The organism is Tenacibaculum singaporense (assembly GCF_003867015.1).
Taxonomy (GTDB): domain Bacteria; phylum Bacteroidota; class Bacteroidia; order Flavobacteriales; family Flavobacteriaceae; genus Polaribacter; species Polaribacter singaporensis.
Genome location: NZ_CP032548.1, coordinates 3,414,032 through 3,471,702, shown reverse-complemented (window position 1 = coordinate 3,471,702; position 57,671 = coordinate 3,414,032). Strand labels below are relative to the sequence as shown.

Sequence of the window (57,671 nt, the reverse complement as noted above, 5' to 3'; positions counted from 1 at the left end):
AAATTCTACATTCTTTCCCAGAAATTAACCCAACATGGTTGCTTACGGGAAAAGGAGAAATGTTTCTTAATAATATAGATAAAACTAATGAGCCTGCGTCTAAATACAATCTACTAGATATAAAAAGCAAGGTAAAAGATAATTTAATACATCTGTTATTAGAGGATAAAGAAGTAAAAGAAGCGATAGCGACTCAAGTATTAGAGGCTCTGAAAAAATAACAGCTAAAATTCCTTAAAGCTTAACCTTCATTTTCAGTTAAGCTTTCTAAAGCATAATATAACCTGTTCTGTGCATTATCTTGTGAACCAAAAATAGATCGATATACTTCACCTTTAGGAGTTAGTAGTACCCACTGTGGTGTTCCTTCCGAATTAAAAAAATCATACATTTCGTGATTGTTATCCATATAAATAGGGAATGGAAGCTCGTTTATAGTAAAAATACTTAGAATGTCTTCTTTAGTAACAGTGTTGCTGCTAAAATTACTATGAATACCAATAACCTCAATGTCTTGATAGGTTTGCTTAAACTTGTAGGCTAGTGGAATAGCTCTACCAGTACAACCCAAGCAAGCATTATTATAAAATAAAAGCAATAGAATTTTGTTAGCATATTTTTTAAGTAAATCAACTTCGTTTTGATTAAAATCGGTGACTTTTATTGATGTTACGGTTTTGCTAGTATCCATTTTAGGGTTTTAATTGAAGTTTTAGCAAAGTTATTTAAAAACAAATAGGTTTTAAATCTCTACAAGCTAAAAACATTTTTAACTTGTAGAGTAGTGTTTGTTACTGTAGGTTTTTACCTAAAGTATATACCTTATTTAGCCACAAATTTCTTCGTTTAGGAGTTGAATTTTTCATTACTGAAAAGAAAGTAGTTTTAACAGGTTTAATACCACAAAATTCTAATGTTGCTATTTTAAACTGTCTAATAGCAGGTCTTTTCAAAAAAAAGTAGTCATACCAACTAGGTGTATCAGAAGTTATAATAAGTCGAGATGTTTTACCTTTTAAAAGCTTTTCAGGAAAAGGTTTTCCTTCAATAGGTTGAAAAGTAATTCCAGGTAAAAATGCTCTGTCAATAAAACCTTTCATCATTGCAGGGTAACCAGCCCACCAAATAGGAAAGACCCAAACAATATGATCAGCTTTTTTAATTTTAGCTAATGAATCTTGTAAATCAGGTTCAAGTTCAGTTCTTTTTCGATAACCATATTTAAGTACAGGGCTAAAGTTTAAATCTGTAATGGTAATTTCTTCGATTGTAGCGTCAGTTTTCAAAGCGCCTCTTTTGTAAGAAGCTGCTAGTGCATGGTTAAAACTTTCTTTATCAGGATGTCCGTTTATTAATAAAATATTCTTCATAATATAGTTAAGATTATGAAGCAAAGTACGGATGGTTTTATAAGCTTAAAAAGGACAATTGTCTAATAAAAAACTGATTTTCTAATTCGGCTTAAATGTCGTTGTGTTATGCCTAAATATGAAGCTAGGTACTGTAGTGGGATGGTTTTTAAGTAGTTTGGATGCGTTTCTAACAGTTTTTTGTAACGATTTTCAGCGCTTTCATTTTGTAACACAAAAACCCTGTTTTCAAGGTTTATATATTCTTGCTCAGCAAATATTTTAAAAAGGCGTAGCCAGTTGGTGCTTGAATTTTCTAGCGCTAGAAATTGTTCTTTTGTAATACTGTATAGTTCTACATCTGTTAAAGCTTGAATGTTTTCGTTGGTTTTTGTTTGAGAAATGAAGGATGAATATGCGGTAACAAACGAATTTTCAGATAAAAAACAATAAGTAGACTCTTTTTCATCTGAAGAATGATAAAACGATCTAAAAATACCTGAAGCTATAAAAGCAACTTCTTTACAAGTATTGCCTTCTTGTATGAAAAAATCACCTTTGTTAAGTTTTTTATAGCTGACTATACTTACAAAATTGTCTATTTCTTCTTTGGTAAGAATGTTATATGAGGCTAAGTGTTTTTTGAGCACTTTAGGAATGGTTTTATAAATAGTAGTTTAGTTATTTTTTATAGCGGAAATTATAATGAAAATAGGCCTTCTCATTTCATCTTTCATTTCAGGATATTTCTTCAAAACTAGCTCAGAAGGTTTTGGTTCAGAAATCTCTTGAATATCAAAACCTGATTTAATTACAGTGTTAATTATGGTTTCTAAGGTTCTGTGGTACTTAATTACTTCATGTCCTAAAAAATGAGTTTTTCTTTCTCCTTCGTCTTGATAGTTGTCTATAGGCCAATGTATACGATTTCCGTCTTTATCTAAAAACCAATCTTGTTCTGGTTTAGATGTAAACGATGGGTGCTCCATAGAGAATATAAAACTGCCTCCTTTTTTTAGAGTTTTATTTATTTTGTTAAAAACAGGTTTTAAATCTTTTAAATAGTGGAATGCAAGTGAACTAATTACAATATCGAATTCTTCTGATTTAAAGTTTATATCTTCTATAGCTGTTTGTATATAATTAATAGCCAGTTTTTTTGAGTTTTCTATAGCTTTATCTATCATTTTTTTCGATAAATCAACTCCAGTCACATTTTTGGCACCTTGTTGTTTGGCATAAATACAATGCCACCCATACCCACAACCAAGATCAAGTACATTTTTATTCAGAAAATCAGGCAGCATTTTTTGTAAAACACTCCATTCGCCAGCAGAATTTAAGCCATCAATTGAGCGAGGCATTTTGCCATAACTCTCAAAAAAATCATTATCATCATATTTGTTCTGTTTCATCTTTGTTGGTGTTTTTTACTTGTATAAGCTTTTGTTTTTAACAAAAGTAGTTACTTAATTAAAAGCATCAAACAAAATCTTATAAACCCGACAAAACTGCAGTCTTCTGTTTTTGGTATGGTTGTGGTAAAGTGTATGTAGTGTTACGAATTAATAATTTCAGTAAAAAAAGAGTAAATTTATAATTCATTACTAATTAAATTAAAAAGAAATATGAAAACATTTTTAAAGGTATTGTTAACGGCATTGGCAGTAATTGTATTGGCAAATATTTTACCAGGAGTAACGGTAGCTAGTTATACAACCGCAGTAATTGTGGCAGTAGTAATTGCTTTGTTAAATCTATTTGTGCGTCCGTTGTTAGTGTTTTTTACACTACCAGCAACCATTGTTACGCTAGGGTTGTTCCTATTTGTAATTAATGCGGTAATTATATTATTGGCAGATAAATTAGTGTCAGGATTTGCTGTTAGCGGATTTTTTACAGCGCTCTTGTTCAGTGTATTGCTGTCAATTTTCAGATCGTTAATGTTTTCGCTATTAAAAGAAGGAGATGAATAAGTAACCTAAAACATTAAAAACTAGAAAATAAGGGAGGTAAAAAAGATAATATTCTTATAGCTAAAAGTCTTGGTTATCAATAAATAAAGTAGTAATTTTGCACCCGATTTTTTAAGAAACAGATTTTTAAGATGAATATAACAAAAGAAAACGTAGATGCATTAAATGCAGTTGTAAAAGTTGATATTGTTGCAGAAGATTATCAAGATAAAGTAACAAAAGTATTAAACGATTACCGTAAAACAGCTAACATTCCAGGTTTTAGAAAAGGTCATGTACCAATGGGAATGGTAAAGAAGCAATACGGAAAATCAGTAATGATTGATGAGGTAAACAAGCTTTTACAAGAGTCGTTAAACAAATTCTTAGTTGAAGAAAAGTTAGATATCTTAGGTAACCCATTACCAAGAGTTCAAGAAGATTTCAATTGGGATGCTGATAAATTCTCTTTTGAGTTTGAATTAGGATTAGCTCCTGAGTTCGACGTAAACTTACAACCAAAAAACAAAGTAACTCAATATAACATAGTTGCTACAGACGAGTTAATCGAAAAAGAAGTTGAAAACATTCAATCTCGTTACGGTAAAATGTCTGCTAAAGACGAAGCTACAGAAGAAACTAACGTTACTGGTACTTTCGTAAACGAAGAGAAAGAAATCAACAAAAAATCTACAATTTCTGTAAAAGATATTAAAGGAAAAACAAACTTAAAAAAGTTTGTAGGTGCTAAAGTAGGAGACGTTTTAGAATTAAAAACTAAAAACTTATTTGAAGATGAGCACAAGTTACAAGGAGCTTTAGGAGTATCTCACGACGAGGTTCACGATTTAGACATTCCTGTAACTTTTACTATTGAAGAAATTACTGAGATAGAACCAGCAGAATTAGATCAAGAGTTATTTGATAAGTTATTTGCTGACGGAAGTGTAAAAACTGTAACTGAATTAAAAGACAAAATTAAAGAAGACGCAGAAAAGCAATTCCAACAACAAGCAGATCAACAATTGTTAAACGCAATTACTGAGAACTTAGTGGATAACACAAAGTTTGACTTACCAGTTGAATTCTTACAAAAGTGGTTACAAACTGCTGGAGAAAAAGAATTAACTGCAGATGAAGCTGTTGAAGAATATAACAAGTCTGAAAAAGGATTACGTTACCAATTAATCGAAGGAAAGATTATGAAAGATAACGATATCAAATTAGACTATGCAGAGTTAGTAGACTATGCAAAAGGATTTATTAGAGCTCAAATGGCTCAGTTTGGAAACATGAATCCAGAAGAAAAAGAATTAGATGATATCGCAGGAAGAATCTTACAAAACCAAGATGAAGCACGTCGTTTACAAGAGCAATTAATTTCTCAAAAATTATTAGCTTTCTATAAAGAAAACATGAGCTTTGAGACTAAAGAAGTTTCTTACGAAGATTTCATTAAAGAAGTATATAAGTAACAGTTAATTACTGATGTTATAAATAAAAACCTGAATGTACATTCAGGTTTTTTTAGCCATTAACTGTAACAAAATACTAACGAAATAGTTCTTATATTTACATCTTTATAACCCAAAAACATTTTAAAAATGGATTACGGAAAAGAGTTCGAAAAATACGCAACTAAGCACCACGGAATAAATAGTAACTACTATGGGAAAATTACAAGTAGTTTAACGCCATATATTATGGAAGAACGTCAGATGAATATTACTCAAATGGATGTTTTTTCTCGTTTAATGATGGATAGAATTATCTTTTTAGGTACTGGAATTAACGACCAAGTAGCTAATATAATTCAAGCACAATTATTATTCTTAGAAAGTGTAGATGCGAATAAAGATATTTCAATTTACATCAACTCACCAGGAGGTGGAGTATATGCTGGTTTAGGTATTTATGATACTATGCAGTTTATTAAACCAGATGTAGCAACAATTTGTACAGGTATGGCTGCTTCTATGGGAGCTGTGTTAATGTGTGCAGGAGAAAAAGGAAAACGTTCTGCGTTACCACATTCTCGTATTATGATTCACCAACCATTAGGTGGAGCACAAGGGCAAGCATCTGATATTGAAATTACAGCTCGTGAAATTTTAAAATTAAAAGATGAGTTGTATCAAATAATATCAAAACACTCAGGTCAAACAGTAGAAAAAGTAAACCAAGATTCTGATAGAGATTATTGGATGAAAGCCGAAGAAGCGAAAGCTTATGGTATGGTAGACGAAATTTTAACTAGAAAATAATAAACAGCTAATAGCAGTGAGCTGTTGGCAATAAGCTGATAAGATGTCGAAAGAAGAAAATTTACAATGTTCCTTTTGTGGGCGTAAAAAACCAGAAACCGATTTATTAATCGCAGGTTTAGATGCACATATATGTGATAAATGTATTGAGCAAGCTCATGGAATTGTAGAAGAGGAAATAGCTGAAGCTAAAACAAGTGATTTATCAAAAGATCTTACCTTAAAAAAGCCAAGAGAAATTAAAGCTTTTTTAGATGAATATATCATAGGGCAAGATCAAACCAAAAGAGCCATGTCTGTAGCAGTGTACAATCACTATAAAAGATTGTTACAAACTAGAGATGACGAAGATGAGGTAGAGATTGAAAAATCAAATATCGTTTTAGTAGGAGAAACAGGAACAGGAAAAACCTTAGTAGCTCGTACAATTGCAAGAATGCTGAACGTACCATTTTCTATTGTAGATGCTACCGTGTTAACACAAGCAGGTTATGTAGGAGAAGATGTGGAAAGTATTTTGAGTCGTTTGTTACAAGCAGCTGATTACGATGTTGAAAAAGCAGAAAGAGGTATTGTATTTATTGATGAAATAGATAAAATAGCTCGTAAAGGAGACAATCCATCAATTACACGTGATGTTTCTGGTGAAGGTGTGCAACAAGCTTTATTAAAGTTATTAGAAGGAGCAGTTGTAAATGTAGCTCCTAAAGGAGGAAGAAAGCACCCAGAACAAAAGTTTATTGAAGTAAATACCAAAGATATTTTATTTATTGCTGGAGGAGCTTTCTCTGGAATAGATAGAATTATTAGTAAACGTTTAAATATGCAAGCGGTTGGTTATAGTGCCTCGGTAGAAGAAGATAAAATCGATCACGACAACTTATTACAATACATTACACCATTAGATTTAAAATCTTTCGGATTAATTCCAGAAATAATTGGTCGTTTACCAGTATTGAGTTATATGAATCCGTTAGATGAAAAAACACTTAGAGCTATTTTAACAGAGCCTAAGAACTCAATTATAAAGCAATATACCAAGTTGTTTTCAATGGACGATGTTGAGTTTACGATGACTGAAGAAGCATTACAGTTTATTGTTAACAAGGCAGTAGAGTATAAGTTAGGTGCTCGTGGATTACGTTCGTTATGTGAAGCTATTTTAACCGATGCGATGTTTGACATGCCAAGTTCTGAAGAAAAAGAATTTAAGGTAACAAAAGAATATGCAGAGTCGAAATTAACAAAGTCGGCATTAAAGAAATTAAGAGCTGCATCTTAAAAATATTTACTGAAAGAAATAAAAAAAGCCATCTAATTAGATGGCTTTTTTTATTTTATAAATATGTTATTCTGTTTTATGAAGCTTACTATATTGTTCTATCCATTTAGTAATTTCTTCATCTTTAATATCATATTTGTGCATAAGATCTTCTCTTATTTGCTTTAAGTATTTTTCATTTAAAACACTTTTCTCATATTCAGAAATAACTAATTGTTTAAAGCTTTCAGCATACTTTTGTACAGGCTTTTTAACCTCTTCAGGTTTGCTTTCAGTGGTTTTTACTGTCTTTTTTTCTGCCTCTTCTACAACAATCTCTTCAACAATTTCTTCTGTAACTTTGTTGTCCGCTACAACACCATTACTTGTTGCATACGTAGTTTTTTCGTCTTTATACCAACCTTGAGGAATGTTAGCTAGTTGTTCTTTACTAACGATAATAGTTTTAATCTTATTTCCTGTAACATCCATACTTTCTAAATTAGGACAGTTTGAAACGTCTAATGTAGTAAGTTGATTGTAACTAGCGTATAAACTTTGAATATTAGGATTTTCACCTAGTATTAAAGATGTTAATTTGTTATAATCGCAACTTATATAAGTTAAGTTAGGGTTTTTACTAACGTCTAAACGCTCAATTTTGTTTTCACTACAGTTTAAGAAACTAATAGAAGAGCTTTGCGATAAATCAATTTTTGTAATCTCGTTACCAAAACAATCTAAACGTTTTAAATTAGGAAAACTTTCTAAACCAGTTAAATCTTTAATTTTAGAATAAACATTAGGTAAGTCTTTGTTTGTAACAGGATCGTTAATATTTAAGTTGGTAACATATTCTGCATCACTAATTGTAATACTACCATTTAAACCATTAGAGTCAATTTTTAAATTGATTAAACATTCTTCTAAGCCAATATCTGGAATTCGAATAGTTTCTTGTGAGTAGATGTTAAATGCAAATAATGTTGCAAAACAAAAGGGGGTAATTGTTTTCATCATAAGGGGAATTTTTGCCAAAATTATGTAATTATATGTTTTTAGCAAATTAAATTTGCCTAGAGTTTTATAACAATAAGATAACTTTTAAAACTAGTAGTATATTTGTTAGTTGTATTTTTATAATATATGATAACCCAACAAACCATAGATAGAGTTTTTGAAAGCGCTCGAGTAGAGGAAGTGATAGGAGAATTCGTTCAGTTAAAAAAATCAGGAAGTAACTTTAAAGGGTTGAGTCCGTTTACAGACGAACGTACTCCTTCGTTTATGGTATCGCCTGTAAAACAAATTTGGAAAGATTTTAGTACGGGAAAAGGAGGAAATGCAATTTCATTTTTAATGGAACACGAGCATTATACCTATCCAGAAGCAATACGTTGGTTAGCGAAAAAATACAATATTGAAATTGAAGAAACCGAGCAGTCTGATGAGCAAAAACAACAGATGAATGAGCGAGAAAGTATGTTTCTGGTTTCAAAATTTGCCAAAGACTACTTTCATGATGTATTAATGAATACACAAAACGGAAGAGCAATTGGGCTGTCTTATTTCAAAGAGAGAGGGTTTAGAGAAGATACTATTGAAAAGTTTGATTTAGGGTATTGTAAAGACGAATGGGATAATTTTACCAAAGCAGCGTTGGATAAAGGTTACGATTTAAAGTATCTAAAATCTACAGGTTTAACGATTGTAAAAGAAGGAGGAGCAGAAGATAGGAAGTTCGACCGATTTAAAGGACGTGTGATGTTTCCTATTCACAGTATGTCTGGACGTATTTTAGGTTTTGGAGGTAGAATACTTACCAACGATAAAAAAGCCGCAAAATACCTGAATTCTCCTGAGAGTGATATCTATCATAAAAGTAAAATTCTTTACGGTCTATATCAAGCTAAAAAAGAAATAGCGAAAGAAGATAACTGTTTTTTAGTAGAAGGATATACTGATGTAATTTCATTTCATCAATCAGGAATTGAAAATGTCGTAGCCTCTTCTGGTACTGCATTAACGCCCGATCAAATTCGTTTGGTAAATCGATTAACACAGAATATAACTGTGCTTTTTGATGGTGATGCAGCAGGAATTAGAGCCTCAATTCGTGGAATCGATTTAATTCTTGAGCAAGGAATGAATGTAAGGGTAGTGGCTTTCCCTGAAGGTGAAGACCCTGATAGTTTTGCTAAAGCACACTCTAATGCTGAATTAAAACAGTATTTAGAAGAAAAATCACAAGACTTTATAGAGTTCAAGGTTTCTTTATTAATGAAAGAAGCGGCGAACGACCCTGTAAAAAAAGCAGGTTTAATTCGAGATATAGTTACAAGTATTTCTAAAATTCCTGATGGTATTCAACGAGAAGTGTATGTGCAAGAATGTGCACGTATTATGGACATTTCTGAGAGAGTATTATTTAGTGAGTTAGCCCAGTTGTTAAAAAAAGGAGCAACAGCAACGAGAAAGAGTAGTGCAGGGCAAGACCCTAACCAACCACCTCCAGAATATTTTCAAGAGCAAGGGCAAGCTTCAATGGAAGCAATAAAAGGAGGGAAAGGAAAGTTGCAACACAATATCAATCAGTTAAATATTCTTGAAAAAGAAGTTATAAGAATATTGTTATTGTATGGTAACGAAATTGTTGATTTTGTAAACTGGGTAGACGCAGTTGATGAAAGAGGACGTCCATTTTTAGAAAAAGAAGAATATCAAAACACGGTTTCAAACGAGTTGTACTTGAACTTACAGGAAGATGAAATAGAGTTTACCAACGAAATATTTCGATTAACCTATTATGAGTTAATTCATCAATTAAATCAAGATGAAAAAATTAAAGTAGATCATTTGGTAATGCACGAAAATCCACAAATATCTAGTCTTGTAACAAATATTTTGATGGATGAAGAAAAATACAATCTAAGCGATTGGGAGCGTAAAGAAGTTTTTGTAACGGAAACAGTAAAAATTCTTCCAAAGTTAGTAACGGATGCTATTTTAAACTTACGTAGAGTTTTGATTGAAGAAAAAATTAAAGAAATCTTACAAGAAAGCCAAGAGCAAAAAGCAGTTCCAAATCTAGAAGAAATAAGTAATTATACAGGGTTAAAAAAACGTCTTTTTGAAAAACTAAACCGTGTAATCTAAGGTCTTGGTAAGTTGCTAATTTTTCAAGAATTTATGTTTCTTAACATTTTTTTTGTAACTTCGACAGCGAAAAGAACAAGAAAATAAAGAAAAATGAGAAAGTTGCTACAAATTCTAGAGTTGCTTAGGTTGCTAGTTATATTACCTTTTAATATTTCTAACGGGCATAAAAAGAGCGCTTACCAAAGGATTAAGCGACAAATGATGTCGGTTAATTTACTTTAATTCTTTAGGAATTTCACAAATAGGAATAGGAATCATTTTATGCTGATTAATTCGGTTAAGACGCGTGTATATTTTATATACCTCTAGTTCTCTACCAGAAAAGTCATCCACATTTTTACCAGCATTTTGCATTTCCATTGCCCATTCTAACTCGTCGTATGAAGCTCCTATTTGGTCTTCGTCTGTTCTACTATCACCAAATAAACCATCAGTAGGTTGCGCTTTTTGAATAGAAGAAGGAACATCTAAATATGCGGCCAATTCATATACCTCTGATTTTACTAAGTCAGCGATAGGACTCAAATCAACACCACCATCTCCGTATTTGGTATAAAAACCTACACCAAAATCTTCCACTTTATTTCCAGTTCCTGCTACTAGTAAACCTTGTATGCCAGCAAAATAATACAAAGTTGTCATACGTAAACGAGCACGGGTGTTTGCCAAAGCTAAATCTACTTTAGGAGAAGACTCTACTGGAGGAACGACCGTTTTAAAATCTTCAAAAGTAGAGGTTAAATTTACTTCTGCTTCACTTACATTGCTAAAGCGTTCTTTTAATTGTTTTATGTGTTCATTAGCTCTGCTTACTTGACTTTTAGCTTGATGAATAGGTAACTCAACACACAACGTAGGTAAACCAGTTTTAGCACACAAAGTTGAAGTAACTGCACTATCAATACCGCCAGAAATTCCTACAACAAAACCATTTACTTTGGCATTTGTAGCGTAATCTTTTAACCAATTTATAATGTGTTCAGCAACCTTAGGAGTATTCATTTTTGTGATATTTTAAGAGTTTACAGTTAAGTGGTAAAAACTAATTTAGTAATTTCGACGTTGTAATTTAGAATGTAAATATACTAAAGTTCATGAGAAAAATTTTAGCACTAGTTGCGTTAGTTTTCATAAGCCTTTCATGTAAAAATGATGAAAGTAACAAGTTAGATGTAGATGTATCTACGATTAACGTAAATGTTGATGTAGACCGTTTTGATGTTGATTTTTATACAACTAAACTAAACGAATTAAATAAGACAAAAGAAAAGTATCCGATGCTTTTTCCTCCTCAACCTGATAGTGTTTGGGTAAACAAAATTAATAATAAAGATGAGCAAGAGTTATTTACTGAAACCCAAAAAGTTTTTCCTGATATAGAAGAAGAAAAGGAGCAGTTAATATCATTATTTAAGCATGTAAAATATTATAATCCAAGGTTTGTTAGTCCGAAAGTGATTACCATGCTAACAAATATTGATTATAATAACAGGATTGTGTATACTGATAGTTTATTGTTGATTTCTTTAGATTCTTACCTAGGAAAAGAACATGAGTTTTATAATGACTATCCGGCTTATGTAAAGCAAAATAATACTAAAAAACACATCGTAGTTGACGTTGCCAAGGCTATAGTAAGTAAACAAATGTTGCCAAGTATGGCGAGAAGTTTCATAGACAAAATGATTTATCGAGGAAAAAAAATGTATTTGCTAGATGCTTATTTACCTAACATACCTGATGCTGTAAAAATAGGGTATTCACAAAAGAAACTAGAGTGGGCAGAGAGAAATGAAGAACAAATTTGGATGTATTTTATAGAAAAAGATTTATTGTACAGTACTAGTAAAGATGTAGATAAACGTTTTTTAGATCTAGCTCCTTTTTCTAAGTTCTATATGGAAGAAGATGGTCAATCACCTGGTAGAATAGGAGAGTGGATTGGTTGGCAAATCGTACGTTCGTACATGCAAAAGAATGATGTATCTTTGCATCAATTATTACAAACAAGTGAAGAGGAAATCTTCAAAAACTCAAGATATAAACCAAAAAGATAATGGCGATAGAGCATACATCAAAAATAACATTTAAAGTAGGGTTAGACGAAAATAGAATTCCAGAAGAAATTACTTGGAATGCAGAAGACGGAGGTATAAAAGATGAAGCTTCAAAAGCAATTATGCTATCTGTTTGGGATCATAAACAAAAAGATACGTTACGTATGGATTTATGGACTAAAGATATGCCTGTAGATGAAATGAAGCAATTTTTCCATCAAACTTTAGTGTCTATGGCAAACTCTTTTGAAAGAGCTACAAACGACGAAAAAATGAGTGCTACCATGCGTGATTTTTGCGATTACTTTGCTGAAAAGCTAGAGTTAATTAAGAAATAAAAAAAGCAGCTTTAAAAGCTGCTTTTTTATGCGTTGTAATTTTTTATCTTATTAATAATGGTTTCATAATCATTAGAGTTGTTTACAAAATCTAAATCAGAAACATCAACAATTAGAATATTTAAATCAGGTTGTGTTTTAATAAAATTGCTGTAACCATCATGGATTTTTTGTAAGTAACTCGCTTCTATATTTTGTTCGTAATCGCGCCCGCGTTTTTTAATGTTTTCTAACAAACGCTCTGTATTTTGATATAAGTACACATACAAATCAGGCTTTGTGATTTCTTTGTACATTAAATCAAACATTTTTCTATACAACTTATACTCATCACTATGCAAAGTCACTTGTGCAAAAATGAGTGATTTAAAAATATAGTAATCAGAAACAATAAAGTTTTTAAATAAATCGAATTGCGCTAAATCGTCAGAAAGTTGTTGGTAACGATCTGCTAAAAAACTCATTTCTAAAGGAAAAGCATAGCGCTCATTGTCGTTATAAAACTTTGGTAAAAACGGATTGTCCGCAAAACGTTCTAAGACAATTTTTGCGTTAAATTCATCAGACATCATATTGGCTAATGATGTTTTTCCGGCACCAATATTACCTTCAATAGCTATGTAATTATACTTTTCGGTAATGGGAACAGGTCTTTTTAATTTTATACTAAGCTTTGTAATTTCAGAAGTGTCTGGGCAATTTTCTAAACAAATATATAAATGTTTTTTTTCTATTGGATGAATAACATTACGGGCAATATCAACCAAAGGAACTAAAGCGAATTTACGTTCTAACATTCTTGGATGTGGCACGATTAAGGTTTTAGAGAAGATAATCTCATCATCAAATAATAAAATATCTAAATCTATTAACCTATCAGAATATCCTTCGGTATTTTTTCGAGTTCTTCCAAGCTCTTTTTCTATAGAAAGTAATCTAAGTATTAACTGTTCTGGAGGTAAATACGTTGAAACTTTAATACAAGTGTTGTAAAAATTATTACTGTCAAATCCCCATGAAGCAGTTTCGTATACAGATGCTACTTTTAATACAGCACCTACTTTATCCGCAATTAAGTTAATTGCTTTCTGAATGTTAGTTAGCTTATCTCCTTGGTTGGTTCCTATAGAAATGTATGTGATTCGTTGTATTTTCATGAATGGGATGCAAAGAAAACTAAAACTAAAAAAAGAAAGGCTAAAAAAAGATTTTTTATTTAAATAAATTTTTCAAAAAAAAAGGTAGGGTATTTTATTAGTCACTTGTTATAGTAGTGGATTTCTTTATAGAGTAAGATTTTTATATGATTATTGGGGAATGATCTGAAACAACTCTAAAGTTAAAGGCTGCTAATTTTAGCAGCCTTTCTTCATTTAAAAGAAGTATATAAAAATAAAAAAGCAACCTTATAAGGTTGCTTTTTTATATCTAAAGAATTTTTATGATTCTTTTTTATCTTGTCTAGGTTTTCTATCGTCACGACGATTATCGCGATTACGATTATCTCTTCCTTTGTTGTTATCTCTAGGAGGTCTTGCTACATAACCTTCTGGTTTAGGTAATAAGGCTTTACGAGATACTTTTTCTTTACGTGTTTTTGGGTCAATTCCGAAGTATTTTACATCTAAAATATCTCCTAAATTAACAACGTCAGTTACATTGTTTGTACGTTCCCAAGCTAATTCGCTAACGTGTAGTAAAACTTCATTTCCTGGAGCTTCAGTATATTCTACAACAGCACCAAAATCTAATAACTTCACTACTTTTACTTCATATACAGAACCTTTTTCAGGTTTAAACATCATTGAATCGATGCGAGCAATAACCTTATCAATTCCTTCTTGGTTTGTTCCTAAAATCTCAACGATACCTTCTTCAGTAACAGGGTCTTCGTTAATAACAATCGTAGTTTCTGTTTCTTTTTGTAACTCTTGGATGTGTTTTCCACCCGGACCAATAAATGCTCCAATTAAGTCGTTAGGAATTACTCTATTTACCATTTTAGGAGCATGAGATTTAACATCGTCATTTGGAGTAGCGATAGTATCTGTTAATTTTTCTAAGATATGTAAACGACCATCACGAGCTTGTTTTAAAGCTTTTACTAAGATTTCATATGACAACCCTTTAATCTTAATATCCATTTGACAAGCTGTAATACCATCAGCAGTACCAGTTACTTTAAAGTCCATGTCTCCTAAGTGATCTTCATCTCCTAAAATATCAGATAAAACAGCATAACGATCACCATCAGAAATTAACCCCATTGCAATACCAGAAACTGGTTTTTTCATTTGAACCCCTGCGTCCATCAGTGCCATTGTACCCGAACAAACAGTAGCCATTGAAGAAGAACCATTAGATTCTAATACTTCAGATACTATACGAACTGTATAAGGGCAATCTTCAGGAATCATTCCTTTTAAAGCTCTTTGAGCTAGGTTACCATGACCAATTTCACGGCGAGAAGTTCCTCTTAAAGGGCGTGCTTCTCCAGTTGAAAAAGGAGGGAAGTTATAGTGTAAGTAGAATTTTTCTTCTCCTTGCATTGTTGGAGAATCTACCATGTTTGCATCTCTAGAAGTACCTAAAGTTACGGTAGCTAATGCTTGAGTTTCTCCACGTGTAAAGATTGATGAACCATGAGTTCTTGGTAAGTAATCTACCTCACACCAAATAGGTCTAATATCAGTAGTGGTACGTCCGTCTAAACGTAAACCTTCATTTAAAGTTAAATCTCTAACAGCTGCTTTGTGTGCTTTACTAAAATATTTTCCTACTAAATCACCGTATTCTTCTAATTCTTCTTCGGTGAACATTGCAATAACCTCTTCTTTAACTTCAGAAAAAGCTAACCCTCTTTCTTGTTTAGAAGTTCCTTTTTTAGCAATGTCATAACATTTTTGGTAAGCTGCATCATGAATTTTTTGTGCTAACTCTTCGTCTTCAGCTTCTCCTTCATACTCACGAGTTTCTTTTTTACCAAAAGCTTCCGCCAGTGCTACTTGAGCATCACATTGTACTTTAATAGCCTCGTGTGCCACACGGATTGCTTCTGCCATTTCTTCTTCAGAAACTTCATCCATTTCTCCTTCAACCATTGCAACAAAGTCATTAGAAGCTCCAACCATTAAGTCGATATCCGCTTCAGCTAATTGAGTAGCACTAGGGTTGATAATGAATTCACCATTAATACGTGCAACACGTACTTCCGAAATCGGTGCTTCAAAAGGGATGTCTGATAATTGAATTGCAGCAGAGGCAGCTAAACCAGCTAAGGCATCTGGCATTACTTCTTCATCATGAGACATTAATTGAATCATTACCTGAGTTTCTGCGTGATAATCTTTTGGGAATAGTGGACGCAATACACGGTCTACTAAACGCATTGTTAAAATTTCTTCGTTTGAAGGGCGTGCTTCACGCTTCATAAATCCACCAGGGTAACGACCTGCAGCTGCAAATTTTTCACGGTAATCTACCGTTAATGGTAAAAAGTCAATACCTGGATTTGCAGTTCTTGCTGATACAACTGTTGCTAATAACATTGTATCTCCCATTCTTACAACAACAGAACCATCTGCTTGTTTTGCTAATTTTCCTGTTTCTAATGTGATGGTTCTCCCATCTCCAAGTTCTATTACTTGGTTAAATACTTTTGGAATCATAAATTAATTCTTCTAAATTTTAATTCGTTTTTGTTTGTTGTTGTGTTGTTGTTGCTCCAATGGAAAATCAAAATTGTTGTTAGTAATTTTGAGCTTTTTATATATAAATTTCTGTTTGTTAGTCAGAAATAAACTTCATGTAAAAATAAAAAAGAGGCACGTTTATAGAGCCTCTTTTCTTGTAGAATTATTTTCTAATTCCTAATTCTTTAATAATCGCACGATATCTATTAATCTCTTTTTTCTTTAGATAATCTAATAAGCTTCTACGCTTACCTACCATACGTACTAACGAGCGTTCTGTGTTAAAATCTTTACGATTTTTCTTTAAGTGCTCAGTTAAGTGGTTAATTCTGTGCGTAAATAACGCGATTTGACCTTCTGCAGTACCAGTATCATTTGCTCCTTTACCGTGTTTTGCGAAGATTTGTTCTTTAACTTCTTTTGTTAAATACATGCCAATATTATTTAAATGATTATTATGTACTCAATGCATTTACATTGAAGATGCAAATGTACGATTATTTTTTTGAATGGTAACGAAAAAGTTAGAAAGCAAAAAAGCTAGCAATCGCTAGCTTTTTTGTTATGCTCTTACAGGTTGATTTTGTATTAAATCTAAATATAAGTTTACCTGTTTTTTTAAGTCTTTTCGTTCGTAAATACCATCTAAGAAACCGTGTTCTAATAAAAATTCAGAACGTTGGAAACCTTCTGGTAAATCTTTACCAGTAGTATCTTTTACTACACGAGGTCCTGCAAATCCAATTAAAGCATTTGGTTCAGCAATGTTTATGTCTCCTAACATGGCAAATGAAGCTGTGGTCCCTCCAGTAGTTGGATCGGTACATAAAGATATGTATGGAATTTTAGCCTCAGCTAATTGCGCTAGCTTTGCAGAAGTTTTAGCTAATTGCATTAAAGAAAGCAAAGCCTCTTGCATACGAGCTCCTCCTGATTTAGAAATCATTAAGAAAGGAATATTGTTTTTGATAGAATAATCAATAGCTCTTGCTATTTTTTCACCAACAACGCTTCCCATAGATCCACCAATAAAAGCAAAATCCATTGAAGCAATTACTAAATCTTTTCCCATTGATTTACCAACAGCAGCACGAGCAGCATCTTTTAATCCTGTTTTCTTCTGAGCAGCTTTTAGTTTTTCAGGGTACTTTTTAGTATCCTCAAATTTTAATGGATCTTTAGCAGATAATTTTGGATCAAGTTCTGTGAACTTATTATCGTCAAAAAATATTTCAAAATATTCTTTACTCCCTATACGTACATGATATCCATCTTCTGGACTTACGTATAAATTTTTTTTAAGTTCGTCTGTGTCAATTATCTTTCCGCTTGGGGTTTTATACCACAAGCCTTTTGGTGTGTCTTTTTTTTCTTCTGTTGGGGTTTGAATCCCTTTGTCTGTACGTTTAAACCAAGCCATAATTTAGTTTTTTAATCTTTAGTTGTTTGGTTTTTCTTTTTCAAAGAATTTTATAATGTGTTTACATTATTTAGGTCCTCAAAAGCTTTCTTTAATCGAGCTTTAAAAGTTTGTTCTCCTTCACGTAACCATTTACGAGGGTCATAATGTTTTTTGTTAGGAACATCATCTCCTTCAGGGTTACCGATTTGAGATTGCAAATATGCAGATTTTTCTTTCATATAATCACGAACACCTTCGGTAAATGCATATTGTAAATCGGTATCGATATTCATTTTTATAACTCCGTAACTAATAGCTTCACGAATTTCTTCTAAAGTAGAACCAGATCCTCCGTGGAATACAAAGTCGATTGTGTTATGAGGAACGTTATATTTTTCTGAAATGTGTTCTTGTGAGTTCTTTAAAATTTTTGGAGTTAATTTTACGTTTCCTGGTTTATATACTCCGTGAACATTTCCGAAGGCAGCAGCAATAGTAAATTGCGGACTAACTTTCATTAATTCTTCATAAGCATAAGCTACTTCTTCTGGTTGTGTGTATAATTTAGAGCTATCAACATCTGTATTATCAACACCGTCTTCTTCACCTCCAGTAATTCCTAATTCAATTTCTAAAGTCATCCCCATTTTACTCATACGAGCAAGATATTCTTTACAAATTTCAATATTTTCTTCTATTGGTTCTTCACTTAAATCAATCATGTGTGAACTGTATAGAGGTTTTCCTGTCTCTTTATAAAATTGCTCACTAGCATCTAATAAACCATCAATCCAAGGTAATAATTTTTTTGCAGCATGATCGGTATGTAAAATAACAGGAATACCATATGCCTCTGCTAATAAGTGTATATGTTTAGCACCAGCTACTGCACCAGCAATAGCAGCTTTTTCATTATCATTTGATAAGCCTTTACCTGCATTGAATTGAGCACCTCCATTAGAGAACTGGATTATTACAGGCGAGTTAAGTTCTTTAGCTGTTTCTAAAACCGTATTAATAGTATTTGATCCTACAACATTAACAGCTGGTAAGGCAAAACCTTTTTGTTTTGCTAATTCAAAAATTGCTTGAACTTCTTTTCCGGTGGCAACTCCAGGTTTAATCATTTTTTATTTGTTTAGTAGTGTGTTACATAAATTATGGAACAAATCTACGCTTTTTTATACAAGTTGCGATAAATTTTTAATAGAAAGTACTTTGTTAAAAGGGGTAATTAATACCTATGTTTAGTACGGAATTAGAGAAGTTAAAGTTTTGAAACCACTTATTATTAGTTAGATATGGTTCATGTGCTTTGAATCCTAAATCTAATCTTGCAATTAAGAATTTAAAGTCATAACGAAGTCCAAAACCAGCACCAACAGCAATATCTTTTAACGATTTAAAACCATTAAATTTAGCTGGGTCATCAACAAATTCCGTATTGGTTATATCCCAAATATTTCCTGCATCTACAAATAAGGCAGATTTTAAAGAACCAAAAACGTTAAAACGGTACTCGAAACTAGTTAAAAACTTTAAACTACCTATATTATACTCAAGAATAGGAGCTCGGGTACCAGGGCCTAAGTCGTATGTTCTCCAAGCGCGGATATCGTTAGATCCTCCTGCAAAATAACTACGAGAAAAAGGAACGCCAGAATTATCATAAGTAAAAATAGCTCCAAGAAAAGTTCTGTGCGCTAAAACATTGTTATCACCTAAATCCCAATATTTTTTGTATTCGATGTCCGTTTTAAAGTATTGAGCGATGGGGATTTTGAATACGGTTTTTTGCCCAGAGCTGTTTGTCTTTTTTGATAAAAGCCCCATGATGTTTCCCGAGTTAGCTATTCGAATCTTAAAGAAAGAAAAACTAGCATCCTTAATGCTTTCTTGGTTATTGTAGGTATAGCCGTAGGCTATCTCAGGAATTAAAAAGTCAGAAGTTACAATGTTATATCTATTAGCAAGGTTTAAAACATTTTGAAACTCATTGGGGTTTGAAGCTGCAAAATCGGCATCAGTAAGCACGTTTGAAACAAAGTTAATGATCTCATTAGAACTACTAGGGGTGTTGTCTGGAAAAGTATATGATGGATCATAAATTTTAGAAACTTCAGCTAATTTTCGATATTCTGAATTATAAATTGAAAAATAATTATCAACATTTAGGTTTCTAATATATTGAGTGTTTAACAGTTCTAGTTGAATAGACTTTTTCTTATCATAATCCCATTTGTAATCTATTCCAACAGATATGTTTTGTTTATCTAAACCAATATTTTTTTGAATTCCAATCCCTGAATAAAATTTAGTTCTTGGAAACATTCTTTTAGGAACCAGTTTACTTAGCCCGAAAGGAGCCATAAAGCGAGGTACTTCCAATGAAATATCAGAACCAACTTCCCAACCAGGTCCATTGTTTGAGTTAAAATAAGAACCAAAAGTTGATAATTTAAAAAGTTCAGCGCCTTTAAAGGTATTTCTATTTGTTAATGAAAACTTTAAAGAAACATCAAAATTACGAATGTTTGAACGTGATAACTCAGTTTCAAAACCTAAAGTATATTTTTCAATAGGAGTTAAATATACATTGGCCTCTAATTCATTTTCACTTAGCTCATTGTATCGAATAGAAGTGGCTTTGAAATTTTTTAGTCCTCTTAAATGTGTACGAGTTAAATTTCTTAGTGAATCACTGTAAACAGTATTTGGTTTTATAAATATAGATTGAGATAAATACTTTGGGTTGTATTTTAATTTTCGAAGAGCGTAAAAGTTAATTCCTTTGTAAGAGGTAGTATCTCTATATTTGGAGTTTCTTGTACTATAGGTATAATCAGTAAAAACATTTACTTTCTTTAATTTTTGAATTTGAAAGGGAACTGTTTTATCAGAAATATTAATATCTACATCAGTTTTTTCATAGTTTTTTAAAGTGTCATTTTCAAATGAAATATAGTTTTCATTAAATTGATATATTCCTTTGTTTCTAAAAAGTTTCACAAGCCGATTAGCTTCTTTTATGAAGTTGTCATTTTTATAATGGTCTCCAGACTTTAAGTAGCTTTTGTCTTTTGTAAGCTGGTATAGGGAGTCTAAAACTGGCGATGTAATAAAGGTTTTTATAGTGTCAAGGTAAGAAGGATTTCCTTTTGTAATATGATAACTAATTTCTCCTTTCTTTTTACCTATAGTATCTTTTTTTGAGGAAACTTTTGCTCTAAAGTATCCTTCAGTTTGAAAATAAGCTTTTAAATTATCTACAGTTCTGTTAGTTTTTATATCATCAATTATAATAGGAGCTTGTCCACTAGTTAAAAACCAATTATTAAAACCAATAAATGTTTTAGCTACAGCAATACTTTGTTTCTCTGAAAATATATTCTTATAAAAATTATAGGTTTTTGGATTTTTTTTAGCCCATTCACTCGGTGTTTTGGGCGCTCCAGGGTTCCCTAAATTATAAAAATGTAAGGATAAAGGCATACCTAGAGCCTTTGCATTAGGACGTTGTAATAGTAATTCAGAGATGTTTTCACTTGAGTTTTTTACACTGTCAATATATACCGTGTTTTTGGCTAGCAATAACTCGTTTTCTTTAACATATTTAATCGTGCTACAAGAGCTGAATAAGACTACTAATAAAAAGAAGAAAGAAAGTTTTTTCATTAACTTTACGCCTCGTATTAAGAATCAAAAATACTATTTTTTAGTGGTTTTAGAGTGTTAAAAATAATTTAATGAGTTTATCTAGAAACAATATAAAGTTAATAACTAGTTTACAACAAAAAAAGTATAGACAAAAGCATCAATTATTTGTTGCAGAAGGGGTAAAGGTGGTTAAAGAATTACTAGCGTCTTCTTTGGAAGTAGAACAATTATATACTACTGAAGAGTCATTTATTTCTCCAAAAAATGTAGAGGTTACTTTGATTTCTGAAAACGAATTAAAAAAGATTAGTACTTTAAAAACACCAAATAAAGTGTTGGGAGTGTTTAAAACTCCTAAAGAAGAAGAGGTTAATAAAAGTAATTTTATGGTTGCTTTAGATGGTATAAATGACCCAGGAAATCTAGGAACAATTATTCGTTTATGTGATTGGTTTGGAGTTTCGGAGTTGGTGTGCTCTAAAAACACGGTTGATTGTTATAACCAAAAGGTGGTTCAATCTACTATGGGGTCACTTACAAGAGTTCATGTTTCATATGTTGATTTGTCTGAATTTTTAAAGAAAACTTCACTACCTATTTATACTGCAGATATGCATGGAGATAATGTATACACCACCTCATTACCTCAAAAGGCTATTTTAGTAATGGGAAATGAGGCAAATGGTATTTCACCTGAAATTGCAGAGATTGTTAAAAACAGTGTAACTATTCCAAGGTTTGGAGATTTACAACAAACTGAAAGCTTAAACGTAGCTACTGCAACAGCTATTTTATTAAGTGAGTTTAAAAGAGGATTAAAATAATCCGTTTATTTGAGCATCTATTCGGTCAATAATATAGCCTAAATCTTCTTGATTATCCACAAAGTCTAAATTATCAACATCAATAATTAATAATTTCCCTTTGGTATACTGACTAATCCAAGCTTCATAACGTTCATTTAACCTGCTTAAGTAATCAATGCTAATAGAGTTTTCATATTCTCTACCACGTTTATGAATTTGACCTACTAATGTGGAAATATCTGCACGTAAATAAATTAATAAATCAGGTGGAGTCACCAAATTTTCCATCAATTCAAATAACGAAGAATAGTTACTGAAATCTCGGTTAGTCATAAGCCCCATAGCATGTAAGTTGGGAGCAAAAATATGAGCGTCTTCGTAAATAGTTCTATCTTGAATTATTTTTTTGCCAGATTTACGTAGCTCTAACACTTGGCGAAAACGACTGTTTAAAAAGTAAACTTGTAAATTAAAAGACCAACGCTCCATTTCAGCGTAGAAATCGTCTAAGTATGGATTTTCATCAACCGATTCAAAATGAGCTTCCCAATTGTAGTGTTTTGCTAATAATTTTGTTAAAGTGGTTTTACCTGCGCCAATGTTCCCGGCAATTGCTACGTGCATAATTGTCTGTGTAAAATGTTTTTTAATATTGCTGGCACTGCCAGATTAGGGGACGGTAAAATTACATAAAAAAAGGAATTCATAAGCAATTTAACAGATCAATTTATAGCCATAACCCCGTACGTTTACAATTTGAATATTTTCATCATGTTTTAATTTCTTTCTTAATTTAGAAATAAAGACATCCATACTTCGAGCATTAAAAAAATCGTCATCTCCCCATAATTTCTTTAAAATAAAAGATCTATCTAAAATTTCATTTTTCTTTTGTGATAGATGAAATAGTAATTCTGACTCTCGATGTGTCAATTTTTTACAATCATTATTAAAAGACAAAACCTGTTTGGTGTAGTTAAAAATATAATTACCAATCTTAATTGCATCGTAGTTCTTTTTTAACTCAATTCTATTTAATAAGGCGTGAATACGAACAATCAATTCTTCCATAGAGAAAGGTTTTTTTAGATAGTCGTTTCCGCCATGTTCAAAACCTTCAACAACATCTTTAGCTTGCGATTTTGCAGTTAAAAAGATAATAGGAAGATGTTTGTTTTCTTGTCGTATTTCTTTGGCAAGAGTAAAACCGTCTTTTTTAGGCATCATTACATCTAAAACTAAAATATCAGGAGAGTTTGCTTGGTAAATTTCATAAGCTTCTTCTCCATTAAGAGCATGAAACACTTCAAAACGTCTAGTTTCTAAACTTTCTTTTACAATTTGTCCTAAACTAGGTTCATCTTCAGCCAATAGTACTTTAATAATTTCACTCATTATTTAAAACAATTTTAAAAAGGGTGTTATTTGGTTTTGAAGCTAACGAGATATCACCACCATGTTTTTCAATAATCTTTTTGGTATAGTATAAACCAATTCCAAAGCCTTTTACATCATGGGTGTTTCCTTTAGGAATGCGATAAAATTTATCGAATATCTTTTCTTGTTGACTTTTGTCAATTCCTTTACCGTTGTCTGCTACAGTTATTTCAATAACGTTTAATACTTGGTTAATATGCACCTCTATTTTATTCCCGCCATATTTGATAGCATTATCCAATAAGTTTGAAATGGCATTCTCAAAATGAAATACATCAATACCTGTGATTATTTCAGGTTTGTTTGATGAGAATTGAATCGTTTTTTTTGAGTTGGTAAACTGATGCTTCTTAGTATTGTTTTCTATCAATTCAACTAAATTGACAGGTTCTTTCTTTAAAAGTAATTTTTCACTATCAAGTGTAGCTGTTTCTAATAACTTTTCCACCATTAAATGAAGTTTTTCTACCTGTACAGATGAAATAGAAATATATTTTTTTGTTTTTTCTTTATCATCTATAGCATTAAAATTATTAATAGCTTCTAGTGCCGTTGAAACGGTAGTTATGGGGGTTTTAAATTCGTGGGTTATGTTGCTAATTAAATCATTCTTAATTTCAGCTAGTTCTTTTTGCTGATTGATGATTTTTAATAAGTAAAATAAACTAATAACTACAGCCAATGAAAGTAAAAGAGATAGTATAATTCCTGTCGAACTTCTTTTAAGAATTTCACTTGATGGGTTTTCATACAATAGGGTTAGCTTTTCATTACTTTTAACATAAGTAGACTTAGCATCGCTTTGTAGGTTTAGTGTAGGTACTCCTTCTTTTTTTGATGAATAAAACAACGTATCATGTTTAAAATGATTTAAGTAAAAAGGAGTTGAAATGCCTTTAGTCGTTAGTTGTTTTTTTATAATTGAATCTAGCTTCACATGATCTAAAGCATCATCTTGAATAGAAATAAAAATGGTTTGTAATCCTTTTATTAATTTTAAGCTATCAGTAGCTCTCTTACCCTTAAAGACTTTTACTTTTTTAATTCCTGAAGAACCAATATGAATGCCAGATGTATGGTTTTTATTGAATTGAGTAATCTGGGTGATTTTAGAATGTTTTTTAGGTGTAGAGTCGTTAATTTCATGCCTCATATCTTTAAGAAGTGAATCAATAAAATAAGAGTTCATTTTTTTAAACTCTTTTGGATTGTCTGTTTTTATATCAAAAGAAGAAACTTTAAATTTTATACTGTCCTTTTTTTTATCAACTTGTGAAGAGAAAACTTCTTTCCAAATGTTTTTATCGTTAAGGTTATTCTTAGAAGTAGCGCTATCAGATTCTACTATGGCAAAAAAGTTTTGTTTAGTTAAAGCAGCGTAGTATTCTTCAACAGCATTATCTAAGCTTAATTGAATTTCATTTATAACACGTTGCTTGTTTTGTTGGTAGTTTTTGTAGTTCCAATAAAACTGTATCAGAATTGTAGCAACAATTGTAGTGCTAATTAAATATAATATCCAACGATGTTTTTTTGTATTCATGTTTCAAAGATAAAGTGTTAAAGTGAATAAAAAACACGGTTAACACTCGTTAACACTCATTAACTCAAAAAGATAATATAGCTAAGCATATTTGTAGTGTTGAATTTAAAAACTAAAGAAATGAGAAATATCACACTATTAATATTGTTGTTAAGCGCATCAATGTTTTCGCAAAATTTTCAAGGAAAAGCTATCTATAAGACACATCGAAAAATTGATCTTAAAATAGATAATAAAAAAGGAGCGCCAAACTCTGAAATGCAAAAAAAAATGCAAGCACAATTAATGAAGCAGTTTCAGCAAACATATACGTTAAACTTTGATAAGTCAAAATCTACCTACAAACAAAATAAGAAACTTTCTTCACCTCAAGTTCAAACAGGAGGAATGCAAATTCAAATAATGGGCAATGGAGGAGGAACAGATGTCTTGTATAAAAATATAAAAGATAAAAGGTATGTGAACAAAACAGAGATAAGTGGTAAACGCTTTTTAATAAAAGACAAGTTAGAAAACTTTGATTGGAAAATGACCGGAGAAACTAAGAACATTGGAAATTATACTTGCTATAAGGCTACTAAAACTAGAAAAGAAACCAGAACTTCAATGTCTATGACAGATGGAGAAACAGAGGAGAAAAAAGAAGAGATAACTATCGAAACTGTAGCATGGTATACTCCTGAAATTCCTATTAGCAATGGTCCAGGACAGTTTTGGGGATTACCAGGATTAATTTTAGAAGTACAAGATGGAAAACAAACGATTGCTTGTACTGAAATTGTTTTAAATCCGTCAGAAAAAATAGAGATAAAAGAACCCACTAAAGGTAAAAAGGTTACTCAAAAAGAATTCGATACTGTAATGGATGAACATACTAAGGATATGATGGAGCGTTTTAAAAACAGACGAAAAAGTAAAGACGGAAACTCTTTTAGTATAGAGATACAAGGGTAGTCATTACTGTATTAAACTTAAATTCCATCTCTTATTTATAGTATTAGTGTACTATAGTTTAAAAAAGCCACTTACTTAATAATAAAATCATGTAATGAAAAAAATATTATTCATAGCTATTTGCATAGCTACTTGGGCTTCTAATGCTCAAATTACACTGAAAGGAGTTGTAAAAGATAGCATTGGAACTCCGTTAGAAATGGCAAACGTAATTGCCATAAACAAAGCTACGAAAAAACTAGAGTCTTATGGTTTTACCGATGCTAAAGGGAACTATAAATTAAATCTAGTTCAAAACACAACTTATAGCATAAGAGTAAGTTATATAGGGCTGAAAACAGCAGAAGTTGATGTAGAAACCAATGATATCAATTTATTTAAAGACCTTGTTTTAGAAGGAGATGATAGTTTAGATGAAGTAAATATTACTTATAAAATGCCTGTAACTGTTAAAGGTGACACAATAGTGTATGATGCGGATAGTTTTAAAAGTGGAACGGAAAAAAAACTAGGAGATGTACTTCAAAAATTACCCGGAGTTGAAGTAAACGACGATGGTGAAATTGAAGTAGAAGGGAAGACTGTAAAAAAGGTGATGGTTGAAGGAAAGGATTTTTTTGATGGAGATTCTAAATTAGCTACTAAAAATATTCCTGCAAATGCGGTAGATAAAGTTCAAGTACTTAAAAATCATAGTGAAGTAGGGCAAATGAGTCGTGTTACTGACAATGAGGATAATGTTGTGATAAATATTAAATTAAAAGAAGGAAAAAAGAACTTTTGGTTTGGAGAAGTTGCTACTGGTTTAGGGTTAGGTATGGAAGATAGTCGGTATATAGTGCATCCAAAGTTGTTTTATTATAGTCCGAAATACAGTTTAAATGTTATAACCGATGCAAATAATATTGGAGAAGTACCTTTTACAATGAGAGACTATTTTAAGTTTACTGGGGGGTTTAGGCAATTTGGAGATAATAACGGAACAAATTTTAATGTAGGATCTAACGATATTGCTTTTTTAACTTTAAGAAATAACAGAGCGAAAGAAATTGAATCAAAATTTGGTGCTTTAAACTTTAGTTATTCTCCAAAGAAAACTTGGGATATTAGTGGATTTGCTATCTATTCAGGAAATAAAACTGATATGGAAGAAACTACCCGACGTGAGTATTCAAATGCTGGAGTTGATATAAATAACCTGCCTCCATATGATGAGAATAATCCGTCTTCAATAAAGTATATTGATACTGAACAAACACAAGATGTAACAAATCAAAAAAGTGATTTAGGTTTGTTTAAATTGAGTTCAAGTTTTAAGCCAAACGCAAACAACCAATTTGATTATGATATTTTTGCTAAGGTTTCACAGCAACAGCAACTACAAACAACATTATCATCAAGAACATATTTAAATGCAGATGATGAGGTAGTGCCTATTCATCAAGTTTCAGAGCAAAGTCCGTTTTCAATTAATCAAAACTTAAATTATTACTATACCTTAAATGATAAAAACATTTTTGCTTTTGAGGCGCAACATTTATGGCAAAATGAAGATCCGTTTTACAATGCTGAACTAGAAAAGTTGTCTTTTTATAACTTGTTGTCATTAACAAATGTTAATCCAAATCCAGGAGACCATAATTTATTTAATGTAAATCAGAATAAAAGAATAAAAACAAACAAGTTAGATGCTAAATTAGATTATTACTATGTGTTAAATCCTAAAAGTAACCTAAATGTAACGTTAGGTTCTACATTGAGTAATCAACAGTTTAATTCAGGTGTTTTTGAAATCTTAGATGGAAATAAAAATGAAATTACCGAGTCAAATACAGTTAATGACGTAGATTTTTCTTTTGATGATTTGTATATGGGGTTACATTATAAATTCATAGCAGGTATTTTTACCTTTAATCAGGGTTTTACATTACATAATTACGTGTCAAAAAACACTCAGTTGGGTTCTGTTTATGAAAATAATTTTATAAAATTATTACCTGATGCTTCGGTAAAGATTAACCTAAAAAAATCAGAAACACTACGTTTAAACTATGCCATGCAAACTAGTTTTACCGATGTAAATAAATTAGCAGAAGGTTATGTTTTTAATAATTACAATAGTTTATATTCAGGAAATAGAACTCTTGATAACTCATTATACCATAATATAAATTTGAATTATTTTAGTTTTAATATGTTTAATTACACCAATATTTTTGGGTCAATTAACTATAGTAAACGTATTAAAGAAATTAAGAGTAATACAGAGTTTATTGATGTTAACCAAGTAAGAACTTCGGTAAACTCTGCTTTTCCTGATGAGTCTATTTCTGCTAGGGCAAACTTTCAAAAGAGCTTCAGAAAGTTTAAGTTACGATTAGGAGGAAATGTGTCTTATGGAAAATCGAATAGTTTAATTACAGATCGCCAAACGAATGAAACAAGAAATCGATTAGCGAAAACATTTTCACAAACCTACACCTCAAAATTTAGTACAAACTTTAAAGAAGCTCCTAATTTTGATGTTGGCTATAATGTGTCTATAAATAATTCAGATATTGGAGGAGTTGAAAACACTTTTACAACCCATAGTCCGTATATAAACTTTGATGCTTTTTTCTTAAAAGAATTTATTTTTACATCAAAGTACACCTATAATAGCGTGCTTAATAATGGAGAAACAATTGATAGTTATGGTTTTTTAAGAGCAGATCTTACGTATCAGAAAAAAGATAGTAAATGGGAATATAAAGTTGGAGTTACCAATTTATTAAATTCAACAGGATTGAACCAGAATAGCAGTAATGATATTTATGTAAGTAATTCTTCGTACGTAATTCAACCCAGAATCGCTATGTTTACAGTGAAGTATAATTTGTAATAAAATAAAAAGAGCAACCAAATTTGGTTGCTCTTTTTATTTTTAGCTTGTAAAAACTATCTAATAGCTATTTTTCTTGTCACTTGCTTACCTGCATTTTCAACTTGTAATAAGTAAAGTCCGCTAGCAGCTTTAGTTAATTGTACTTTTTCATTAAACTGACTAGAAATAGTTGAGAACTTTTGTGTTTCAATCAATCTACCTCTAAAATCAAAAAGCCTAATAATTGTTGACTCTTTATCTTTTACTTTAAAGCTTACTGTAAACTCTCCGTTTGAAGGGATAGGATATGTTTGTAAGTCATCAAATAAAGTATTGTCTGTAGCAAAGCTTTCTTCAACGGTAACAGTATAATCTTCAACTTCACCATTAAAATTTAATCCACAAGAGTTAGGATTACTATTTGCTTTTGTAGAAACTCTCATGGTTGTAGAGCCTAATGGAGCATCTTCTGGAACGGTAATAGAAAGAGTATTAGAAGTTAAATCATAAGTTTCATTAGCATCAAATGCACAGTTTTTGTTCCAGTCTATCCAAGCAAATGTGTTTATGTTACTGTTTCCTGCTGTATTTATAGCGGTTGTTAAATCATAAGTTTCACCTCTAACTACTTGGGTTGTTACTGATTTAAAATCAGAGTACCCATTTGTTTTATCAGAATTATTGTTGATACCATTAAAAGTAACATTAGTAATGCTTAATTGAGACTCAGTATTACCCGAAGAATTACAAAGGCTGTTGTTTACGTTTAAAAGTACATTTACTGATTTAGACATCGTGCTAGAGTTCGCAGTAACAGTAATTGTATAATCACCATTAGCAACATCAGTAAGATTAGTTACTGTTAAGATAAACTTTCCACTACTACTCATACTAGTAGGGTTTAATGTTATAGTTGAGTTAATTGGCGCTCCTGAATAAGAAAGGTTAACAGTTTCATTAAATCCATACAAAGCTGTATAATCAAAATCAAAGTTAATTTCATTTGTAGCTTGTTTACATACAGATAGGTCTCCTGTACTATTAGAAATAGAAAATGTAGGTTCTAGAACTGTAATAGTATAATCTTCAACTTCACCATTAAAGCCCAAGTTACAAGAATTTGGGTCGGCGTCTGACCTTGTAGAAACTCTCATAATAGTTGCTCCTGTTGGGATGCCTTCAGGAACTGTAATTGAAGTAGCATTAGTAGAGGTTAAATCATAAGTTTCATTAGTGTCAAAAACACAGTTTTGGTTCCAGTCTATCCAAGCAAATGTTTTTACATTACTATTTCCTGCTGTATTGATAGTGGTTGTTAAATTATAGTTGTCACCTCTAACCACTTCAGTATTTTGACTAGTGAAATTAGAATAACCAGTTGTTTTAGTAGAATTATTGTTAATACTATTAAAAGTAACATTCGTAATGCTTAATTGTGATGCAATATTTCCAGAAGAATTACAAAGACCATCATTTACGTTTAAAAGTATATCAACAGATTTAGTTATTGAACCTGATGTAGCTGTAACAGTAATTGTGTAATCTCCTTTAGCAACATTTGTAAGGTTAGTTACAGTTAAGGTAAACTTACCACTACTACTTATTGAAGTATTACTTAACGTAACAGTAGAGTTAGCAGGAGCTCCTGAATAAGATAAATTTACAGTTTCATTAAATCCGTATAAAGCATTGTAGTCAAAATCAAAAACAAGATCATTTGTAGCTATATTACATACAGACATATCTCCTGTATTGTTAACTATTGAATAAGTTGGAGCTGTAGGGAAAATTGTTAAATTGCTATTGTTTACGTTATAAAAAATATTATCTGCAGCTTCTACTAATATTCTTGCACTGGTAGTAGGGTTGTCAGGTATAATAACATCTTCAGAACCATCATTTGGAGTATTACTTTTTAAAGTAATTGGATATGTAAGACCTCCATCCGTTGAAAGTTTTATATTTACGTTAGCACAGTTAATAGGGGCTAGGTCAGTAGTTCCTTTATTCCAAGTAATAGTTTGAGTAGAACCTGCTCCCCAAGATACGGCAGAATTAGGACTTGTTACAGTAAAAGCCTCTGCATCTGTTACAGTTACTTTTATATCATCTCTAGCTGAGCTTCCTCCGCCTGAATGATTATCTCTTACAGTTAAAGCAAAATCTAATTCTCTTACCACAGAAGGTAAAACTTCCCATGTGGTAGAAGTATTACCACTTAATACGGTAGATAGTGCAGGCATGTATCTATCTGGTGATGAAGAAGGAAGTAATGATCTGAACATAGGACCTCCAGTGTTAGTAGATAAAGGAGACATTGTTGCAATTTCATTATCAATTTGTTCCCAAGAGTATGTTAAAGAAGCTGTTCCATCAGCATCAGTAGCCTGTCCTTTTAAGATAAAAGGAGTAGATTTAGGAATACTTACATCATTTCCAGCGTTAGCAGTTGGAGCATTATTTCCTGTACTTGTTGAGGTTGCGCAACTTCCTGATCCTTGCACGTGATTCCACATTTGAGCGATACTAACCGCATGAAAATAATCATCACTTACATTTTGAACATTTGGTGAACAAATACCAGCGTAAGCCATAATTGTAGAACCACTTCCAGGTTCAACTGCAGTACCATCGCTTCTATTTCCATCACAAGAATTGTTAAATGTATGAGTTGCACCAAATTGATGTCCAACCTCGTGTGCAACATAGTCTATGTCGTATGTATCGCCAATAGGTTGGCTTCTACCTGTAACCCCTTGAGCTTTATAGTTTGTAACACAAACAGAGTTTAGTTGAGCTAGACCTCCAGCTCCAGTGCTAAACGTATGTCCAATATCATAATTAGCGTCACCAATAATGTTGTCACATTTTTCTTGGCTTTCGTCAATTAAGGTGCTAGCAGTATCATTGGTTAAGCCATCTGTACTTGCATCTAAAAAGATTAATGCATCATTATTGCCTACAAGAACCATTCTAACAGCTAAATCTCTTTCATAAACTGCATTAACACGAGTAATCGTAGTATTCATAGCAGATAGTACAGCTGCTTTTTTTTCTGCATCACTAGCTGTTGATGATACTCCTTGGTTGTTTATATGAAACTGAGCGTATTCACCTGTACAAGCAATGGCCATTCTATAGGTTCTTAAATTACCATCATCAGCATTTCTTCGTTGACGTGGTGATATGTTTTCCTTTTGTACAGTGTCTTCTACCTTACATGAAAATTCATCTTTAGTTGGAGGTAGACTACTCTTTTTATAAACAATATATTCTTTATAGTCTTTGGTGTATGGGTTTATGTAGGAGGTACCTTCGTTTGCTGAAAAAATAATTGCGTGAACTCCATCTTTCCCAATACTTATCTTAGCCGAAGATGAAGGATTGTCAATTCCTTGAGCCGAAAAAGATTTAATCATAGGGAATTTTTCAGCTAAAGCAGGAGCTAGATAAGACGTTTCTTTTACAGAAAACCTTTCTAGTTGTCCATTAGCATTTGGAAGTTGGATTACTCTTGAGTTTGAAGTGTTTTTAGATTGTAGATTAGGCAATGTGCTTTTAAAACCATCTAAATTCAAATTCATTAAAACGTACTGTTTAGGTAAAGAATTGGTATTAAAAACTTCTTTTTTTTGTTGAGTAATGGCATCTTTATGAACTTTTGTCCATAGTTGTTGTGAAAACAAGTTGGCTATAGACAAATAAAAGGCAAATAAAAAAGGAAGGGTACTTTTTTTAAACATAATTTCTGGAATTGATATAGGTTTAGTTTATAAACAGTAAAACTTTAAATTTCCCTACCTTTGTAAGGCAGTTTAGCGGTACAATTTATGAATAAAAAAATAAGAATTAGTGATCTAGGAAGAAAAGATTACAAAGAAACATGGGATTATCAAACGAGTCTTTTAGATGAAATAGTATCATTAAAAAGAGAAAGAAGGAATGGAGAAAGCAAAATTGAAACTCCTAATTATTTTTTATTTGTTGAGCATCCACATGTATATACCCTAGGAAAATCGGGAGATATTAATAATTTATTATTGAACGAAGAGAAGCTTAAAGAAAAAGAAGCTACTTTTTATAAAATTAATAGAGGAGGGGATATAACTTACCATGGACCAGGGCAAATTGTAGGTTATCCAATTTTAGATTTAGAAAACTTTTTTACTGATATTCATAAGTATTTACGCTTGTTAGAAGAATCAATTATTTTAACAATTGCGGAATATGGATTGGAAGGGGAAAGAAGTGAAGGAGAAACAGGAGTGTGGTTAGGTGTAGGTACTCCGTTTGCAAGAAAAATTTGTGCTATGGGAATTAGAGCAAGTAGATGGGTTACTATGCATGGTTTTGCCTTGAATGTAAATGCCAACTTAGGTTATTTTGATAATATAATTCCTTGTGGAATACGAGGGAAAGCGGTTACTTCAATGGAGGTTGAGTTAGGGAGAAAGATATCAGAAGAAGAAGTAAAAGAGAAAATTATAAAGCATTTTAAAGAGTTATTTGAAGTGGAAGAATTTATAAAAGCATAAAAAAAGGGTTGACAATTGCCAACCCTTTTTTTAGTAAAAAACTAAAATTATTTTTTAGCTTTAATCTCAAAAGAAATTTCCATTAAGTCATTGATAAACTTGTCTTTTAAAGCAGCATCAATTTTCTTAGACTTGTAAGTAACACCAAAGTCAGTTCTGTCAATACTAAAAACATCACTTTTAAAAGTTAACATATCATCAGTTTCTGTAACAGTAGCAGGAATAGTAATACTCTTTGTAACATCTTTAAGAGTTAAGTTACCAGTAACGTGAGCTTTTCCGTCTTTTAACTCAGAACTTGCTACTTCAAACTTAGCAGTTGGGAATTTTTCAACATCAAAGAAATCACTAGCTTTTAAATGACCTTCTAATTTTTCTTTACCGTTTCCAGCTTCTAAATCTTCACAAACAATAGTAGTCATGTCGATAATGAACTCTCCAGATTTTACGTTTCCGTTTTCAACCTCTAAAGTTCCTTTTTCTAAACTTACTATACCGTTGTGAGAACCAGTTGGCTTGCTCCCTTTCCAAGTTACAGTAGATTCTGCAACATTAGCTTTATAAGTATTGATAATGTTTTCTGTTTTTGCAACTTCCTTAACTTCGTCGCTAACAGCAGCTTTGTTTTTTTCTGTCTTACAAGAAACTGCTCCAATTGCAATAAAAGCAATAGCTAAAATTGTTTTTTTCATTTTTGTGTTTTTAATAATGATTATTAATCAAGTACAAATATAATTAAAAATAATTCCCATGGAAATTATTTCTTATCTTTAGAATCGATAATGATGGTTACAGGCCCGTCATTTAGTAACTCTACTTTCATGTCGGCACCAAATTGACCTGTCTGTACTTTTTTTCCTAAATCAACTTCAAGTTGTTGAACAAATTTTTCATACAGAGGAATGGCTACATCTGGTTTAGCAGCTTTGATATAGCTAGGACGATTTCCTTTTTTAGTGGAAGCGTGTAAGGTGAATTGACTTACAGTAATGATATCTCCATCTATATCTTTAATCGAATTATTCATAACACCTTCATCATCATTAAAAACACGAAGGTTTGTTACTTTGTTAGAGAGCCATTTAATATCTTCTTGAGTATCTTCATTAATAATTCCAAGTAAAATTAAAAGACCATTTTGTATTTCAGCTACTTTTTCACCTTCAATAGTAACGCTAGCTTTTGAAACGCGTTGAATTACAATTTTCATTATATCTAGATTGTTGAATTTTTAGGTTATTGGATGTCCTGAGCCTTTGTATAGGCTAGACTAAAAACTGTTTTATTCCCAAATATCAGTTCTGTAGTGTTCGTCTTCGCCTTCTAAAATTTGTAGATAACTTTTATAACGAGACCAAGCTATTTCTTCATTTTCCAAGGCTTCTTTAACTGCACATTGGGGTTCGTTAATATGAATACAATTGTTGAATTTACAGTCTTGTTTTAAAGCAAAAAACTCAGGAAAATAATCACCTAATTCATCTTTATCCATATCAACTACACCAAAACCTTTAATCCCTGGAGTGTCTATAATGCGAGCATCAAAACTTAAATCAAACATTTCAGCAAATGTGGTAGTATGCTGTCCTTGCTTATGTTGTTCAGAAATTTCTTTCGTTTTTAAGTTTAAAGAAGGTTCAATAGCGTTAACCAAGGTAGTTTTTCCAACTCCCGAGTGACCAGCAAACATACTTACTTTGCCAGTCATTGATTCTTTAATTTTATCGATATTAATGTTTTGGATAGCAGAAACTTCAATACATTCATAACCGATGGCTTCATAAATGTCTTTTAGATACAAAATTTCAGCACGCTGCTCAATTTCATAAGAGTCAATTTTATTAAAAACTAATATAGTTTTGATTGAGTAGGCTTCTGCAGTGACTAAAAAACGATCAATAAATGTTGTAAACGTAGGAGGGTTGTCTATCGTAATTAATAAAAATACTTGATCAATATTAGAAGCAATTACATGAGTTTGCTTTGATAGATTTACAGATTTACGAACAATGTAGTTTTTACGTTCGTGAATATTGGTAATTAATCCTGTCTCTTCATCATTTTTGGTTTCTAATGAAAAATCAACAATATCACCTACTGAGATAGGATTGGTGCTTTTAATTCCTTTGATACGAAACTTTCCCTTAATACGACACTTGTATAGCTCGCCTTCAGACTTTACCCAATACCAACTTCCTGTAGATTTATAAACCGTTCCTGTCATAGAACAAAGATGAGAATAAAAATTGAATGTTTTAGTATTGTTTAATCTGTTAAATCTTTAATTTTCTGAGTTACTGTTCCTATTTCTGAAACTCTAATAATCATAAAAATTAGTTTTGGGATAAAACCTGGAGAAATAACCAGGTCTGCTTTTTCGGTTATTTTAATGTCTCTTTTATGTATAGTGTTTTCAATATTATTAGTTGGTGTGTTGGCTAATTCTACAGCGAAATCCCAAGCACCATTTCTTGCTAACTCCATGCTGAAATCAACTAAAAAATCATCAACATCTTTAGTCCAGGTAAGAATTTTCTTTAGAAAAGGATATACTTTGGCTAAATCATCTTGAACATCGTTAACTAAAGAGGATAAAATATCATTTATTTTATTGAAATCGCTATGTAAATTTTGAATGTCTTTCCCTTTAGAAACTTCTGCTGCTGCAATTCCTAAATCTAAATTAATATGTGCATTCATACCAACTAGCAAATGTTGTAAAACTATATACCAATACTTATTAGCTATGCTGAAAGCTTTTTCCCAAGAAGAAGTGATAGGTATATTGTTTTGGTAATTGTAATAAGCTTCTATATACCTTTTAGCAAAAATTATATCGAGTTTTTCCATTCGTTGGTTATCATCAAAATAATTGTTTTGTATGCCTTCTTTTACCTTGATTGTTACTTTTTGGTATAAAGCTGCAAAATATCCTAACGGACTTTTGTTATTGGTAGATTCGTTAATTATATCTTGTAGTATATCTATAACATCATCAATTGTATGAATAGGTTTCATTTAGTTAAAGTTTGGTAGGATGAAAATACACTAAATAGAATAAAAAAGACCGCTATTTTGTTAGCGGTCTTTTAGACATTTAATTGTTAATAATTTTCTCTTGGTGATTGATACTTTCTTGGTGTATTGCTTTGAACATTTTAAGAACAAATTCTTCACTTAAACCACGTTCATCACCTTCTAAAATCATTTTACCTAGTATTTCATTCCATCTTTTAGTTTGTAAAATAGCTACGTTTTTCTCTTTTTTCAATTGACCAATTGAATCTGCTATTTTCATACGTTTACCTAGCATTTCAATTAATTGATGATCCACTACGTCAATTTGAGTACGTAGCGTGTTTAAAGCATTCCTGTATTCAGTTTCTGTATCTGTGGCTTTTCTAACTTTTAAATCAATCATCATTTGAATTAACGATTTAGGAGTGATTTGTTGTGCAGCATCACTCCATGCATTATCTGGATCGTAATGAGTTTCAACCATTAAACCATCAAAGTTTAAATCTAAGGCAGTTTGGCAAACATCAAAAATAATATCACGACGACCAGCGATGTGTGACGGATCACAAATCAGTGGTAAATCAGGGAAACGGTTTTGTAATTCAATAGGAATTTGCCATTCAGGATTGTTACGGTATCTTGTTTTTTCGTAAGTAGAGAAACCTCTATGGATAACCCCTAGTTTTTTAATGTTTTTAGCATATAAACGTTCTATGGCACCTAGCCACAATGGTAAATCAGGGTTTACAGGGTTTTTTACCAAAACAATTTTATCGGTTCCTTCTAAAGCATCTGCAATCTCTTGAACAATAAAAGGACTTACGGTAGTGCGGGCACCAATCCATAAGATGTCTACGTCGTGCTCAATTGCAAGTTTTACGTGGTCTTTGTTGGCAACTTCAGTAGCAATTAACATACCCGTTTCTTGTTTTGCTTTTTGTAGCCATTTTAACCCTAAAGCACCAACACCTTCAAAATTGCCAGGTCTGGTACGAGGTTTCCAAATTCCAGCTCTTAAAACAGTGGCATCTGTATCTTTCAATTCGTGAGCAATTCGTAATACTTGTTCTTCTGTTTCGGCACTACAAGGTCCTGCAATTACCAGTGGATGCCCTAATCCGAAAGCATCTAACCATGTTCTTAACTCTTTTGTATTCTCCATTTTAGTTTTTATTATTGAGGTACAACCTCTAAAATTCCGTTTAATATTTGTTTTATATGATTGGTGTTTTCCATTTCTGTATAGATTTCTGGAAAATCGTTGTTTTCTAATAAAGTTTTGAATTGTTGTAAGTTATGAATATATTCATTCAGAGACTCAATAACATTTTCTTTATTTTGCTCAAAAATAGGTGTCCACATTGCTGGTGAGCTTTTTGCTAAACGCACAGTAGAAGCAAATCCACTACCAGCCATATCAAAAATATCACGCTCGTTTTTCTCTTTTTCAATGACCGTTTTACCTAACATGAAAGAGCTGATATGTGATAAATGTGATACATAGGCAATATGCTTATCGTGCGATTTTGGATCCATGTATCGAATACGCATTCCTAATTTTGAAAATATATCTAATGCTTTTTCCTGTAATTTGAAAGCTGTTTTTTCTACCTCGCAAATAATATTAGTTTTATTTCTAAATAAATTTGTCAATGCTGCATTTGGTCCTGAAAACTCAGTTCCAGCAATAGGGTGTGTTGCTAAAAAATTTCTTCTTTTCGGATGGTTCTTAATAGCATTGCAAATCGCCTCTTTAGTCGAACCTACATCAAAAACCAAACAGGTATCAGAGATATTATCCAATGTTTTTAAAATTACCTCTTGTGAAACATCAACAGGAATAGCAATAATGACTATATCTGCATTTTTCAACTCTGAAGAAGTCGCTTTTTGATGGATGATCCTTTTCTCTAAAGCAAGGTCTCCATGCTCTTCGTTGGAATCAATTCCATAGATAGTAGCATTCTTAAATTCTTGCTGAATATCTAGGGCAAGACTTCCGCCGATTAATCCTAAACCTATAATAAATATGTTCATTTTAACTGTGGTCTTCTATTTTAGTTATTGTATCATCCTGAAAGAAGAAAATACTCTTACCTTTTAGGTTTAATTGATTACCTTTTTTAAGTTCTTTAGATAAGTCAACTTGTAATGTTGCTGTATACTTAAGATGAACTTCATAGTATTCTTCTTTTGAGATGATTTCTTCTATTTCCTGTTTTCTCTCTGAGAAAAATAATAATACTTTCTCTGCTTGTTCTTTAAATTGATTTATTCCATCAAGTTTTAAAGTCAAAGAATTGTTAGTATAATTTTCAAAAACAATATCTTTATTTAAAGTTGAAATCATTTTATCTACATCAAAAGAGTTGTACCCTTCTATATAGGTTTTTATTAAATTGAGTTCTTTTTTCATATTCTAGCTATTACTTCGTTAATTTTTTCTTCTGGTACACATAGTGAGAAACGAATATAGCCTTCGCCTTGACTACCAAAAATGGTTCCTGGAGCAGCGAAGATGTGTTTATTATATAGTAAATCATCAATCATTTCTTCAGATGTTTTTCCATCAGGAAGTTTGCACCAAACAAACATTCCAGATGCGTTTTTATCGTAGGTACATCCTAATTTTTCTGCTAACTCAAACACTAGTTTTTGCCTTTTTTTATAGGTGTTGTTTAGCTGAGTAAACCAATCCTTCTCTAATCCTAATGCTTTAGTGGCTCCTTTTTGAATTCCGTAAAACATACCAGAATCCATTTGAGTTTTTACTTTTAAAACTTCGGTTAAGAATTCGGGTTTGCCTAATAACATTCCAACACGCCACCCTGCCATGTTAAAAGATTTACTAACCGAGTTTAATTCGATAGCGATGTCTTTAGCATCTTCAATTTGTAAAATACTTTGAGGATGTTCATTTAGTATAAAGCTATACGGATTGTCATTTACAATAACAATATTGTGTTTTTTTCCAAAGTCAATCAATTTTTGAAAAGTTTCTTTGGTAGCATCGGCACCCGTTGGCATGTGCGGATAATTTACCCACATCAACTTTATTCTTGAGGTGTCGAGTTTTTCCAAAGCTTCAAAATCAGGTTGCCAGTTAGTAGCTTCATCTAAATTGTAAAAAATAGGTTTACCTCCTAGTAAATTAGTAACAGAACTATAGGTTGGGTACCCTGGATTAGGAATTAATACCTGATCTCCTTCATTTAAAAAAGTTAATGAAATATGCATAATTCCTTCTTTACTTCCCATTAAAGGAAGTACTTCGTTAGCAGGATTAATGTTAACCAGATAGTTATTCTGATAAAAATTTGAAACAGCTTGTCTAAACTCTGGTAAGCCTTGATAACTCTGATAACTATGTGCTCCGTTATCTTGTAAGCTATCTTGAATAGCTTTTAATACTGATGTTGGAGGCTGTAAATCAGGGCTTCCAATTCCGATATTTATAATTGGTTTACCTTCTGAAATTAATTGACGTACTTCTTGTAGCTTTTTAGAGAAGTAGTATTCTTGTACGGTTTGTAATCTATTAGCAAACTGTATCATAATCTTCCGTTTTTATATTCACCTAATATTTTAAATTCTTCTGCCATAATTTGTATGATGGCTTTTGCTTTTTCGTAATCTTCATATTTTTCAAAAGTTACATCTACGAAAAAAGAGTACTTCCAGGGCGTCTCGATTTTGGGGAGCGATTGTATTTTAGTAAGGTTTAATTTACAGTCGCTCATTACATTTAGCACTGTAGCTAAACTTCCTCTTTTGTGATCTAGTTCAAATTTTAATGAAGCTTTATTGATTTCACTTTTACCATTTTTTGGAAGACTTGTTTGAAGAAATACAAATCGAGTTGCGTTATTTTTAATCGTTTGAATTTCATCTTCAATAACTGATAATTTAAAAATATCAGCAGCCATTTTAGGTGCAATTGCTGCAACTCCTTTTAATTGTTGATCCGCGATTCTTTTTGCAACAGCGGAAGTGTCAACATCTTCAACTAACTTAATGTGTTTATGTTGTTTGAAAAATTCTTTACATTGTAGTAATGCCATCGGATGCGAACAAACCTCAGTGATGTCTTCAATTCGTTGGTCAGGTAACGCCATTAAATGATGATGTATAGACAAGTAATACTCACCAGAAATATGCAAATTGTACTTGTCAATTAGGGCATAGTTGGGTATGATTGAGCCTGCTATGGTGTTTTCTAAAGCCATAATTGCTTGCTCACTTCTTGAATTGATAAGGCTATCAACCAGTACGTCAAAAGATAAACATTCGTTTAAGTCGATATTTTTTCCGTAGTAGTTGTTTGCAACAATATGGTGGTTGCTTCCTTGTATTCCTTGAATGGCTATTTTTTTCATTTTAAATCAAAAAAAAAGCCTCGATAAATTCGAGACTTTGATTGGCTATATTATTTTTTGTTAGGTTAACAATATGATACAAAGTCTCGTCTCTTACTAAAAAAGTAAAAGTAAAAATAGAAACCTTGCCATACGTTTTGTAACATCATTGTATTTGTGTTCTTTGTACGGGACAAATCTTAGAAATAAATTTTACTAAACCAAACTTTTTTTGAAAAAAGTGTAAAAAAGAAAAAAGCTTCTCAAAAATTGAGAAGCTTTTTGCGGTCTGGACGGGACTCTCCATTTTTTTACTTTTGTTAATGTTATTGGGAGTTACAAAGGATTACATTTTTGATGTATGCCTAAAAGTGTGCCTTTTCTTAATTAACACGAACAAAATATACTGTCTTAATATAACTTTCAATACCAGTTACTGTGAATTTAAAATTCATTTTATTTTCACTTACCTCAACAATTTGTTTATTGTTTCCTGGTAGGGTTAATTCATTATTAGATTCATTGTAAGAATAAGTCCCCTCAGATGTTCTTGCATCTTCACAATTTGTTCCAGAGTACTTAGTAAGGATAACTTGTTTATTAGATTTTAATTCTAAAGTTTCTTTTAAATCACAAGTTGACAAGGTTACTTCTTCAATACTTCCATTGGAGTATTCTTTAGTTTCTTTTATCTTATTCCATTTTCCAACAATTCCTGATTGTAAATTATCATCACTTCCCCCGCATGAGGATAGAATTAAGGTAGTCATTAAAAATAAAATTACTTTTTTCATATTACTAATTTTTGATTATTACTGTTTAAAATTTACTATTATAATAGAGTAAATATATTCTGTTGGGTTTTGATTTTAATTTTGAATAAGATGTCAAGTTCAAAGTATAAATGGATGTATTCAATTAATTCTTCATTAAACACTTTAATATCTCCTTTTGTGTAGTTGTATACTTCATAACTCTTTTTTGTATCTACCAATTCTAAATCAAACTCCCAATTTTCATATTGCATGCCAATTCTGAAAGGTAGTTTATTAGTCATTATACAAATACATTATTTCTTCGTTTATTTAAAGGAATTGCTATTTTAAAATCTATAGTGTCATTATCTTTTTGGTTTAAATAAATAGCTGTCTCATTTTGGATGCAAAACAAGTCTGAATTGCCACCCAATACATCTTCAAATAAAAACTCATCTTCACTACCAGCAAATGAATTTATAAATTCAATTAAGTAATTAAGATTATTTTGACTTGTATTATAAGTTACAGCTAATAGTTCATTTTCATAAAAGCTTAGATAAGTTTCTACTTGTAAAGTCTTGTTAGGTAAGTATAATTCCGAAGTTTTATGACTTCTGTAGTATTTTACTCCATTTAAAAAGGTTGTTAAATGAATTAAATCAATATTGTTTTCTTCTAGAGAACTTTTTAATTTATAAGAGATATAATCTTCTAACATAGCTTTTTACTTTTTGTCATTCTTTATGAAATGTGCCCAGGCATAATAAATTAATGCTATTATTAATGCTATAAAAGCTAATCTAAGATTAGATAAAACACTATAAGTTTCACCTGTGTCATAATCAACCCCCTCTAAGTTTCTTGGGTCTCCACCAAATATTAAAGTTAATAATGGGTTTAAAGCTATTACTCCAAATACAACTCCAGCAGCAAGCAAACATCCTTTACTTTCTTTTTTATCTTGGTTCTTTTCCATATTAAATCAACTATTAGTTCAACAGATTTACAAGTGTCCTTAGTTATTTGATTTTCTTTTCAAGAAGCTTTATTTCATTCCTTAGGTCATCTGTTTTAAATATATCATTAGCTTTTTTAAACCATAGAATGGCATTTTTATAATCCCTTTTGCATTTATAAGCTTCTCCAGCTAGTATCATAAAGTAAGTCTCTTTAGGAGCAATTTTTAAAGTAAAAAGACTTTTTTCTATAGCTAAATCACAATTACCTTCATTTATATCCTTAACAATAGCAAATCTACTTTTTTGAATTGTCATTTTCAATTTGTCATTTTGATTTTCTATAGCTTTATTAATGTAATTTGTTGCTTTTTCTTTTAAGTCAGAATCATTATTGTGATTTGAGTTATTATTTTGAGAATATGAATAACTACAAATAGTTATTAAGATTATTAAAATTATTTTTTTCTCCATGATTATTAATGTGTTGTCATTTATGACATAAACAAAAACAAATATAACCCTTTTCTTGACTTGTCAAATAAGACAAGTTGTAATGAGTCAGGATTTAAAAGAACTACAAATTTCTATTCAGAAAAAGATAGGTAATAACATTCAAAATATTAGAGAAGAAAAAGGTCTATCACAAGTAGATTTGGCTAGTAAGATGCTTGGTAGGTTTGATACTACAAATATTTCTAGAATTGAATCTGGTAGAACAAATCCTACTCTTTTCACTTTATATAGAATTAGTGAAGCTTTAGAAGTTTCATTAACTGAATTAGTGGGTTTTTCTTTAGAAGAAAAATAAGAAAAAGCTATTATAGTAGAACTTGCTTAAAAGAATTATTATACCTTTTATTTCATTAATTTATATAGTTTCTGGTAGGAATAAAAAAGGATTTTATAATAAAAAAAGCTATTATTAATTATCTGCAAATTAATTCGTTTTTATAAAAACCTCTTCTTAGAGTTATTTCATTCATCCACTTATACATGTGAATACTGTAGAAATTGCAAATATTGCAAGTTTGGTAGATTACAATAACCCTTCATCTGCAAAACTCAAATGTTCATCCTTGGTAACTATTAAGTGATCTAAAAGCACCATATCAAAATAACTACATGCCTTTTTAACTTTATTGGTAATTTCAATATCAGCCTTACTTGCTTTTAAATTACCACTAGGATGATTGTGACACATAATTATACTATGTGCATTACATTTTAAAGCTACACTTACAAGTAATTTTACATCTACAACTGTGCTATTTGTTCCTCCTTTAGATAATTCAAATATTCCCAATACTATATTGGCTCGATTAAGTAAAATTACTTTCATTTCTTCTTGTAGTTCAATTAAATCTTTATTCCATTTCTCAGCAACTAGATTGTAAGCATCTGCGCTATTTTGTATTTTGAACTTATTACTATTCCTACTAGAATAGGAAATTTTTATTTCAGCTACTTTCATAAATTTAAAATTATAAATCTGTCCAGCATTCGTAATTACTTATTATAGTAAATGCAAAATTTGGACAGATTAAATTAAACTAATTCTTCCTCTAATTTGTTTACACCATTTTGTGAAAACACGCTATGGTCAGCTTTAAAAAGCTTTTTAACATTAGGAGCTTCATCAGGAGTGTAAACCCATTTGTGAGTTAAAATTATTTCTTCTCCTGTTTCTTTAATAACATACTCATAAGGAGCAACCTCTTGTTTAACAATGCTTCCTTTCATTTGAGTTCCTATTAAAGCTTTACAAGTAACCTCATCAAAAGTAGAAGTAATCATTGCTTTTTTTGCTGTAGCATAGAATTGACCTGTAGTTTTGCTTACTACCATTTCTATACCTCCTTGTAGTTCCAATAAATAGAATTTAGAACCATCTTCTTTGCTACACTCTCTGCAGCCTACAATTTGTACCATAATTTTATTTTTTTGAGTTGATAAATAAGTTGATTCTAGAAAATATAAGTTCCTTTAAAAACAGCTATCACCTTGCTTTTATATAAGGAGCAAAAAATATTTTCTGCTGAGAAACACGCGGGGTGTTTTAAAATCAAGAATAAGTGGGGGTACTTAGGTTAGTGGCATTCACACATATAAAAAGATGATCTCAATTTTTTTTATAAAATTTAAATTTTTACATTTATAACTTTAACCTTCGAAAAAGAAAAAATATGGGAGAATGGTCCAAGTCTATTGGAGAAAAAGGTGAAAAAATTGTAAAGTTTTTGTTTGAAGATACTTTAGAATTTAATTCTTTAATTGAAAATGAAACGATTAATTGTAATTATCCAAAAGAGCATAAAAGGAAAGAAGCAAAAAAAGACAGAACTACACATGGGATAGATGGGCTAATTTATTATAAGAGTCCAGTAGAAGATGAATTGCTCGATATTTGTTTGATTTCCTCAAAATATACTTCTGAAGAATATCCTAATAGCCCTAAAGCAAAATTTAAGTCTTATGTTGAAGATTTAGCTCATACACTTCAATGCTTCAATAATTCCCAAAAGAAAAATGAAATAAATCATAAATTCACTGATGTTACTAAAACTCATGTTACAGGTATTTTGGTTTGGTTATCTGATGAAAGTGACATAGGTTTTGATTTAAATTCTAAAGTAAATAATTCCTTATTTAGTAGTGATTTAATTTTTGATGAAATAATATTAATAGATAATCAAAGAATTAACTTTCTTTATGAAAGTATTTATAAGACTAAGTTACTTAATAAGGATAGCAAAGTGGATTTCGTTTATCATAATTCAGGTATAAACTTTAATGCTAGACAAGAAAAAACTTATGGTAATGTCTTCCCTTTAAATTATATCTACTCTGATATAATACCTTTAAGAATAGAAGATAAAAGTAAAAACAAAGTAACGTTTTCTATTTTTGTTAATGATGACTTCAATAATGATAATCTTGCAAGAATATTAAGTTTTACTAAATCATTTGATTATTTAAATGCTATTGATGAGACTATAATAAATTTTAAAACTTATAATTCCTTAACTGACATCAGTATTATTAAAGACGTATTATCAACTTATGACAATTATAAACTAGAAGATAATCTTTTCATTGGAAAATTTCCAATTGATTATAGAAACTAAATAATATGAAAAAAGATTTTTTACCTCAAGGAGATTTTATCAGACAGTTATTAATAAAGTCTAATATATCAGGTACTAGTATTAGCAAGCTATTAAGGGAAAAAGGAGTTTACACAGGAATAAACAAGAAAAATAGTTCAGTTCCTTTGTTAATGAAAAGCATAATAAGTCCGACTGATTATGAAGAATTACGTGAAACTCAAAAGACAAAAGAAGAAACTCTTAAATATAGAACATCATCAATTAAATGTAATGATGGTGATTTTGATTTGTCTAAAATTCTTAGTGGTAGCTTAGACTTAAACTCTAAGATTATAGAGAAACACACTTATAAGCCTAATTATAAAGTCATAGGTTCCCCCAGCTTTTATTTTGAAGATAGTCAAACTACAGCTATTATTGAATATAAAATTGAAAGAGAAAATATATTAAATGATTGGACAGAAAATAAAACAACCCATATAGGTGCTGTTACGTTGAAAAAAATGGAAGATGGAGATATTCAGATTTCTGTTCAACAAAATTCTACATCAAAAGAAACACTTGAGGTAAACTCTATAATAATAGGTAAAGTCAAAGAGGCATTAAGAACTAATTCCATAGTTAGCCCTAAACAAGATTTTATCTCAATTAAGTTTAGAGATTTTGATAATGATTCTAGAATAAATTTTTTTAAATCTTTCATTGAGAATTTTTCTCTTTATCTAAATTTCAAGTCAATAACTGATGTGGATTTATTTATTGATTCAGAGATTAGTAGTCATAAGGATGTTGAAAAGTTTTTACAGGAGTTAGATAATCTAAAACTTAATGGTAAAGGATTAGAGAATCATATTTTATTGTCAAATAAGGATTATTATCCAAGTCTTATATTTTCTTCATTAAAACTAAGATATAGTTTAGAGTATAGAGATGTAAGAGGAACTGTTGCTGTTGTTCTATCTTTCCCCGAGTATCTAAAAAGTAAAGATTTAAATTCGGAGCTACAAATTTCAATTGATATTCTTTTAAGTAAAGAGGATAGAAAGAAAAAAATAGAAAAAGTAATTAGAAAGAAATTACTTGAACATATAGAGAAGAAAAAAGTAGAAAGTTATAGTACTTTTAAAAATAGCCCTAATCCTTAAAATTAGGGCTTTCATCAACTCAAAAAAGTTACCTAACAGCAACTAAAATTATAATACTCTTATTTATTCACAGCAACTTCATCTAACTTCTCTTTCCTTTTCTTAAAAGCTGGTAACAAAGTTTCTTGATGTTTAGGATTAGATTTATAAATTGCAGTTAACTCTGAAATAGATTTAGCTTTAGAAATCTGTTGAATTACTTCTTCTAATCTCAAAGGTCTTGAAACACACCATTGAGCTAATTTTTCTCCTACTTCTTCTGTAATTACAAATTCATTTCTAGTAGAAAATAAATCTGTCCTATCTTTACTTATCACAGCTTTGTTTTCTTGATTGATGAGCTCAAAATTTACAGTTAACTCATATTCCCATCCCTCTCTTGTAATTTCTTTTGTACCTAGTTTGGTAACCTTAGCTTTACCATTAGGTTTGATGTCTAATGAGTAATGAGTTTTCCTCCTAGTAGTAGTAATGATATGACATGAAGATTGTAATATAGCATCTACAAATGCTTGATGAAGTTTTGTTACTTTATTCCAGTCCTGAAATCTCGCACCAAGTTTGTTGTGTATATCTAAACATCCTCCTGAGCCATTCCATTCATGACTAATAGAGTCTAAAATAATTACATCAATATTCTTATTGGATTCGCATAACTTAATAGCTTCTATATACCTAGAAGGACTAAAAGGAGCATCTAAATTAATTACTTGAAAGTTTCCTAAATGTGAGTATAAACTAGCTGACTTATTTTCTGTGTCAATTACAGCTATTTTATTCCAGTTTTTAGTGAGTCCATAGGCTAGTAGTAGAGCTGAGTAGGTTTTTCCAAACCCACTTGCTCCTGATAAGCCAATTCTAAGCTTTACAGCATCTCTTTTACTTGGTTCTAAATGCATAATTTTTAAGTTTAAAAAGGTTAATATTTATGTGTAATATTTTTAAGTAAAAAATTAAGATAAAAACCTGATTTACAGGTGAATAAATTCGTTTTTTTATTAAAAAAAGCTTGATATTCTCAGATTGATTTCGTAATTTTGTCCTTCAGATTCCTGAGAAGGAAAATCTGAAAATACTACAGTATTTTGAGGTGGGGTGTGTTTCTAAGAGAGGGGAGGTAACTTTTGTAAAAGTGTTATAATTGACTACAATTAATTCATAAGCACAATAGATAATAAACATATAAAAGTGCAACTTTGTGTTTTCTATAAGTATACTGAAACATAAAGTTGCACTTTTTAGATATTGGCTTCTAAGTTATAACTCTTAGTTGATTAATTTCTTAATGATTTCATCTATTTCATTTTGCATTTTTTGATATTCGTGTTCACCAACAAGTTCAATTCTATTTTTTTTGATTTGCTCCCAGTCTATTCTAGTATCAAAGAAATTTAAAGCTCTTTTATTTGGGAAATATTTGAACCCTATTACTTTTGTTATTGATACTTTTTGGTTGCCTATTTTTATTCTAGATTTATTTTTAGTTGTGTCCAACATTAAAAAATCTGATTTTAATGCCCTTATTATGGATTTGATTTTTTTATCAGTAGTTTTATTATTAAGAACTCTATGAAAACCAAATACTTTATTTATAAGCTCATCACTATTAATGAATTTTTCTATGTCAGAAATATAATTTAAGTCTTCAGTAGAGTAATTTTTAAGGTCTGTTTCTATGTAATAATAAAGTTTATTTCTTTTGTTGTATTCTTTAACTTCTGAAAATATTTTTAAAACCAAATGTCTAATAGCTCTAAAAAACAATACTCTTCCTTTTATTTTAGGGTCAATAATTTCATCTACATTAATATTATTAGTACTAATAATACAATCAAGTAAATAATCAGCTCTAGAGTAGCTAGTAATTTCTTCACTATAAAAATTTGCCTTTAACCACTCTAATAATTTATGTTCAAAAACTTTTTTACTGACCTTATCAAAGTTGGGTTTTTCAGCACTTGTTTTCTTGAAAAGTACATTGTAATTTTTATATAAAGTAGCTTTGAATTCTTCATAGTATCTATTGAAAGTACCCCAACCTTTGAATAAAGCTAATCTTTCTTCAAATTTCTCTTTCTTAACAAAATTGTTTAACTCTTGAAAAACCTTGTCTTCTGAAAATATTATGTTTTTTCTTGCGAAAATATTTTCTAATCTACAATTAGTAAATTGATTGGTGATGGAGGCATAGGTAAGATAAGCACTAATATCTTCTCCAAAAATTTTATACCTATTAGCAAGATAGTCTTCTCCATTATCCAAAATAAAAGTTTCCAGTTTTGGAAATTTTAATGGGGGTAAGTCATTTCTACTAGTATTGGAAATAGTGTTAATTTCATTTTGCAAATAGCCTGATAATTCTTGCTGATAAAATTTGTTTAAATATAAATGTTGTCTATTTAATTTTAGATAATCAACTTTTTTATCCACAGCGTAATATTCAACAATATCATATAAAGTCTTAAACTGTTTTAATTGTTCATCATTCATATTAGCATGAACAAGTGTGTTATAATTGAATTTATCAGGTTTTGATAAAATAATATGAATATCCCCTTTTGTTCTTTGTCTTGCTAATGCTTGAATAACTGAATTAATACCACCTGAAAATATTCCATATTGGTTTTTAAAATGAAGTCTAGTGCTTCTTGGAGGCATAATAATTATAAAAGCATGATTATCTTTTTTAATACTAACTCCTGTTTTGAAATTGGTTCCAACATTACACATTGAATTATCATATTGGTTTTGTTGTTCAATATTTTCTTCTCTTGAATTGGATGCTAACTGTGAAGTACAATCTTTAATTTGATTAATTCCATAAGCTCTTCGTAATTCCTTTCCAATATCTCCCTTAGGATTTATTATATCTTTTGAAAGTGATTTTGAATAACATAAAATATCAATATTCTTCTTTTTTCTTACCAGCTCAACTATGATGTTTTTAATCTCTTTAGTATTAGTGGTAAAATTGTAATCATCACTATAATGTAGGTGAAGTTTACTTTGTTTTTTAGGGAATATCTTTCTCTTAGATTCAATTATTTTAATTTTTCTATCAGTAAGTTCAGCTAAATATTCAATTATTATTTTAGAAGCTTCATTAAAGGTGGCACTAATAATGAAATTCTTATGAATAACTTTTTTCCACTTCCATAAGTTAAAAATATACTCCTGTTTAAAGTTATAATATGAATCATGTATTTCATCATATATAAAGACCACTTTAACATTATTCTGTTCACAATGTTTTGATAATGATGTTAAATATTCTCTTTTAGCTTCAGAATTCTTAAATCCATCTTCTCCTGGATTACCTAATAGTGTATTTACAGTAACTACGTGTACAGATTTTGTTAAGTAACTTCTATCTGGTGTTCTTCCTATGACGTTATAATCAAATATTTCTTCCTTAGGGATGCCTCCATCATTATGTATGTCATTTACATATTGCTTAACTAAGCTCACAAAAGGTGATGCTACAATTATCACGTACTTTTGGGGTGAATTGTCTTCATAATACCTCTTTATTGTTTTAATTATAGAATAAGATTTACCTTGTCCCACAGATGCATTAATAACAACTGTGTTTTTATTTTTGATGTCAATGTTTTCTTGAAGAGGTTCATTTATATAACCATCATTATTTGGGTTAATAATGATTTTATTACCATTGTTTTCAATAGTAAAACTATTTCTAATAGTAGTACTTCCATCCAAACTAAACCTTTTCGTAAAATCTTCTGGGTTTATTTCTTTAAATTCTATTGGGTAATTATTAAAAGTGGAATTTACTATACTCATAGGAATAAAATTTGCACCTAATGTAGGAACAAAAAAGGACAAGATTTTAATCTTGCCCTAATTTTTGATTAAGTTTTGAAACCTCATCACTAATTTTCTTCTTTACAACTTTAGCATAATGCTCTTGTGTAATTGTAATCTTAGAATGCCCTAGAAGCTCCGATACTACTTCCATAGGTACTCCATTATATAGTAATACTGTAGAAGCAAAAGTTTTCCGAGCAATATGATGAGTAAGATTTTTATTTATACCTATTATATCTGCTATTTCTTTTAGATAAGAATTAAATTTTTGATTCGATATTTTAGGTAGTTTATTGTTGTATTTCAATAAGATGTCTCTTGGTTTAGGTAATAAAGGAATTGAAATTTTTGATTTTGTTTTCTTTCTACTCATTTCAATCCACTCATTTCCATCAAAACCAACTTGAATATTTTTAGTGTTTAGTTCTGACATATCTGCATATGCTAGTCCTGTATAACAACAAAAGATAAATAGATCTTTGACTATAACTAATTTCTTTTGTCTTAATTGGTGTGTTTCAATTAATTTTAATTCCTCCGAGGTTAAGAAAATAAGCTCTTTAGTAGTTCTTTTAGGTCTGTAGAATACAAAAGGGTCTTTATCAATAAAACCTTCTAGAATAGCTAGTTTTATAATCTTACGGACTCTTTGAATGTGTTTGTTAATAGTGCTTTGACTTTGTCTTCTTTCAGTTTTTAAATAATAATCTAAATCTTCTAAAAAAATAAATTTAATATTTTGAAGGACCAAATCGTTTTTCTTATATTTGTGCCTTATGAATTTTTTCATTAGCCTTTTACATTCTTCGAATTTTTTATAGGTTGATTCTACATAGTCTATGCCAATAGTTTTTTTAACTTTTGAATTATGGTAATCAAATACTTCAAGAAATGTTTTTTCAGATTTAATACTTTTTCCTTTGTGTTGTAAGTAGATGTCTTCAACATCAAACTCCTTTTCATTTACCTGTAAAAATAAAAAAGCCTGATTAATTTGTTGTTTAATCAGACTTAATTGGGTGTTGATAAAAGTATTGTCTTTACTAGGAGGTTTAGCTAGTTGTTCTTTGCTATTCCAATAATCTGGATTTATAAAGAAACCTGTAGAAAATTCTTTTCGTTTTTTATTATAAGTTATTCTACATCTAATAGGGCATATATTTTGCTGGTTGGTTCTATTCTTTTGTAGAAAAAAGAGAGTAATTAATCTGTTGTTATTCATTGTGTTGTGCTTTTTTAGATAGTGGTACACCTGAAAATAAGAGTGGTACACCTAATGGTACACTTTTGATACACCTAATTTTTTAAACATGTACACCTAAAAGTGTGTCTTTATAGTTGCTTTTATGGAGTTTTTGAAAGAGTATGTTGGAAGTGAAGTTGTAGAAATTCCTATAAAATAAAAAAGCTCCTCAAAAATTGAGAAGCTTTTCGCGGTCTGGACGGGACTCGAACCCGCGACCCCATGCGTGACAGGCATGTATTCTAACCAGCTGAACTACCAGACCGTTGCTTGAAGCAATATGTTATATGTTTTAGAGAAACTTTAGCGGTCTGGACGGGACTCGAACCCGCGACCCCATGCGTGACAGGCATGTATTCTAACCAGCTGAACTACCAGACCGTTGCTCTAAGCGGATGCAAATATATAACCTTTTTTTAAATAAAAAAGAGTTATTTTATAAAAAATTCTGTCTGCTGATAAGATAGGAGGTAAGGACTTTATCATAACCCTCATTTATATCTACGGGAATATAATCTATCTTGTATTGTAAGCATTTGTTTTTTAGGTTATTGAAGAAAGTGTTGCTTAGTTCTTGATATTTTTGTTGTACGTTTTCTGCGTATAAATTTATTTCTTCTCCAGTTTCAACATCCACAAATTTTTTTGGTGAGTTGTCAAAATCAAACAAAAATTCTGTCTTTTTATCATGTGTATGAAACAATACTACCTCATGCTTATTAAATTTTAAGTGTCGTAAAGCATTAAAAAGTTCTTCTTCATTTTTTGAAGTTTGAAACATATCGGTAAATAAGAAAATTAAAGAGCGTCTGTGAATCTTTTCTGCTATTTCATGTAAATATTGATAGGTTTCTGTAGATGAGGTAGAATTAGACGATAGTAAATGTTCTAATTGATGTAATAACATCTTGCGATGACGCTCACTACCTTTTTCAGGAGCGTAATATTCGTAAGTGTTAGAATAAATACTTAACCCAACAGCATCACGTTGTCGTTTTAAAATATCCATTAAAGAAGCAGTAGCTACTGCTGAAAAACCTATTTTATTTAGCTTATCTATCGATTGGTTTTTACCAACAGGATAGTGCATCGAAGCAGAATTATCAATAATTATATGACATCTAAGATTCGTTTCTTCTTCGTACTTTTTGGTGTACAATTTTTCAGTTTTGGCAAATAGCTTCCAATCTATATGACGTGTACTTTCACCTTTATTGTATAGTTTGTGTTCAGAAAACTCAACCGAAAACCCATGAAATGGACTTTTATGCATTCCTGTAATAAAACCTTCTACTACTTGTTTGGCAAGTAACTCAAGGTTGTTTATTTGTGAAGATGTACTTTTTAGATCAATCATATAATATCGAAAATAAAAAAAGGTTTAGCGATAGCCAAACCTTTTGTATAATAATCAATTGGTATATTGTTTATAAAGCAGCATCAATTTTATCTGTATATGCTTTTTTTGGAGCAGCACCAACTTGTTTGTCTACAACTTCTCCGTTTTTGAAGATTAATACAGTTGGTATGTTTCTTACACCATACTTAGCGGCAAATTCTTGGTTTGCGTCTACATCTACTTTACCAACAACAGCTTTTCCTTCATATTCGCTACTAATTTCATCAACGATAGGAGATACCATTCTACAAGGTCCACACCAAGCTGCCCAAAAATCTACTAATACTGGTTTGTCAGATTTTAATACTACTTCTTCAAAAGAAGCATCTGTAATTTCTAATGCCATTTTATTTATGTTTTTATCTAAAGTTATTTTCTTGTTTATTCACTACAAATGTAAACAAATATTTCACCAATACAATTTTACAAAAATTACTTTTTATTATCATAATATCAATACTTTCTATTTACTTGTAAGTTTGTTTTTAAGTGTGTAAAATAATCTATAACTTTGCCAAATATTTTTGAGGAAAAATTTGACTGATTGCAACCTCATTGAACAAAAGTTCAGAATAAAAATGCTAAAGCAGTAATTTTCTACTCCTTTTAGCGACTCAGCAATCCAAGTTTTTTCTTTTAGTTAAATTTTAAAAAGAAGTATTTATGTCATATTTTTTTACTTCAGAAAGTGTTTCTGAAGGACATCCAGATAAGGTAGCAGATCAAATATCTGATGCTTTGATAGATAATTTTTTAGCTTTTGATTCAGATTCTAAAGTAGCATGTGAAACATTAGTAACAACTGGTCAAGTAGTATTAGCAGGAGAAGTAAAGTCTTCTACTTACTTAGATGTTCAAAAAATTGCTCGTGAGGTAATTAATAAAATTGGATATACCAAAGGTGAATACATGTTTGACGGTAATTCTTGTGGAGTGTTGTCAGCAATTCATGAACAGTCAGATGATATTAACCGTGGAGTAGATAGAGCGTCAAGAGAAGAGCAAGGAGCAGGTGATCAAGGAATGATGTTTGGTTATGCTACAAACGAAACTGAGCATTATATGCCGTTAGCGTTAGATTTGTCACACATAATTTTAAAGGAATTAGCAGCAATTCGTAGAGAGAATAAGGAAATTACTTATTTACGTCCAGATGCTAAAAGTCAGGTAACTATTGAGTATTCTGACGATAACGTACCACAGCGTATTGAAGCAATTGTTGTATCTACACAACATGATGATTTTGCTGATGATGAAACAATGTTAGCTAAAATTAGAAAAGATATTGTTGAGATTTTAATTCCTAGAGTAAAAGCACAATTAACTCCAGAAATTCAAGCGTTATTTAATGATGATATTAAATATCATATTAATCCAACAGGAAAGTTTGTAATTGGTGGACCTCATGGAGATACAGGGTTAACAGGTCGTAAGATTATTGTTGATACTTATGGAGGAAAAGGAGCACATGGTGGTGGAGCATTTTCAGGAAAAGATCCGAGTAAAGTAGACCGTTCTGCAGCGTATGCAACACGTCATATAGCAAAGAACTTAGTTGCTGCAGGAGTAGCCGATGAGGTTTTAGTACAAGTATCGTATGCAATTGGAGTAGTAGAACCGATGGGTATTTTTGTAGATACTTACGGAACTTCAAAAATGGATTTAACTGATGGAGAAATTGCTCAAAAAGTTTCTGAAATTTTTGATATGCGCCCACATGCTATTGAAGATCGTTTAAAGTTACGTAACCCAATGTATAGTGAAACTGCAGCTTATGGGCATATGGGAAGAAAAAATGAAGTAGTTTCTAAAACATTTACACAACCTAATGGAGAAAGTAAAATAATAGAAGTTGAATTGTTTACTTGGGAAAAATTAGATTATGTGTCTAAAGTAAAAGAGAGTTTTGGTCTTTAATAAACGAAAGAAAAACATAGTGAAAAATACCTGTAATTTTTATTGCAGGTATTTTTTTATACAGCTATTTTTGTATGAAATTTAAAAACAATATGAACCGAACTTGTTTTTATATTTTTCAAATTGCTAAAAATTGCTGTTTTTTTCTTTTACTCATTTCTATTTATTGTCTTAAAGATTTTTATGTAGAGAGAAATACTTAGTTTTTGCTTGAACAATAAAAATGAGTTCATTAAAAATCACAAAAAATGAAAAAATTAAAGTATGTTTTTGCTATTGGATTAGGAGTAGCATTATTAACCTCATGTAGTAGCTCTGCTTCAGATGATTTTGATGAAGTTAATGGAGAAGCTAAAAAGAAAAGATTAAAAACTGTTGCAGCGACAAATCAAGAAAATGAAACAATTACTACTCAGTTTATGTATAATGCTGAAAAAGAATTGGTAAGTGTTTCTGGAACAAATGGAACAGACGCTACTTTAATAAACTATAGCAATGATGGGAGTACTATTAAAGTAACAGAAGATAGCGATCTTTCAGAAAGCTTTTCAATAGAAGAGTTGTATCAATCACCATATAATATTTATGAAACAGGAATGGCATTAGAATATGATTCTAACAAAAATCCTAGTAAAGTTTTATTTCAAGTTGAGGTTTATGATTGGGAAACTGAAATGAATGTTGTTGAAAGTTATACAGCAGAAATATTTTATGACAATAAGCCAAATATGTATTTTTCTACTTTAGAATCTGCAGGAGTTATAGAAGTTTTAGATGGAGTTGATGTTAGTTTTGGGGTGAATCCTCAAGCTTCAGAAGTAATTAAAGCTAGAAGATTATTGCCATTAAATAACGTAACGAAGATTATCTATAAAGACGGAGGTGATAACGTTATAGGTACTTTAACTGTAGATTATACTTATGATTCAGATGGGTATCCTTTAACAGGGAAAGGGTTAGCCATTGGTGGTGAGGAATCAATTGCTATAAATACTACTTATAGTTACGAATAAACTAAATTATTAAAACTAAAAAAAGCCTCGACATTGTCGAGGCTTTTCTTTTTGATTTTATTTCACTTGTAATACAAAGGGTATTCTAGTTTGAATTCCTTTTAGGTTTTTCATTTTGTGAATATTATAGTATAATTGGTAATTTTCATCACCTAAAGTTTCTTTAAGTATTTCTTCTTTTGAAGCTTTCATAAATGGAGAGAATTTTAGAGCCTCTTTTAAGTCAGTTTTGTAATTAGGGTAATTACGAACTCTAAAATTTTGAATTTCTGCTAATTCAGCGGCAACTTTAATAGCGTCATTTAATCCTCCTAATTGATCTACTAAGCCATTTTCAATAGCTTCTTTACCAGTCCAAACTCTACCTTGTGCAATTTCGTTTACTTGCTCAAAAGTCATGTTACGCCCTGCAGAAACACGGTTAACAAAAGTAGTGTAGATTTGTTCAACACCTTCTTTAGTTACATCGTAGAATTTCTGGTTCATTGGCTCAAAAACACTATAAGAAGGACTATCGTTAGTAGATACTTGCTCTGCATTGATACCAATATTATCGGTAAATTGACTAAAGTTAGGAATGGCACCAAAAACCCCAATAGATCCAGTAATTGTAGTAGGTTCTGCAATAATTTTGTTAGCATTACAAGCAATATAGTAACCTCCAGAAGCTGCATAGTTACCCATTGAAACGACTATAGGTTTTTCTTTTTTTGTTAATTCTAGTTCACGCCATATAAGTTCAGAAGCTAAGGCATTACCACCAGGAGAATTTACACGAAGTACAATAGCTTTTACATTATCATCTTTTCGGGCTTTTCTGATAGCTTTGTTTATAATTCCTTGCCCAATATAATCTTCGCTTCCTTCTCCATACACAATATCACCTTGTGCATAAATCACAGCGATTTTATCTTTAGCAGTAGAAGAAATTCTTCCTTTTCCTGATTTTATGTAGTCTTCAATAGAAATAGTATTTACTTTCTTATCAGACCCCATAGCTAACTTCTTTTCGTATTCATCTTCATAAATAGAAGCATCTATTAAATTATTCTCTTTTGCTACAGTAATATTTCTTCCATTAGAATTATCAGCAATAAGATTTAGTTTTTCAATAGAAATGTTTCTACTTTTACTAATATCATCTGTAATTTCTGACCAAATAGATTTTAAAAATGAAGTAGTTTGCTCACGGTTAGCTTCACTCATTTCACTTTCTAAAAATGGCTCAACAGCACTTTTATATTTTCCATGACGAATAACTTCCATTTTAATTCCATATTTATCTTCAAAATCTTTGAAATATAAAATTTCGGTAGATAAACCTCTAAAATCAATAGCTCCTACTGGGTTTAAGAATAAACTATCGGCAACAGAGCTTAGGTAGTAGTTTTTTTGAGTATAAATATCATTGTAAGCATATACAAATTTACCACTCTCTTTAAACTCTTCAATTTTGTTTCGAATCGCTTGTGTTTGTGCAATGCCAGCATTTACAAAAGCTGTTTTTATGCTTATTCCTTTAATTTTATCATCAGTTTTTGCATTTTCAATAGCATTGATAATTTTGTTTAAAGCTAACTTTTCATCTGTTAACTCTAGAGCTTCTGCAATAGGATTGTTTTCTTTTGGAGCATAATCTTTAATAGGAGTTGATAAA

Annotated in this window: 55 protein-coding genes and 2 tRNA genes (2 of these 57 running past the window's edge); 17 read left to right on the top strand and 40 right to left on the bottom strand. The window is 30.8% G+C overall.

The features are described 5' to 3' along the window. On the top strand, nt 1-221 hold the 3' portion of the coding sequence (locus D6T69_RS15715; protein WP_125069048.1) for a hypothetical protein. It extends 160 nt beyond the left edge of the window; the window shows 221 of its 381 coding nt (coding positions 161-381); its start codon lies off the left edge, out of view; it ends in the stop codon at nt 219-221. A gap of 20 nt (nt 222-241) precedes the next feature. Here the strand turns inward: D6T69_RS15715 and D6T69_RS15710 are convergent, their stop codons facing one another. From D6T69_RS15710 to D6T69_RS15695, 4 genes are all read right to left on the bottom strand, one after another. Then, a complete protein-coding gene (locus tag D6T69_RS15710; RefSeq protein WP_125069046.1) occupies nt 242-691 on the bottom strand; it encodes a TlpA family protein disulfide reductase in 450 nt (149 codons plus the stop codon). A gap of 100 nt (nt 692-791) precedes the next feature. Beyond that, a complete protein-coding gene (locus D6T69_RS15705) occupies nt 792-1,370 on the bottom strand; it encodes an NAD(P)H-dependent oxidoreductase (RefSeq protein WP_125069044.1) in 579 nt (192 codons plus the stop codon). A gap of 62 nt (nt 1,371-1,432) precedes the next feature. Continuing rightward, nucleotides 1,433-1,999, bottom strand: coding sequence for a Crp/Fnr family transcriptional regulator (locus D6T69_RS15700; RefSeq protein ID WP_125069042.1), 567 nt, complete (start codon nt 1,997-1,999; stop codon nt 1,433-1,435). Nucleotides 2,000-2,026: 27 nt separating this feature from the next. Beyond that, on the bottom strand, nt 2,027-2,764 hold the full coding sequence (locus D6T69_RS15695) for a class I SAM-dependent methyltransferase (RefSeq protein ID WP_125069040.1): 738 nt from the start codon (nt 2,762-2,764) through the stop codon (nt 2,027-2,029). 213 nt (nt 2,765-2,977) lie between these two features. Here D6T69_RS15695 and D6T69_RS15690 point away from each other — a divergent pair, with 213 nt between their 5' ends. The 4 genes from D6T69_RS15690 (at nt 2,978) to clpX (ending at nt 6,850) form a co-directional block, all read left to right on the top strand. Further along, nucleotides 2,978-3,325 (top strand): phage holin family protein, encoded by a 348-nt coding sequence (locus tag D6T69_RS15690; protein ID WP_047788622.1) that lies wholly within the window; start codon nt 2,978-2,980, stop codon nt 3,323-3,325. 131 nt (nt 3,326-3,456) lie between these two features. After that, the gene (tig, locus tag D6T69_RS15685) at nt 3,457-4,779 is read left to right on the top strand and encodes a trigger factor (protein WP_125069038.1); all 1,323 of its coding nucleotides are present in this window, start codon (nt 3,457-3,459) and stop codon (nt 4,777-4,779) included. A gap of 129 nt (nt 4,780-4,908) precedes the next feature. Further along, nucleotides 4,909-5,568: an ATP-dependent Clp endopeptidase proteolytic subunit ClpP gene (gene clpP, locus D6T69_RS15680; RefSeq protein WP_125069036.1), complete on the top strand. Its 660-nt coding sequence runs from the start codon at nt 4,909-4,911 to the stop codon at nt 5,566-5,568. Nucleotides 5,569-5,611: 43 nt separating this feature from the next. Continuing rightward, nucleotides 5,612-6,850 (top strand): ATP-dependent Clp protease ATP-binding subunit ClpX, encoded by a 1,239-nt coding sequence (clpX, locus tag D6T69_RS15675; RefSeq protein ID WP_125069034.1) that lies wholly within the window; start codon nt 5,612-5,614, stop codon nt 6,848-6,850. Between the two features lie 66 nt (nt 6,851-6,916). Here clpX and D6T69_RS15670 read toward each other — a convergent pair whose 3' ends face one another. Further along, complete coding sequence (locus D6T69_RS15670) at nt 6,917-7,849, bottom strand: leucine-rich repeat domain-containing protein (protein ID WP_125069032.1); 933 nt, start codon at nt 7,847-7,849, stop codon at nt 6,917-6,919. 126 nt (nt 7,850-7,975) lie between these two features. Between D6T69_RS15670 and dnaG the strand changes: the two genes are divergently transcribed. Further along, on the top strand, nt 7,976-9,985 hold the full coding sequence (dnaG, locus tag D6T69_RS15665) for a DNA primase (protein WP_125069030.1): 2,010 nt from the start codon (nt 7,976-7,978) through the stop codon (nt 9,983-9,985). Nucleotides 9,986-10,201: 216 nt separating this feature from the next. Here the strand turns inward: dnaG and nadE are convergent, their stop codons facing one another. Then, the gene (gene nadE / locus D6T69_RS15660) at nt 10,202-10,990 is read right to left on the bottom strand and encodes an NAD(+) synthase (RefSeq protein ID WP_125069028.1); all 789 of its coding nucleotides are present in this window, start codon (nt 10,988-10,990) and stop codon (nt 10,202-10,204) included. Between the two features lie 92 nt (nt 10,991-11,082). Here nadE and gldB point away from each other — a divergent pair, with 92 nt between their 5' ends. Together gldB and gldC are read left to right on the top strand one after the other, a co-directional pair. Then, nucleotides 11,083-12,045, top strand: a complete 963-nt coding sequence (gene gldB, locus D6T69_RS15655; protein WP_125069026.1) for a gliding motility lipoprotein GldB — start codon at nt 11,083-11,085, stop codon at nt 12,043-12,045. Then, entirely contained in the window at nt 12,045-12,383 is a 339-nt protein-coding gene (gene gldC / locus D6T69_RS15650; protein ID WP_125069024.1) for a gliding motility protein GldC, read from the top strand. Before gldB ends, gldC begins: the two co-directional genes overlap by 1 nt. 26 nt (nt 12,384-12,409) lie before the next feature. Here the strand turns inward: gldC and folK are convergent, their stop codons facing one another. From folK to tamL, 6 genes are all read right to left on the bottom strand, one after another. Beyond that, on the bottom strand, nt 12,410-13,540 hold the full coding sequence (folK, locus tag D6T69_RS15645) for a 2-amino-4-hydroxy-6-hydroxymethyldihydropteridine diphosphokinase (RefSeq protein WP_125069022.1): 1,131 nt from the start codon (nt 13,538-13,540) through the stop codon (nt 12,410-12,412). Nucleotides 13,541-13,822: 282 nt separating this feature from the next. Next, nucleotides 13,823-16,051, bottom strand: a complete 2,229-nt coding sequence (locus D6T69_RS15640; protein WP_047788612.1) for a polyribonucleotide nucleotidyltransferase — start codon at nt 16,049-16,051, stop codon at nt 13,823-13,825. A gap of 187 nt (nt 16,052-16,238) precedes the next feature. Next, nucleotides 16,239-16,508, bottom strand: coding sequence for a 30S ribosomal protein S15 (gene rpsO, locus D6T69_RS15635; RefSeq protein ID WP_047788611.1), 270 nt, complete (start codon nt 16,506-16,508; stop codon nt 16,239-16,241). A 129-nt stretch (nt 16,509-16,637) separates the two neighbouring features. Continuing rightward, nucleotides 16,638-17,495: an acetyl-CoA carboxylase, carboxyltransferase subunit beta gene (gene accD, locus D6T69_RS15630; RefSeq protein WP_047788610.1), complete on the bottom strand. Its 858-nt coding sequence runs from the start codon at nt 17,493-17,495 to the stop codon at nt 16,638-16,640. A gap of 50 nt (nt 17,496-17,545) precedes the next feature. Next, nucleotides 17,546-18,604, bottom strand: a complete 1,059-nt coding sequence (gene fbaA / locus D6T69_RS15625; protein WP_125069021.1) for a class II fructose-bisphosphate aldolase — start codon at nt 18,602-18,604, stop codon at nt 17,546-17,548. A gap of 94 nt (nt 18,605-18,698) precedes the next feature. Then, a complete protein-coding gene (tamL, locus tag D6T69_RS15620) occupies nt 18,699-21,152 on the bottom strand; it encodes a translocation and assembly module lipoprotein TamL (RefSeq protein ID WP_125069019.1) in 2,454 nt (817 codons plus the stop codon). 71 nt (nt 21,153-21,223) lie between these two features. Between tamL and D6T69_RS15615 the strand changes: the two genes are divergently transcribed. Beyond that, complete coding sequence (locus D6T69_RS15615) at nt 21,224-21,958, top strand: TrmH family RNA methyltransferase (protein ID WP_125069017.1); 735 nt, start codon at nt 21,224-21,226, stop codon at nt 21,956-21,958. Here the strand turns inward: D6T69_RS15615 and D6T69_RS15610 are convergent. The 3 genes from D6T69_RS15610 to D6T69_RS15600 form a co-directional block, all read right to left on the bottom strand. Continuing rightward, nucleotides 21,950-22,564 (bottom strand): deoxynucleoside kinase, encoded by a 615-nt coding sequence (locus D6T69_RS15610; RefSeq protein WP_125069014.1) that lies wholly within the window; start codon nt 22,562-22,564, stop codon nt 21,950-21,952. The genes D6T69_RS15615 and D6T69_RS15610 overlap by 9 nt on opposite strands. 90 nt (nt 22,565-22,654) lie before the next feature. Beyond that, nucleotides 22,655-23,335, bottom strand: a complete 681-nt coding sequence (locus D6T69_RS15605; protein WP_125069013.1) for a response regulator transcription factor — start codon at nt 23,333-23,335, stop codon at nt 22,655-22,657. Next, nucleotides 23,328-24,920, bottom strand: a complete 1,593-nt coding sequence (locus D6T69_RS15600; RefSeq protein WP_125069011.1) for a sensor histidine kinase — start codon at nt 24,918-24,920, stop codon at nt 23,328-23,330. The genes D6T69_RS15605 and D6T69_RS15600 overlap by 8 nt, the downstream gene beginning before the upstream one ends. 120 nt (nt 24,921-25,040) lie before the next feature. Here D6T69_RS15600 and D6T69_RS15595 point away from each other — a divergent pair, with 120 nt between their 5' ends. Next, nucleotides 25,041-25,874 (top strand): GLPGLI family protein, encoded by an 834-nt coding sequence (locus D6T69_RS15595; RefSeq protein ID WP_125069009.1) that lies wholly within the window; start codon nt 25,041-25,043, stop codon nt 25,872-25,874. Between the two features lie 94 nt (nt 25,875-25,968). Beyond that, nucleotides 25,969-28,755 carry a carboxypeptidase-like regulatory domain-containing protein gene (locus D6T69_RS15590; RefSeq protein ID WP_125069006.1) on the top strand — a complete coding sequence of 929 codons (2,787 nt, stop codon included), beginning with the start codon at nt 25,969-25,971 and terminating at the stop codon, nt 28,753-28,755. 56 nt (nt 28,756-28,811) lie between these two features. Here the strand turns inward: D6T69_RS15590 and D6T69_RS15585 are convergent, their stop codons facing one another. Then, nucleotides 28,812-32,480 (bottom strand): reprolysin-like metallopeptidase, encoded by a 3,669-nt coding sequence (locus D6T69_RS15585; protein ID WP_125069004.1) that lies wholly within the window; start codon nt 32,478-32,480, stop codon nt 28,812-28,814. Between the two features lie 87 nt (nt 32,481-32,567). On the opposite strand from D6T69_RS15585, the gene lipB reads away from it, so the two are divergent. Next, nucleotides 32,568-33,272 (top strand): lipoyl(octanoyl) transferase LipB, encoded by a 705-nt coding sequence (gene lipB, locus D6T69_RS15580; protein WP_125069002.1) that lies wholly within the window; start codon nt 32,568-32,570, stop codon nt 33,270-33,272. 47 nt (nt 33,273-33,319) lie between these two features. Here lipB and D6T69_RS15575 read toward each other — a convergent pair whose 3' ends face one another. From D6T69_RS15575 to D6T69_RS15510, 14 genes are all read right to left on the bottom strand, one after another. Continuing rightward, nucleotides 33,320-33,964 (bottom strand): YceI family protein, encoded by a 645-nt coding sequence (locus D6T69_RS15575; protein WP_125069000.1) that lies wholly within the window; start codon nt 33,962-33,964, stop codon nt 33,320-33,322. A gap of 65 nt (nt 33,965-34,029) precedes the next feature. Continuing rightward, nucleotides 34,030-34,482: a D-aminoacyl-tRNA deacylase gene (gene dtd / locus D6T69_RS15570; protein ID WP_125068998.1), complete on the bottom strand. Its 453-nt coding sequence runs from the start codon at nt 34,480-34,482 to the stop codon at nt 34,030-34,032. Between the two features lie 72 nt (nt 34,483-34,554). Beyond that, complete coding sequence (gene rsgA / locus D6T69_RS15565; RefSeq protein WP_125068996.1) at nt 34,555-35,496, bottom strand: ribosome small subunit-dependent GTPase A; 942 nt, start codon at nt 35,494-35,496, stop codon at nt 34,555-34,557. 41 nt (nt 35,497-35,537) lie between these two features. Next, nucleotides 35,538-36,290 carry a DUF5995 family protein gene (locus tag D6T69_RS15560; protein ID WP_125068994.1) on the bottom strand — a complete coding sequence of 251 codons (753 nt, stop codon included), beginning with the start codon at nt 36,288-36,290 and terminating at the stop codon, nt 35,538-35,540. A gap of 79 nt (nt 36,291-36,369) precedes the next feature. Then, on the bottom strand, nt 36,370-37,452 hold the full coding sequence (locus D6T69_RS15555; protein ID WP_125068992.1) for a bifunctional 3-deoxy-7-phosphoheptulonate synthase/chorismate mutase type II: 1,083 nt from the start codon (nt 37,450-37,452) through the stop codon (nt 36,370-36,372). A gap of 11 nt (nt 37,453-37,463) precedes the next feature. Beyond that, nucleotides 37,464-38,327, bottom strand: a complete 864-nt coding sequence (locus D6T69_RS15550) for a prephenate dehydrogenase (RefSeq protein WP_125068990.1) — start codon at nt 38,325-38,327, stop codon at nt 37,464-37,466. Between the two features lies 1 nt (nt 38,328). Next, nucleotides 38,329-38,706: a nuclear transport factor 2 family protein gene (locus D6T69_RS15545; protein ID WP_125068989.1), complete on the bottom strand. Its 378-nt coding sequence runs from the start codon at nt 38,704-38,706 to the stop codon at nt 38,329-38,331. Continuing rightward, the gene (locus tag D6T69_RS15540) at nt 38,703-39,845 is read right to left on the bottom strand and encodes a pyridoxal phosphate-dependent aminotransferase (RefSeq protein WP_125068987.1); all 1,143 of its coding nucleotides are present in this window, start codon (nt 39,843-39,845) and stop codon (nt 38,703-38,705) included. The genes D6T69_RS15545 and D6T69_RS15540 overlap by 4 nt, the downstream gene beginning before the upstream one ends. Then, on the bottom strand, nt 39,842-40,666 hold the full coding sequence (locus D6T69_RS15535) for a prephenate dehydratase (protein ID WP_125068985.1): 825 nt from the start codon (nt 40,664-40,666) through the stop codon (nt 39,842-39,844). Before D6T69_RS15535 ends, D6T69_RS15540 begins: the two co-directional genes overlap by 4 nt. 362 nt (nt 40,667-41,028) lie before the next feature. Continuing rightward, entirely contained in the window at nt 41,029-41,439 is a 411-nt protein-coding gene (locus tag D6T69_RS15530) for a lipocalin family protein (RefSeq protein WP_125068982.1), read from the bottom strand. 38 nt (nt 41,440-41,477) lie between these two features. Beyond that, nucleotides 41,478-41,702, bottom strand: coding sequence for a hypothetical protein (locus D6T69_RS15525; RefSeq protein ID WP_125068980.1), 225 nt, complete (start codon nt 41,700-41,702; stop codon nt 41,478-41,480). Then, nucleotides 41,702-42,121, bottom strand: coding sequence for a hypothetical protein (locus D6T69_RS15520; RefSeq protein WP_125068978.1), 420 nt, complete (start codon nt 42,119-42,121; stop codon nt 41,702-41,704). Before D6T69_RS15520 ends, D6T69_RS15525 begins: the two co-directional genes overlap by 1 nt. A gap of 6 nt (nt 42,122-42,127) precedes the next feature. Beyond that, nucleotides 42,128-42,379: a hypothetical protein gene (locus tag D6T69_RS15515; RefSeq protein WP_125068976.1), complete on the bottom strand. Its 252-nt coding sequence runs from the start codon at nt 42,377-42,379 to the stop codon at nt 42,128-42,130. Nucleotides 42,380-42,422: 43 nt separating this feature from the next. After that, nucleotides 42,423-42,833, bottom strand: a complete 411-nt coding sequence (locus tag D6T69_RS15510; RefSeq protein WP_125068974.1) for a hypothetical protein — start codon at nt 42,831-42,833, stop codon at nt 42,423-42,425. Between the two features lie 82 nt (nt 42,834-42,915). Between D6T69_RS15510 and D6T69_RS15505 the strand changes: the two genes are divergently transcribed. Next, on the top strand, nt 42,916-43,170 hold the full coding sequence (locus D6T69_RS15505; protein WP_125068972.1) for a helix-turn-helix domain-containing protein: 255 nt from the start codon (nt 42,916-42,918) through the stop codon (nt 43,168-43,170). A gap of 228 nt (nt 43,171-43,398) precedes the next feature. On the opposite strand, the gene D6T69_RS15500 is transcribed toward D6T69_RS15505, so the two are convergent. Continuing rightward, nucleotides 43,399-43,833: a JAB domain-containing protein gene (locus D6T69_RS15500; RefSeq protein ID WP_125068970.1), complete on the bottom strand. Its 435-nt coding sequence runs from the start codon at nt 43,831-43,833 to the stop codon at nt 43,399-43,401. 74 nt (nt 43,834-43,907) lie between these two features. After that, complete coding sequence (locus D6T69_RS15495) at nt 43,908-44,291, bottom strand: hypothetical protein (protein WP_125068967.1); 384 nt, start codon at nt 44,289-44,291, stop codon at nt 43,908-43,910. A 254-nt stretch (nt 44,292-44,545) separates the two neighbouring features. Here D6T69_RS15495 and gapS4a point away from each other — a divergent pair, with 254 nt between their 5' ends. Both gapS4a and gapS4b read left to right on the top strand, forming a co-directional pair. Then, nucleotides 44,546-45,487 (top strand): GapS4a family protein, encoded by a 942-nt coding sequence (gapS4a, locus tag D6T69_RS15490; RefSeq protein WP_125068966.1) that lies wholly within the window; start codon nt 44,546-44,548, stop codon nt 45,485-45,487. Nucleotides 45,488-45,492: 5 nt separating this feature from the next. Then, on the top strand, nt 45,493-46,614 hold the full coding sequence (gene gapS4b, locus D6T69_RS15485; protein WP_125068964.1) for a GapS4b family protein: 1,122 nt from the start codon (nt 45,493-45,495) through the stop codon (nt 46,612-46,614). 59 nt (nt 46,615-46,673) lie between these two features. Here the strand turns inward: gapS4b and D6T69_RS15480 are convergent, their stop codons facing one another. The 7 genes from D6T69_RS15480 to trxA all read right to left on the bottom strand — a co-directional run bounded on the left by D6T69_RS15480 (nt 46,674) and on the right by trxA (nt 53,430). Continuing rightward, nucleotides 46,674-47,513, bottom strand: a complete 840-nt coding sequence (locus D6T69_RS15480; protein WP_125068961.1) for an AAA family ATPase — start codon at nt 47,511-47,513, stop codon at nt 46,674-46,676. Between the two features lie 367 nt (nt 47,514-47,880). Beyond that, a complete protein-coding gene (locus tag D6T69_RS15475) occupies nt 47,881-50,418 on the bottom strand; it encodes a DEAD/DEAH box helicase family protein (RefSeq protein WP_125068959.1) in 2,538 nt (845 codons plus the stop codon). Between the two features lie 46 nt (nt 50,419-50,464). Next, on the bottom strand, nt 50,465-51,664 hold the full coding sequence (locus D6T69_RS15470) for a site-specific integrase (RefSeq protein ID WP_125068957.1): 1,200 nt from the start codon (nt 51,662-51,664) through the stop codon (nt 50,465-50,467). A gap of 212 nt (nt 51,665-51,876) precedes the next feature. Then, nucleotides 51,877-51,950, bottom strand: a tRNA-Asp gene (locus D6T69_RS15465). A 42-nt stretch (nt 51,951-51,992) separates the two neighbouring features. Then, a tRNA-Asp gene (locus D6T69_RS15460) sits at nt 51,993-52,066 on the bottom strand. 55 nt (nt 52,067-52,121) lie between these two features. Continuing rightward, complete coding sequence (locus tag D6T69_RS15455; RefSeq protein WP_125068955.1) at nt 52,122-53,042, bottom strand: DUF58 domain-containing protein; 921 nt, start codon at nt 53,040-53,042, stop codon at nt 52,122-52,124. A 70-nt stretch (nt 53,043-53,112) separates the two neighbouring features. Then, nucleotides 53,113-53,430, bottom strand: a complete 318-nt coding sequence (trxA, locus tag D6T69_RS15450) for a thioredoxin (RefSeq protein ID WP_125068953.1) — start codon at nt 53,428-53,430, stop codon at nt 53,113-53,115. A gap of 317 nt (nt 53,431-53,747) precedes the next feature. Here trxA and metK point away from each other — a divergent pair, with 317 nt between their 5' ends. Together metK and D6T69_RS15440 are read left to right on the top strand one after the other, a co-directional pair. Beyond that, a complete protein-coding gene (metK, locus tag D6T69_RS15445; RefSeq protein ID WP_125068951.1) occupies nt 53,748-55,001 on the top strand; it encodes a methionine adenosyltransferase in 1,254 nt (417 codons plus the stop codon). A 248-nt stretch (nt 55,002-55,249) separates the two neighbouring features. Next, nucleotides 55,250-56,014: a hypothetical protein gene (locus tag D6T69_RS15440; RefSeq protein ID WP_125068949.1), complete on the top strand. Its 765-nt coding sequence runs from the start codon at nt 55,250-55,252 to the stop codon at nt 56,012-56,014. Between the two features lie 57 nt (nt 56,015-56,071). Here D6T69_RS15440 and sppA read toward each other — a convergent pair whose 3' ends face one another. Beyond that, nucleotides 56,072-57,671, bottom strand: partial view of a signal peptide peptidase SppA gene (gene sppA, locus D6T69_RS15435; protein WP_125068947.1) — the 3' portion only. Its footprint extends 146 nt past the window's final position; 1,600 of the gene's 1,746 nt are visible here — the last part of the coding sequence; the start codon falls outside the window, past its right edge; its stop codon occupies nt 56,072-56,074.

Bases quoted from the DNA above. Each gene is read 5' to 3' on its own strand.
- tig (WP_125069038.1), top strand. From the start codon at position 3,457: ATGAATATAACAAAAGAAAACGTAGATGCATTAAATGCAGTTGTAAAA.
- D6T69_RS15535 (WP_125068985.1), bottom strand. From the start codon at position 40,666: ATGAAAAAAATAGCCATTCAAGGAATACAAGGAAGCAACCACCATATT.
- D6T69_RS15610 (WP_125069014.1), bottom strand. From the start codon at position 22,564: ATGCACGTAGCAATTGCCGGGAACATTGGCGCAGGTAAAACCACTTTA.
- D6T69_RS15615 (WP_125069017.1), top strand. From the start codon at position 21,224: ATGAGTTTATCTAGAAACAATATAAAGTTAATAACTAGTTTACAACAA.
- D6T69_RS15505 (WP_125068972.1), top strand. From the start codon at position 42,916: ATGAGTCAGGATTTAAAAGAACTACAAATTTCTATTCAGAAAAAGATA.
- D6T69_RS15560 (WP_125068994.1), bottom strand. From the start codon at position 36,290: ATGAAACCTATTCATACAATTGATGATGTTATAGATATACTACAAGAT.
- clpP (WP_125069036.1), top strand. From the start codon at position 4,909: ATGGATTACGGAAAAGAGTTCGAAAAATACGCAACTAAGCACCACGGA.
- D6T69_RS15475 (WP_125068959.1), bottom strand. From the start codon at position 50,418: ATGAGTATAGTAAATTCCACTTTTAATAATTACCCAATAGAATTTAAA.
- D6T69_RS15545 (WP_125068989.1), bottom strand. From the start codon at position 38,706: ATGAAAAAAGAACTCAATTTAATAAAAACCTATATAGAAGGGTACAAC.
- D6T69_RS15555 (WP_125068992.1), bottom strand. From the start codon at position 37,452: ATGGAGAATACAAAAGAGTTAAGAACATGGTTAGATGCTTTCGGATTA.
- dtd (WP_125068998.1), bottom strand. From the start codon at position 34,482: ATGAAAATTGTAATTCAACGCGTTTCAAAAGCTAGCGTTACTATTGAA.
- lipB (WP_125069002.1), top strand. From the start codon at position 32,568: ATGAATAAAAAAATAAGAATTAGTGATCTAGGAAGAAAAGATTACAAA.
- D6T69_RS15690 (WP_047788622.1), top strand. From the start codon at position 2,978: ATGAAAACATTTTTAAAGGTATTGTTAACGGCATTGGCAGTAATTGTA.
- gldB (WP_125069026.1), top strand. From the start codon at position 11,083: ATGAGAAAAATTTTAGCACTAGTTGCGTTAGTTTTCATAAGCCTTTCA.
- D6T69_RS15575 (WP_125069000.1), bottom strand. From the start codon at position 33,964: ATGAAAAAAACAATTTTAGCTATTGCTTTTATTGCAATTGGAGCAGTT.
- metK (WP_125068951.1), top strand. From the start codon at position 53,748: ATGTCATATTTTTTTACTTCAGAAAGTGTTTCTGAAGGACATCCAGAT.
- folK (WP_125069022.1), bottom strand. From the start codon at position 13,540: ATGAAAATACAACGAATCACATACATTTCTATAGGAACCAACCAAGGA.
- accD (WP_047788610.1), bottom strand. From the start codon at position 17,495: ATGGCTTGGTTTAAACGTACAGACAAAGGGATTCAAACCCCAACAGAA.
- trxA (WP_125068953.1), bottom strand. From the start codon at position 53,430: ATGGCATTAGAAATTACAGATGCTTCTTTTGAAGAAGTAGTATTAAAA.
- rpsO (WP_047788611.1), bottom strand. From the start codon at position 16,508: ATGTATTTAACAAAAGAAGTTAAAGAACAAATCTTCGCAAAACACGGT.
- gldC (WP_125069024.1), top strand. From the start codon at position 12,045: ATGGCGATAGAGCATACATCAAAAATAACATTTAAAGTAGGGTTAGAC.
- D6T69_RS15530 (WP_125068982.1), bottom strand. From the start codon at position 41,439: ATGAAAAAAGTAATTTTATTTTTAATGACTACCTTAATTCTATCCTCA.
- D6T69_RS15495 (WP_125068967.1), bottom strand. From the start codon at position 44,291: ATGGTACAAATTGTAGGCTGCAGAGAGTGTAGCAAAGAAGATGGTTCT.
- D6T69_RS15640 (WP_047788612.1), bottom strand. From the start codon at position 16,051: ATGATTCCAAAAGTATTTAACCAAGTAATAGAACTTGGAGATGGGAGA.
- gapS4b (WP_125068964.1), top strand. From the start codon at position 45,493: ATGAAAAAAGATTTTTTACCTCAAGGAGATTTTATCAGACAGTTATTA.
- D6T69_RS15605 (WP_125069013.1), bottom strand. From the start codon at position 23,335: ATGAGTGAAATTATTAAAGTACTATTGGCTGAAGATGAACCTAGTTTA.
- D6T69_RS15695 (WP_125069040.1), bottom strand. From the start codon at position 2,764: ATGAAACAGAACAAATATGATGATAATGATTTTTTTGAGAGTTATGGC.
- rsgA (WP_125068996.1), bottom strand. From the start codon at position 35,496: ATGACAGGAACGGTTTATAAATCTACAGGAAGTTGGTATTGGGTAAAG.
- D6T69_RS15520 (WP_125068978.1), bottom strand. From the start codon at position 42,121: ATGTTAGAAGATTATATCTCTTATAAATTAAAAAGTTCTCTAGAAGAA.
- D6T69_RS15455 (WP_125068955.1), bottom strand. From the start codon at position 53,042: ATGATTGATCTAAAAAGTACATCTTCACAAATAAACAACCTTGAGTTA.
- D6T69_RS15705 (WP_125069044.1), bottom strand. From the start codon at position 1,370: ATGAAGAATATTTTATTAATAAACGGACATCCTGATAAAGAAAGTTTT.
- D6T69_RS15440 (WP_125068949.1), top strand. From the start codon at position 55,250: ATGAAAAAATTAAAGTATGTTTTTGCTATTGGATTAGGAGTAGCATTA.
- clpX (WP_125069034.1), top strand. From the start codon at position 5,612: ATGTCGAAAGAAGAAAATTTACAATGTTCCTTTTGTGGGCGTAAAAAA.
- D6T69_RS15480 (WP_125068961.1), bottom strand. From the start codon at position 47,513: ATGCATTTAGAACCAAGTAAAAGAGATGCTGTAAAGCTTAGAATTGGC.
- nadE (WP_125069028.1), bottom strand. From the start codon at position 10,990: ATGAATACTCCTAAGGTTGCTGAACACATTATAAATTGGTTAAAAGAT.
- D6T69_RS15540 (WP_125068987.1), bottom strand. From the start codon at position 39,845: ATGATACAGTTTGCTAATAGATTACAAACCGTACAAGAATACTACTTC.
- D6T69_RS15595 (WP_125069009.1), top strand. From the start codon at position 25,041: ATGAGAAATATCACACTATTAATATTGTTGTTAAGCGCATCAATGTTT.
- D6T69_RS15550 (WP_125068990.1), bottom strand. From the start codon at position 38,327: ATGAACATATTTATTATAGGTTTAGGATTAATCGGCGGAAGTCTTGCC.
- fbaA (WP_125069021.1), bottom strand. From the start codon at position 18,604: ATGATTAAACCTGGAGTTGCCACCGGAAAAGAAGTTCAAGCAATTTTT.
- D6T69_RS15500 (WP_125068970.1), bottom strand. From the start codon at position 43,833: ATGAAAGTAGCTGAAATAAAAATTTCCTATTCTAGTAGGAATAGTAAT.
- D6T69_RS15470 (WP_125068957.1), bottom strand. From the start codon at position 51,664: ATGAATAACAACAGATTAATTACTCTCTTTTTTCTACAAAAGAATAGA.
- D6T69_RS15710 (WP_125069046.1), bottom strand. From the start codon at position 691: ATGGATACTAGCAAAACCGTAACATCAATAAAAGTCACCGATTTTAAT.
- D6T69_RS15515 (WP_125068976.1), bottom strand. From the start codon at position 42,379: ATGGAAAAGAACCAAGATAAAAAAGAAAGTAAAGGATGTTTGCTTGCT.
- D6T69_RS15585 (WP_125069004.1), bottom strand. From the start codon at position 32,480: ATGTTTAAAAAAAGTACCCTTCCTTTTTTATTTGCCTTTTATTTGTCT.
- D6T69_RS15510 (WP_125068974.1), bottom strand. From the start codon at position 42,833: ATGGAGAAAAAAATAATTTTAATAATCTTAATAACTATTTGTAGTTAT.
- D6T69_RS15600 (WP_125069011.1), bottom strand. From the start codon at position 24,920: ATGAATACAAAAAAACATCGTTGGATATTATATTTAATTAGCACTACA.
- D6T69_RS15670 (WP_125069032.1), bottom strand. From the start codon at position 7,849: ATGATGAAAACAATTACCCCCTTTTGTTTTGCAACATTATTTGCATTT.
- D6T69_RS15590 (WP_125069006.1), top strand. From the start codon at position 25,969: ATGAAAAAAATATTATTCATAGCTATTTGCATAGCTACTTGGGCTTCT.
- dnaG (WP_125069030.1), top strand. From the start codon at position 7,976: ATGATAACCCAACAAACCATAGATAGAGTTTTTGAAAGCGCTCGAGTA.
- tamL (WP_125069019.1), bottom strand. From the start codon at position 21,152: ATGAAAAAACTTTCTTTCTTCTTTTTATTAGTAGTCTTATTCAGCTCT.
- D6T69_RS15525 (WP_125068980.1), bottom strand. From the start codon at position 41,702: ATGACTAATAAACTACCTTTCAGAATTGGCATGCAATATGAAAATTGG.
- gapS4a (WP_125068966.1), top strand. From the start codon at position 44,546: ATGGGAGAATGGTCCAAGTCTATTGGAGAAAAAGGTGAAAAAATTGTA.